The following is a 53855-nucleotide window of genomic DNA, read 5'->3' on the forward strand; positions in this document are numbered from 1 at the left end:
CGGGATGGCCGCGTCGAGCTGCTCGAGCTTGTCGGGATCGGACGTCGTCGACGTGTTGATCGGGGTGTCCACCGCGCCGGGGGCGATGTTCACGATCCGGACACCGTGCGGGCCGAGCTCGACGCCACCGCTCCGCGCGAGCATGCGCATCCCGCCCTTCGACACGCAGTACGCGAGGTTGCCCGGCATCGGCCAGTCCTCGTGCACGCTGGAGATGTTCAGGACCAGACCGCCGGAACCCTGCGCGATGAACTGCTTGGCGGCCGCCTGCGTCCCGAAGAACGCGCTCTTCATGTTGACGGCCATCACCTTGTCGTACCCCTCCTCGGTCTCCTCGAGCAGGGATTTCCGGTCCTCGATGCCCGCGTTGTTGACCAGGACGTCGAGGGACCCGAACGAGTCGACGGCCTTCTGCACCATGCGGTGCAGATCGGCCGAGGTCGTGATGTCCGCGTCGACCCCGACCGCGTGACCGCCGGCCTGCTCGATCCGGTCGATCAGCGAGTCCGTCTCGTCCGGATGTGCGACGTAGTCGATGACGATGTTCGCGCCTTCGGCAGCGGCGGCGAGGCAGATCTGCTCGCCGATCCCGCTGTTCCCGCCGGTGACGACGATGGTCTTGCCCTCGAGCAGCATGCGGACTCCTTGTGTGGGGGATGGTGCGTCCCACGGTGCTCCGCCGCGGCTGGGGTCGCCCGCACGATCCGCTGAAGCATCGCGCAGGCGGGGCGCTGCGGTGACCGGGCGACGGCCCGGTTCAGAGTTCGCGCCGCCGGTACACGCGCACGGCGACCGCAGCAGACCCGACGAACAGCGCGCCCACCGCCACGAGCACGAGCGCCGCGAGCCACGGTGCCGGTGTGAGGACGTCCGCGGGGCCGATCCCGTCGAACCACCCGGTCTGCCCGACGATGAACCCGACGACCGCGATGATGCCGACCGGGATGTAGATCATCGGCCGACCGCGGGTGAACCCCAGTGCGAAGAACCACGGCAGTTGGACGGCGAACGAGATCCCGACGCAGGCGGCAGCTCCGAGGAGCATCGTCGCGACGAGCGGCCACCCGATGTCCTGGTGGCGGACCGCCCCCATCACGAGCGTCGTCGCCGTCCCGATGCCCACCGCGACGACCGCGAACACCAGCATCGACAGGTAGCGACCGAGCACGACGGCGGTGCGGCCGATCGGTGCGATGCCGTAGAGGGTGTCGAGCCGGCCGCGCTCGTCGCCCTGGAAGGGGATCGACGCCGAGACCGCCGCGACGACGGCCCCCACGGCGATGCCCATGCCCGGGACCGGCAGGGTGACGCAGCACACGACGGTGAAGAGCAACGGCAGCAGCACGCGCAGGGGCTGCGTGCGAGCCATCGCGACGAGGTCGAACCGAGCGAAGCGGATGACGGCGGCACTCATGCGGTGATCTCCTTCCTGGTGGAACGGGTGTCCCCGGCGAGGTGCACGACCACGTCGTCGGTGGTGGCCTGGTCGATGACGACGTCCGGCCCGAACCAAGCCGTGTCGTCGGAGCGGATGAGTCCTTCCCACCGACCGGTGGTGTCGTGCCGCACGCCGATCGTCGACGGCCGTGCCACCTCGGGGAACGGACCGGCACCGCGTACGACGGCGAAGCGCTCGTGCAGTTCGTCGACGGCACCCTCGTACGCGACCGTCCCACCGGCGAGGACCACGAGGTGGTCGGCGAGGTCGTCGAGCTCCTCGGTGATGTGCGTCGAGAACAGCACCGTGTGGCCGGGGTCGAGGACGAACTCCCGGATCGTGTCGGCGAGTTCGCGCCGTGCCACGGGGTCGAGGCCGCTCGACGGCTCGTCGAGCACGAGCAGCTCCGGGTCGTGCGCGAGCGCCATCGCGAGCGAGAGCTTCACGGTCTGCCCGCGCGAGAGTCCGCCGACCCGGTTCCCGGCGGGGACGTCGTAGCGGTCGAGGAGGTCGCGGAAGCGGCGGTCGTCCCACCGCTCGTAGAGCAGTCCGGCGTACCGGCCGACAGCACCCACCTTCCATTCCGGGGCCGCACTCACCTGGTCGAGCACGACGCCGATCCGCTCGCGGACCGCGGCGTCCTGCGGGGTGCCTGTACCGAAGAGCCCGACGGAGCCGGAGTCCGTGCCGACCAGGCCGAGGATGCTCTTGACGAGGGTCGTCTTCCCGGCGCCGTTCGGCCCGACCAGCCCGGTCACGAGCCCGGTCGGGACCGTGACGTCGACGTCGTGCAGGGCGAACGTCCCCTGCCGTCTGTGGAGGGAACGGACCGCGATCGCGGTGTCGGTCAGTGTCGGTTCCATGCGTCTTCGACCTTCCGTCGGATGTCGTCGATGGTCATGCGTGCTGCGCGGGCCGCCTGGACGAGTTCGTCGGTCGCGCCGTCGACCCGTGCGGCGAGGGCGGACCCCGCGGCCCCGGCGTCCACGGCTCGGACCACGAAGCCGCGGCCGTGCTCGTTCCGGACGAGCCCCTCGGCCACGAGGTCGTTGTAGGCGCGCGTCACGGTGATGACGCTGACCCGCAGTTCGAGGGCGAGCTGGCGGAGCGACGGCAGGAGCGCACCCTCGGCGAGCTCCCCGGCGTGCACCGCGTTGCGGACTTGGGTCTTGATCTGTTCGTACATCGGCACCGAACTGGTGCTCGAGAGGATGATCCGCAAGCCGTGCTCCAACTGTTTATGTACAGCAGAACAGTACGCAACCGGCAACGGCCAGTCAAGAGGAGCACGATGATGTCGTGACCGATGCGACGACGACGGTGTTCGGGCGAGACGTACGGACGTGGTCGACCCGACCGGGCGAACGGCTCGCCCGCGCGCACCGGAAGGTCGCACAACGGGTCGGCGGGCGCGCGGCGTCCACGCTCGGGCTCGTCGCCGGAGGCGTCGTCGTCGCGATGAGCACCGCCGCCGCGATCGCCGTCTACGACGACGTGACCGGTCGGTCCGGGGTGCAGCGACTCGACGGTCCGGCGCTCCGACTCGCGAAGCGCCTCCGCTCACCGTCGGTCAACACCGCCGCCGGCTCGATCGCGTACGGGTTCGGACCGGTCGGCATGCCACTGCTCACGCTCGGGACCGGCGCCGTGTTGGCGCTGCGATCCCGCACAGCCACACCGCTCGCGTTCGTCGCGGCTGCCGGCGGTGGCTCCCTGACGATGACGTTGCTCGGGAAGCGGATCGTCCACCGCAACCGGCCGCCCCGTCGTGAAGCGGCCCCGCCGTACGAACACTCGCCGTCGTTCCCGTCCGGACACACCATCAACGCGGCCTCGGTGGGCGCGGTCGTCGCGTACCTGCTCATGCTGCAGCAGCGGCGGCGAGGGAACGAGGTCGCCCTCGCCACCGCCGCCGGCACGACCATCGCCGCAGTGGGAGCGTCCCGGGTCCTGCTCGGCGCGCACTGGTTCACCGACGTCGTGATGGGGTGGACCACCGGCCTCGGCTGGGCGACCGCGGTCATCACCGCGCACCGACTCCACCTGTCGCTCTCCGAGGACCGGGCGGGCGACGCGGGCCAGGCCGACTGAACGGACGACGGGAGGCGCGGTGCCAGCTGGCACCGCACCTCCCGTCCTGTGTCGTGACCGGATCAGACCGCCGCGGTCGCCTCGTCACGGTGCGGCAGCTTCCAGCCCGGCCGCACGAAGTGGCAGGTGTAGCCGGCCGGGTACTTCTCGAGGTAGTCCTGGTGCTCCTCCTCGGCCTCCCAGAAGGCTCCGGCGGGCTCCACCTCGGTGACGACCCGGCCTGGCCAGATCCCCGAGGCGTCGACGTCCGCGATCGTGTCGCGTGCGACCCGCTCCTGCTCGGGTGAGGTGAAGAAGATCGCCGAACGGTAGCTGCGGCCGACGTCGTTGCCCTGGCGGTCCTTCGTCGACGGGTCGTGGATCTGGAAGAAGAACTCGAGCAGGTCGCGGTACGAGATCACGGACGGGTCGAACACGATCTCGACCGACTCAGCATGGTCGCCGTGGTTCCGGTAGGTCGCGTTCGGGGTGTCGCCACCCGAGTAGCCGACGCGGGTGCTGATGACGCCGGGTCGACGACGGAGGAGCTGCTGCGCTCCCCAGAAGCAGCCGCCGGCGAGGATGGCGGTTTCGGTGGTGGTCATGCTGGCCTCCTTCGGTCGTGCCACTGGTTCGGGCACTGCTCGATGCAACACGGGACGGGCGTTCCCTGTTCCCGTCGTCCGGGGCAGAGTCGGATCATGTCATCCTCCCGCCGGCTGCTGCACGCCCCTCGTGGGGTGTCGCTGACCGTCGCGTCGGGAAAGGCTGCGACCCGATCGTCACTGGTGCTCCTGCACGGATCGGACGGCCACGAGACCGACCTGCCGCCGCTTGCCGGTCGCGTCGCGCTCGGCAGCGCGACGATCGCACTCCGTGGCGCCGCGACGACCCCGCTCGGCCACGCGTTCTTCGACCGGCGAGCAGACCGGGCGATCGACGAAGCGCTGGTCCGCGACCGCATCGATCCGGTCGTCGATGCGATCGAGTTCGCGGGGTCCCTGGTCGGAGGGGATCGGCGCAGGTGGGTGATCGGCTTCTCGAACGGAGCGGTGATGGCAGCAGCCCTGGTCGAGACACGGCCGGACCTGTTCGCCGCAGCGGTCCTCATCCGCCCGGCAGCGCCGTTCCGCTCGGGACCGGTCCCGGTGCGCCTCTCGATGCCGATCCTGGTGCTCGATGCCCGCCACGATGCACGTCGGGTGCCGGAGGACGGGATCGACGTGGCGAGCAGGCTCCGGGACGCGGGCGCCACCGTCCAGCACACGACACTCGACGTCGGCCACGGCATCACCCCTGCCGACGAGGACGTGGTGCGCGCCTGGCTCGCTCAGCAGATCCCTTGACAAGACCGTCGACAACGGCAACCATTTGGTTGCATGAAGGATCGCATCGAGTCGAGCGTGGACATCACCGCCAGCCGTGCGCGAGTGTGGGAACTCGTCTCCGAGCCCGGGTGGTGGATCAACACCGGCACCCTCGGCGGCCATCGGATCGAGCGCAGTGGAGCGGAGTGGACGGTGACCGATGCCACGCTCGGTGCCTTCACGGTCGGCGTCGTCGCGCTGGAACCGATGACGAGGGCGGTCTTCACGTGGCAACCCGGGGGCGACGACGTCCCGCGCACGACGGTGGAGTTCACGCTGACGACCGTTGATCCGGACACCGTGCGCGTGTCCGTCGTGGAGAGTGGCTTCGCGCAGATGGACCCGGATCAGCACCGACGCAACTACGGGGACAACGTGTCCGGCTGGACCGAGGAGCTCGGGCTGCTCCGGCAGCGGTCGGAGCGCGAGTCCGATGCCCCTCGCCCCTGAGACGCGGAGCGTCCTCGCCGCGCTCTCGGACCCCACCCGTGTCACCATCTTCGACGCCCTGTCGCGCTCTCCCGCGAGCATCACGACGCTGTCGCGCGATCTGCCCATCACGCGTCAGGCGACGACCAAGCACCTCGCGGTCCTCGAGACGGTCGGCCTGGTCCGGTCGCAACGCGTCGGACGCCAGACCGTCTACGAAGCCGTGACCGCACCCTTGGAGCCGGCCGTCGCCGACCTTTCGGAGTCCGTCTCCACCTGGACCAGCCAGCTCGCCCTGCTGAAGCGGGTGGCCGAAGCGCAGCTGTGACCGCTCGTCACGCGTTCCGAGCACCGGACGGGAGGCACGGGTCGGGTCCGCACCGAGCCTCCAGTCCGGCAGGTGGCGGTGCGTTCACCGCCGGTCAAGTCGACGGATCAGGCGCGGCTGGCGCGTCGGCGGTGACGGGCGACCACGGTGAGTGCGGTGCCGGCGGCGAGCAGCGCTCCCGCGATCCCGAGGGGGACGGTGGGGTCGGTGCCGGTGGAGGCGAGCTCACCGCCCGGTCCGTTGCCGGCGCGGACGGCTTCCGCGGTCGGCGTGCACTGGGCGGGCGTCGGCGCGGCTGCCGACGGCGTGAGTGTGCGCCCGTGCTCTACGACATGAAGCTCATCCTCGAGGCCATTCACGATCCGCGTCGGCGACTCCGGCTCACGCCCCGCACGACGTCGGCCGGCGAAGAGCACTGGTCGTTCGCGCACTGAGCGATCAGCGACGAGCCGAGGTCTCCTCAGTGGCTGCAGGTGCGTGTGCCGCTGGCGCTCACGACTTGCTCTCTCCTCAGCCGTTGTAGTCGCAGGACGCGCTGGCGTACTGCCCGGTCGAGGTATTCGTCGAGATCTGCTCGCCATCAACCTTCACGGTGCAGGTCACCGTGTTGCCGGTCTGTCCGTTCGTCGCGGTCACGGAGCCGTAGGAATCTCCCTTCACCGTGATGTCCTTCGTGAACGGTAACGACGGGTTCGAGGCCTGCTCGGAGCCTCCGCCCGTGGTGTAGGAGATGTTCGCGTCGGTGGAGTCTCCTGTCACCTCGATCGTCACAGTGTGTTCCTTGTCGAAGGACTCGGCCGACGCAGACGAGATGGACTCGGCGACGCTGTTGATCGCGGCGGAGTAGAGCGCCTGGGTCGACAGTCCGACGATGACGGAGAGCGCGCCGAGGACCACACCCGTGATGGCGAGGCCGCGCCGTCGGTGCTTCACCACCAATCCGATGATGCCGAAGATGAGCGCGATTACGCCGAGGACGATCGAGACGTTGTTCACGATCGGGATCGCGCATCCGATGATCGCAACGATCCCGACGATCAGGGCGACCAGGCCGAAGGGGTTTCCCCGACGTTGGGCATCTGGAGTCTCCTGCGGCGGCTGGAAGGGGCTCGGCTGCCCAGGGGACTGCGCAGGGTACTGGTCGGGAACGTTGCTCATAGCGACAACATCTCAATATATGCGACAGCTGAGTAGCCCCAAAGCTGGGGCTACTCGCACACCGGTCAACGCTGGTGGCGGTGGACCGCGCGCTGCCGCCCAACCGAGCGCGCGTCATCGAGGACGATGCTCACGGGCGGGCGTCCACTGCCGTCATCTGCTCGGAGATCGACCAGAGGCGTGCCGCGGTCTCCGGGTCCTGCGCCTGCTTCGACCGGCCGATGACCTCGGCTCCGCCGCGCATGTGCATCATGCGCTGCGGTCCGACGAAGGTCCCGCCGGGCAGGTCGGCAGTCGCGGCCAGGAGGGACGGCAGCGCACCGTCCTCCGGCTCCTGCCCGAGGATCGGGACGAGACGGTCCCACAGGTTGGGGCGCTGTCCGGCCGGTCGCTGGTAGATGGCCGTCTTCACCAGGCCGGGGTGGGCGGCGAACGCGCGCACGTGCGAACCCGAGGTCAGGAGGCGCCGGTCGAGTTCGGAGGTGAACAGCAGGTTGGCGAGCTTGGAATCGGCGTACGCACGGCCGGCGTTGTAGGTGCGCCGGTACCAGTCGAGGTCGGTGAGGTCGAGCCGGGCCATGCGCTCCGCTTGGGAGGCGACGGTGACGACCCGGTCGGTGATCCGCGGCAGGAGCAGCGTCGTCAGCAGGAAGTGCCCGAGGTGGTTCGTCCCGAACTGGAGTTCGTGCCCGTCCGCCGTTCGCTGCAGGTCCTTGGACTCGACCCCGGCGTTGTTGACGAGGATCGCGACGGGCTCGTCGACGCCGCCCGCGAAGGCCTCGACCGTCTCGAGCCGGGCGAGGTCGAGGTGACGAACCCGGTGGGTTCCGCGTGTGCCGGGGAGGTCGGATGCGACCGCGCGCCCCTTCTCCTCGTTGCGGACCGCGAGGATGACGCGCGCTCCTGACGCCGCCAACGCGACTGCGGTCGCTCGGCCGATGCCGCTCGTGCCGCCGGTGATGATCACGGTCTCGTCGGTCGGCGCGCGACCGGTCCTGATGTCGTCCATGTCGCCAATGTAGACAGTGACCACTTTGTTGTCAACGCCTACACTGGGGTCATGAGTGGGCAAGCACGTCCGTACCATCACGGGTCACTCCGACAGGAGCTCGTGCGGGAAGGTCGTGCGCTCCTCATCGAAGAAGGGGAACAAGCCGTGACGGTCCGGGAGCTCGCCCGCCGCGTCGGCGTCAGTCACGGGGCACCGTTGCGGCACTTCCGCGACCGCAGCGCCGTCCTCGACGCGATCGCCGCAGACGGCTTCGACGAGCTGCGCGGTCACCTGGAAGTCGCTCGCGGCACCGGGGACCTCGAAGCTCGTCTCACCGAGTACGTCCGGGCACACGTCCGGTTCGCCCAGCAGAACGGCCCCCTCGTCCAGCTGATGTTCACATCGACCGACGACGGCTCGCGCACCGAGCGCGACCCGGAGTCGCAGTCCGCGGCGGAGCGGTTCTTCGCGCTGGGCGCTGAACTGCTCGGTGAGCGCGACCCGGGGTCGATGGGCCCGGTTCCCTTCCTGCTCGCGGCGACGACCGAGGGCATCAGCGCACTGGCAGCAGCCGGCCGCATCCCGCCGGATCGTGTGGACGAGGTCGTCGTCACGGCCGTGCGGATGCTCCTCCCGCAGATCGAGGAGCAGCTCGGCGGCGCCACCACGGCGTGACGAGCGCCCGGTTCGCCGGGATCCCGTCACGCCGTCAGCAGCGACTCAGACGCGGCCGAGCATCGCCTCGTTGAGGACGGTGCCGCCGAGCATCCAGCCGCCGTCGGCGACCTCGTCGAGGATCACGAGCGTCGTCGGGCGCGCTCGCTCGCCGTACACCTCGACGATGGCGTCCGTGACCGCGTCCTGCAGCTTCTTCTTCGACTCGGCGGTCAGGGTGTCAGCGGGGACCTTGATGTTGACGAAGGGCATGGTGTTCCTCTCGGTTGGGGTGGCGCGGACGGTCCGCGACGAGGACGAGCCGTGAGCCGGACATCAGACCATCCCGCCGTTCGCACGGATCGTCTGGCCGTTGACCCAGTGGCCGTCGGGCCCGGCGAGGAACGCGACGACACCGGCGATGTCCTCCGGCGTGCCGAGGCGCTCGAGGGGTGGGACCTTCGCGAGCGTGTCGATCTGTTCCTGCGTCTTGCCGTCGAGGAAGAGCTCGGTCGCCGTCGGCCCCGGCGCGACCACGTTCGCGGTGACGTCCCGGCCGCGGAGCTCCTTCGCCAGGATCATCGTCATGCCCTCGACGGCACTCTTGCTCGCGGCGTACGCCCCATAGGTCGGGAACTGCGTCCCCACGACCGAGGTCGACATGGACACGAACGCACCACCGGACCGCAGACGACGGGCGGCCTGCTGCGCGACGACGAAGGTGCCGCGGATGTTCGTCCGGTGCAGTGCGTCGAGGACATCGAGGTCCTGGTCGGCGATCGTCGACAGTGCGAGCCGTCCGGCGGAGTGGACGACGACGTCGATGCCGCCGTGGTCGGCCTCGATCCGGTCGAACATCGCGGCGACGGCGTGCTCGTCGGCCACGTCGGCCTGCACGGCGACGGCGCGACCGCCAGCGGCTTCGATCTCCTCGACGGTGGCGGCGGCCGCCGCTGATCCGCTGGCGTGGTTCACGACGACGGTGAAGCCGTCCGCCGCCAACCGGGTCGCGACCGCGCGGCCGATGCCACGGGAGCCGCCCGTGACCACGGCGACGCGTTGTGGAGTGCTGCTCATTGCGGTGCCTTTCAATGATATGCGCTTCTGGTTGCAGCGCTAGCGGCAGATTAGCACGGTTACGATCACTGATAGCACCTGCGCTACGATCGCTCCATGGCCCGATCTGACGAAGCACTCCGGAGCGCGCTGCTCCACGCGGCGGAGGAGCAGCTCATCGCAGCTCCCGACGGGGACATCGCCACCCGTGCCGTCTGCGAAGCGGTCGGCGTGACGCAACCCGTCCTCTACCGCCTCTTCGGTGACAAGCGTGGGCTGCTCGACGCCCTCGCCGACGCGGGACTGCAGCGGTACGCGGCTCGGAAGGCCGAGCTCGAGGTGTCCGACGACCCGTCAGCGGACCTGCGCCGCGGCTGGGACGACCACCTCGCATTCGCACGCGAGCACGCTGCGCTCTACCGACTGATGTTCGCTCCCCGGCCGTGGGCGAGCAGCTCGGCGCGTGACGGCGTGACGGCGCTGCTCGAACGGACGCTGACCCGCTGCGCGGCCGCCGGCATGCTCCGTGTCGACGTCGGAGTCGCGGTGACGATGCTGCTCGCCGCGAACGTCGGACTCGCGCTCGACCGGATGGACACGAAGAGTCGCGACGACTCCGACGACGTCGCCGACGCGCTCCGGAACGCGGTCCTCGATGCGGTGCTCGTGGGCTCGTCCAGCGGGGACCAGCACGACGTCGACGCGGCCTCCCGACGTCAGCTCCGCGCGCGGCTCGAAGCAGGCGGATCGACCGCCCTGCTCCCGGAGGAATCCGCGCTCATGCGGCTGTGGCTCGACCGACTCGATTCCGAGGCGGACTCCCGGTGATCTCCACCTTCCTCGTCGAACACGCACCACTCGTCCGCCCGGCGTTCTGGGTGGCGGTCGCCGTCGCGGCCGCGCTCGCATGGCTCCTCCACCGCCTACGGCTCCGCGGTGTGCTGCTGGGACTGTCCGGGGCGTCGCTCGTCTCGGTGCTCGTGCTGACCCTGCTGCCCGACGGCGCGCGGTCGGGAGGCATCACCTGCACCGTGCAGTTCTCCGCGCCGTTCCAGGGCATCGACACGCTCGCCAACGTCGCGATGCTGCTGCCGCTCGTGCTCTTCCTCGGAACGGCGACGAACCGCCCCCTCGTCGTCCTCGCCGGCGCGGTCACGCTCTCCGCCTCGATCGAGGTCGTGCAGGCCCTCGCGCCGGTGCTCGGTCGTCGCTGCGACACGAACGACTCGTTCATGAACGCCGTCGGAGCACTCCTCGCCGCCCTCGTCGCCCTCGTCATCTGCAAGGCCGATCGACGTCGCAGAACCGCGAGGTCCGCGCTCGGCAGCTGACCAGGGCGCCGCGACGGCCGAGTGGCTACGGCAGGAGCGCGCGGAGCCGCTCGGCGTCGACGGACCCCGCGTCCGCGTGGTGGACCACGAGCGCCAGACCGTCCGTGCCGCTGACCTCCAGACGGTCGCGGTTCAGGGTGAGCGGCCCGACGTGCGGGTGCACGATCCGCACCGTTCCGCTGCTCTGCCCCTGCACCTCGTGCCGCGCCCACAGTTCACGGAACCGCGGATTCCCGGCGAGCGCCGTGATCAGCTCCTCGAAGCGCCGATCCCCGTCGTTGCCGATGACCTGCCGCAAGCTCCCGACGAAGCACTCGGTCACGCTCTCCCAGTCCGGGTACATCGCCTGCTCGGACGGGTCCTCGAACAGGGCGAGCAACTGGTTGCCACCGACGTCGAACCCGGTCGAGAGCGCCCGAGCCCACTCGTTCGACGCGACGACGTCGAAGTGTCGGTCCTCGATGAACGCCGGCTGGTCGATCGAGTCGAGGAGCTTCCGGACGCTGTCCGGTACCTCGGTCGCTCCCTGCCGCGGACGACGGTGCGCCGGGTCGCCGCCGCCGAGGCCGAGCAGGTGCGCACGGTGGTCGTCGTCGAGCCGGAGGACGCGGGCCAGGGAATCGAGCACCTGCACGGACGGGTTCCGGTCGCGCCCCTTCTCGAGCCGCAGGTAGTAGTCGGCACTGATGCCGGCGAGCATCGCCACTTCCTCGCGACGGAGGCCGGGCACCCGCCGGACGCCGATCACGGAGATGCCGGCGACCTCCGGCGTGACGAGCTCTCGACGGGCCCGGAGATACTCCCCGAGGGGGTTACTCCGCCCGGCAGGAGGGCGCTGGTCGAGCGGGGGCCCCGCGGGACCCCCGGGACGAGAGGGCTCTGGGAGCAGGACGTCAGCGCGCATACCGTCGACAACGGCCGACCCCGGCACAGCATTTCGAGAGGACCCACGCATGACCGTCACCCTGATCACCGGCGCCAACAAGGGCATCGGCTTCGCGACCGCCCGCCAGCTCACCGACCTGGGGCACACCGTCTACATCGGCGCACGCGATGCCGAACGCGGTGCCAGGGCGGCCGAGTCGATCGGAGCGCGGTCGGTGCAGCTCGACGTGACCGACGACGACTCGGTCCGCGCCGCCCTCGCCACGATCGACGCCGCCGAAGGTCGCCTCGACGTGCTCGTCCACAACGCGGGCGTGCTCGACACCACGATCGACGGCCCGACCGCCCTCCGCACGTTCGACACGAACGCCGTCGGGATCGTCCGGGTCACCGAGGCCGCGCTCCCGCTCCTGCAGCGCTCCGACGACCCGAACGTCGTCACGGTGTCGAGCAGCCTCGGCTCGTTCTGGGCGGTGACCAACCCGGAGCGCGTCGAGTCGACCCTGCCGTTGCCGCTGTACTCCGCGTCGAAGGCGGCGGCCACGATGCTGACCGTGCAGTACGCGAAGGCACACCCCGCGATCCGGTTCAACGCCGTCGAGCCGGGCCCGACCGCGACGGACATGACCGCGGGGTTCGGCATCGGCCGACCGGTCGAGGAGAGCGCACGGGTCGTCGTCCGCCTCGCGACGCTCGGCGCGGAGGGCCCGACGGGCACCCTCCAGGACGAAGGCGGCCCACTCGCCTGGTGACGGACCGACGGGACCATCATCGGACTGGAGGCACGGTGCGGGCCCGCACCGAGCCTCCAGTCCGGTGGGCACTCGCGACCGTCAGCTCGCGGCGACCACCGAGTAGGCGGTGTCCCGCCCCGCCTCGTGCTCGGTGAGGCGCGCCTGGAGCGCCCCTCGGACGTCCTCGTAGGTGTCCGAGCCGAGCGGCAACCGGAGCGCCGTCGAGCCGGAGTCCACGTGCGCGACGATCGCGGCGGCGATCTTGTCCGGGTCGTTCGGCAGCGGGAACCCGCCGTCCGCCAGCGCGCGCCGGACGTCACCGGCAGGGGTCGCGTCGTACGCCTCCATGACGGGCGCACGGTCCAGCCCGCTCCCGAAGCCGGTCGGCGTCGCGCCGGGCTCGACGATGGTCACGGTGATGCCGAACGGGGCCACCTCGGCGGCGAGGGTCTGCGCGAAGCCCTCGATGCCCCACTTCGACGCGTGGTAGTAGCTGAAGTTCGGGTACGTGGTCTGTCCACCGGCGGTCGAGACCTGCACGATGTGCCCAGAGCCCTGCGCGCGGAGGTGGGGGAGTGCCGCGCGGACGACCCGGATCGAGCCGAGCAGGTTCGTGTCGACGACGCGCTCGATCTGCTCGTCCGACGCCTCCTCCACCGAGGCGAAGACGCCGTAGCCGGCGTTGTTCACGACGACGTCGATCGTGCCGAGCTCGGCGAACGCGCGGTCGACGACCTCGCGGACCCCGTCGGGATCCGTGACGTCCAGCCGCGTGACCCAGAGGCGGTCGCCGAAGCGCTCGCGGAGGTCGTCGAGCACTTCGGGCCGACGGAGCGTCGCCGCGACGCGGTCTCCACGGGCGAGGAGCTGTTCGGTGAGGAGCCGACCGAAACCGGTCGACGTGCCGGTGATGAACCAGGTGGTCATGGTGTCCTTCCACGCCGGGAGTCTCTCGGCGACATGAGCACGGTAGGAGTTCGAGTCGACTCGAGGTCAAGTGCTTATGCTCGGGACATGACGACGACCCAGGAGCGCACCTTCACCATCGGCGAGGTCGGCGAGCAGACCGGGCTCACCACCCACACCCTCCGCTTCTACGAGAAGGAGGGGCTCTTCCCCATGCCGGTGCGCCGCGACTCGGCCGGCCGCCGTGTGTTCTCGGTCGAGGACGTCGAATGGCTGCGGGTCTGCACGAAACTGCGGTCGTCCGGCATGCCGTTGCCGTCGATCCGGGCCTACGTGGAGCTCGTCGTCGCCGGACCCGGGAACGAGCACGAACGGCTCGCGGTCCTCCAGGAGCACGAGGAGAACGTCCGGCGGCAGGTGGCCGACCTGCAGGACGCGCTCGCGGTCATCCACCACAAGGTGGACCTGTACGAGCGGCGGCTCTCCGAGGGCACGGCGGACGGACTGTGGCGGAACGGGCCGGAGTGCGACTGATGCGGAGCCGCCGCTGGAGCCCGACCGGCCTCACTCACTGCGTCCTCAGCGCTCGGCGAGCTGTGCGCGAAGGGCTTCGACGACGAGCGCGTGCTCGACCTCGTCGTTGACACCGGATGCGACTGCGACGCCGACCTGCGTCGCGCCGATGCGGATCGGTACGGCTCCCCCGTTGAACGCGTACAGCATCGGGTCGACCATACGAGCCGTCGCGGGGTCGTCGATGCCGTACGCAGCCATCTGCTCGGCGACCAGGAGCGACGCCTTGTCGAAGCGCCGGACCACCGCGGCCTTCCGGTTCATCCAGCCGTCGTTGTCGGCGGTCGTGCCGGCGAGTGCGGCCTGGAAGACGAGCTGTTCCCCGAGCCAGACGGCGACCGAGATGGTCAGTTCCCGCTGCCGGGCGAGGTCGATGACCCGCTGGCCGACGCTGATCGCGTCGTCGTGTTCGAACGCTGCGAACCGGAGTTCGGTGTCTTCGCGCGTCAGGAGCGTCAGGGTGTCGTTCGTTGCAGGGTTCATCGGGGTCGGTCCTGTTCGGTGAGTGTGGTGCGGATCGTGTCCATGGTGCGCGCGAGCGCGAGGGAGTCGTCGAGCGAGTGCAGCGGCGACTCGGTTCGGCCGTCGATGACGTAGGAAGCGACTGCGGCCGCCTCGTACGCGAGCCCGGCTCGGCCGGTGGTCGCACGGAGCGTCGTCAACGCAGTCGCGATCGCCCCGCTCCGACCGGTGAGGATCGTGGCGGATTCGACGTCGACCCCGTCCGCCGTGCTGCCGGTGGTGGTGAGGGATGCGGGATGGCCGATGGCGAACTGTGCGAACCACAGCGCGTACACGCCCATGTCGAGGAGCGCCCCGCCGCCTTCGGCCGGGTCGAACATGCGGCCAGGGCCTCCTGGGTCGACCATCCAGCCGACCGCGGCGTCGGCGAGCCGGACGTCGCCCAGGGCCCCGTTCCAGATCAGCTCCTCGAGCACGTGGAAGCCCGGTTGGTAGCGGGTCCACATCCCCTCGGCTGCGAAGACACCGGCCCGTCGTGCTGCGGCGGCGACCGAGCGTCCTTCGGCAGCGGTGAGGCCGAGCGGCTTCTCGATCAGGACCGGTGTCCCGGCCTCGATGGCGGCGAGTGCTCCGGCGTGGTGCTGTCGGTGCGGTGTCGCGACGTACACGATGTCCACGTGCGGGTCGGCGGCCATGGCCTGCGCGTCGGTGAACACGCGCTCGACGCCGTGCTCGCGGGCGAACACCGCTCCGCGATCAGCCGAACGTGACGTGACCGCTGTCACGCGCTGCGCCGTGTGGGCGTGGAGCGCGTCGGAGAAGTCCGCAGCGATCTGCCCGGTGCCGATGACTCCCCACCGGAGCCCCGGGGTGCCGTCGAGCGACGGGCCGCGCACGTCGGGGAAGACCGTCTCGCTCATCGCAGCGCGACCGGGTAGTCGATGTAGGCGAACGCGTGACCGTCGGGCGCCCAGCTGTTGACGTTGATGGTTCCCTGCCCGCCGTTGAACGCAGCGACGACGACACCGTGCTGCCAGTCGTCGCCGGTGACGAGGACCAGATGGACCGCCTTGTCGGCCGGATGTCCCGCGGTGCCGTCGGGGAAGCTGAGGTACACCGCTCGTTCCCCGGTTGGGTCAATGTGCGGGAACCAGTTCACCCGCTCGTCGAAGGTGAGCTGCTCGAGCTCCGTGCCGTCGGGTCGGATCCGGGCGATCTGCGCACGTCCCGGTTCGAACTGCTCGGTGTTGCAGTAGATCCACGTGCCGTCGGGGTTGTACTCCGGCCCGTCAGCGGGGCCCGGGTGGGTGGTGACGGCGCGGTCGCCCGTCCCGTCGACGCCGATCTCGTGGATGGTCGCGCTGGCCCACCAGTTCCCTCCCGCGGGGGTGAGGCGCACGTAGGCCAGGGTCGATCCGTCGGGTGAGACACCGTGCAGGAAGTGCAGGGCGCCGTCGTCAGGGGTGATCCGTCTGGCCGTTCCGCCGGCGAGCGGTGCCCCGTACACGTGGAAGTCGTTCGCCGAGACGAAGACCCGGTCCTCGGTCGGATGCAGGACGTGGTCGTTGTTCAGTGCGGGTACGCCGTCGATGTGCACGGGTGCTGGCGCAGCGGAGCCGTCGGCCGGCAGGCTCCAGAGCACACCGTCGCCGTTGACGACGAGGTGCTCGTCGCGCGTCCAGTTCGGCGCCTCGAAGAGCGTCTCCGCGCTCTCGAAGACCGTCCTGATCGCACCGGACCGGACGTCGTACACACGGACCCGGCACTGCTGCCCCGGCAGGAGCCGACGTTCCGGGACGGACGTCTCCTCGGCGGTCACGCGAGCACCGATGCGTGCGCTTCGATCTGCGCCTTCGCCTGGTCGATCGTGTCCAGGATGGAGACGGTCTCCGCGAGCGTGTGCAGTGGCGATTCGGTGCGCCCTTCGCCGACGTACCGGGCGAGCGCGGTGGCCTCCCACGACAGCGCCTGGAACAGGCGCAGGCCCGTCTCGTCGGTGTACTGCAGATCCACCCCCTGGTCCGGCGCGTTCGGGTCGTTGGCGAGCACCCGGAACGAGGACGGCGTGTACAAGAACGAGTCGAACTCGATGCGCGCGTCGGACCCGGAGATCGAGGCCCGCGTCGGGGTGTTCGTCAGCATCGACGTCGTCACGGTCGACTGCTTCCCGACGCCGTGGCCGAGCACCAGGGTCGAGAAGGCGTCCACCCCGGTCTCGGTGAGCCCTCCGGCAGCGAGCACCGACGTCGGCGCACCGAGCACCATGGAGTCGAACTGGACCGGGTAGATGCCGAGGTCCAGCAGCGCACCGCCACCCAGCTCAGGCCGGTACAGCCGGTGCTGCGGATCAGCGGGGATCGCCTGCCCGTGGTCGGCGTGCACCGTGTGGACATCGCCGAGCGCGCCGTCCGCGAGGAGCTTCCGGACGACGGAGGTCTGCGGCAGGTACCGGCTCCACAGCGCCTCCATCGCGAAGACTCCGGCTGCGGACGCTGCGTCCACGAGCTGCTGCGCTTCACCCGCGGTGAGGGCGATGGGCTTCTCGACGAGGACGTGCTTGCCCGCGGCGATGGCGAGGAGCCCGAGCTCGAGGTGCTGGCTCTGCGGGGTGGCGATGTAGACGACGTCGACATCGGGATGGGAGACCAGTGCCTCGTAGTCGTCGAGCGCGTGCTCGATGCCGTGCCGGGCTGCGAAGGCGGCCGCTCGTTCGGCGGACCGCGACGCGACGGCGGTGAAGCGCTGTGCGGTGTGCGCGTGGGCGGCGGCGACGAACTCGCCGGCGATCCACCCCGGACCGAGCAGACCCCACCGCAGCGCGGGTTCGCCGGAGTTCGGGAGCAACAGATCGGGCTCGGGAAGCGAGGTGAGCGGCATGCGTCGTCCTGTCGTCGAGTCGGGTGCGGCGACGATGCTCGATCGGGCGTCGGGCGACTTCGCCGCTGGGGGGTACCAATTCTGTTTAGCACGAGATAACCTCTCGCATCAGTGAGGTTAGCACGAGCCAATTTCGCGAGCCCGACTCAAGGAGGCGTCGATGTCGACGAGGATCCCCGTACATCCGTTCACCACCGCTGTGGCCACGGCACGCGTCAGCAACTGGTACATCGCAGCGATCGGCCTGGCACAGTTCGGCATCTTCCTGGCGATCCTGACGCCGGTGATGGTGAGCATGCAGTTGAAGGCGCAGGTCCTCAACCCGGACAACCCAGCCCAAGTGCTCGCTGTCGTCCTGCCGGTCGGGACGATCGGTGCGGTCATCGGCAACCCGCTCTGGGGCATGCTGAGCGACCGCACCCGCACCCGCTGGGGTCGCCGGAAGCCGTGGCTGCTCGGCGGCGTCGTCGTGCTCGCCCTCGGACTGGCCTGGGTGTCCGTCGCTCCGGACGTCGTCATCCTCGCCATCGCGTGGCTCGTCTGCCAGACGGGTTCGAACGCCGCGTTCGCCGCGCTCGTGGCGAACTTCGCCGACAACGTCCCCGAGCACCAGCGCGGCAGGGCCTCGAGCGTGCTCGGGCTCGCTCAGAACGTGTCGATCCTCGCCGGCACCTACGTCGCCGCCTGGTTCGCGTGGAGCCTGCCGCTGGTCTTCATCCTGCCGGGACTGTTCGGGGTGCTCTGCGTCGTCGTCTACGTCCTGGTCACCCCGGACCGTCTGCCGGAGCAACGGCCGAAGCCCTTCAGCTTCCTCACCCTCGTCAACACCTTCTGGACCAACCCGATCAAGAACCCCGACTTCGGTCTGGCCTGGTGGTCGCGGTTCCTGATCACCCTGGCCTCGTTCCTGTTCACCACCTTCCGGCTGCTCTACATGGAAGACCACCTCGGTCTCTCCACCGCCGACGCGGTCCCGGCTGTCGCCACCGGCGTGTTGATCTACACCATGACGCTCTTCGTCGCGATCGCGATCTCCGGCTGGCTCTCCGACGTGCTCCACCGACGGAAGGTGTTCGTCGCGGGTTCGACGGTGCTGTTCGGTGTCGGACTGGTCGTCCTCGCGTTCGCCACCGACCTCAGCCACTTCTACGTCGCCGAAGCGGTCATGGGATTCGCGTACGGCATCTACGTCGCTGTCGACAACGCACTCGTCGTCGACGTCCTGCCCGATCCCGAGAAGCCCGGCAAGGACCTCGGCGTGATCAACATCGCCAACTCCCTGCCGCAGTCGGTCGGTGCGGCCATCGGCCTCTTCCTCCTCGGGATCTGCGGCGGCACCCAGAACTACCCCGTGCTGCTCTGGGGTGCCGGCATCATCGCTCTCATCGGGGCGGTGGTCGTCCTGCCGATCAAGAAGGTCCGCTAGGACGCACCGCTGCGACGGTGCGGGGCGGATGCACATCCGACCCGCACCGTCGAGACTGCGAACACTCAGCGCGGAGACGCGCCGCTCGACGCACGAACGGTGAGCGCCGTCGCGGTGAGCACTTCCACCGGTTCCGTCGCACCGTCGTCGAGACGATCGACCACACGAGCCATCGCGGCCGCAGCAGTGACGTCGACGTCCTGTCGGATCGACGTCAGACGGTTGTAGGAGAGCGCAGCGACGTAGCTGTCGTCGAACCCCACGACCGAGATCTCCTCCGGCACCCGAACGCCGAGCTGCGCGAACGACGCGAGGACCGCAGTCGCGTGGAGGTCTCCGCAGCAGATCACGGCAGTGGGGCGCGTCGTCGCGGGCAAATGCGCGAGTTGCCGAGCGACCGCGGCGCCGCTCTCTTCGTCGAAGTCCGACACGAGCACGTTCACGTGACTCCCGAGGCCCGCGTCCTGCATCGCCGTCCGGTACGCCTCCGCACGGTCGCGACCGACGACACCACCGCGACCACCGGCGTAGGCGATGTCCCGGTGCCCCGCCTCGACGAGGTGGTCGATGGCCAGGCGCAGGCCGCGATCCTCGTCGACACGGACGTTGTCGACCCCGGCGATGCTCGCCCGCTCGCCCATCCAGACCACCGGGATCTGTTCCACCGCGTCCGCCAGGCCGGCCGCACCCGGGTCCGGGTTGAACGCGATCAGGGCTTCGACGCGCTGCGCCATGAGCTGCTCGATGACCGCGTCGTCGGAACGGTCTCCGCTCCGCGCGCCGAGCACCAGTCCGTACCCGAGTGCCGCGGCCCGGCTCTCGAGCTGTTCGACGAACCGCACCTCGAACGGGTTCCGCATCGCGAACAGCACGCCGATCAGGTGCGTGCGTCGCTGCCGCAGCAGGCGAGCCGACGCGTTCGGCCGGTAGCCCAGGTCCTCGGCCGCGGCCAGGATCCGGTCGCGTGACTCCGCGCTCGGCCCCGGTGCATCACGCAGGACCAACGAGACGAGTTGTCGCGACACACCGACGTGGACCGCGATGTCACGCATCGTCGGCATTCGTCGACGATGCGTCTCGGTCTCCGGGCTCACCGTCTCAGTTTGGCACGGGCCAATACATCGCAGGGTGCGGGAGGGCGGCGAGGCCCTGGGCTTCGACGACGGCGATGTCGCTGTCCTCGTCGCCGTCGTGCAGTCCACCCGACGGATGATCCGATTACTCGAGGATCTCCTCGCGACCGCGCGGACGCGATCCGAGGCGTTCACCGACAGGGATGTCGACGTCGCGGACCTGGCGTCGAAGAGCGTCACCACGGACGTCTGACGCGGCTCGTGACGGACGGGAGGCACGGTGCCAGCTGGCACCGTGCCTCCCGTCATGCGCACCGAGGCGTGGTCGCCGGATCAGCGGTCGATGGAGGCCATGTTCGCCTCGTCGTGGCGCGCGCCGGCGGCAGGAGTGAGGCTGACCAGTCGCTCCAGCTGCGAGGGTGACAGCTCGATGCCGTCCGCGGCGGTGTTCTCCTCGACACGCTGCACCCGGCGGGTGCCCGGGATGGGTGCGATGTCGTCGCCGCGGGTGAGCAGCCAGGCGAGGGCAGTCTGGGCGGGCGTCGCCCCAATCTCGGCGCCGATGGCGGGGAAGTCGTCGACGGAGCGGATCTGTCCGGTGAGGAGGCCATGGCCGAGGGGCGAGTAGGGCACGAGGCCGATCCTCGCAAGCAGATGGAGGTCAACTTCTTCGGCCCCCTCAACGTCACGCGCGCGATCCTGCCCGTGATGCGCCAGCAGCGCAGCGGCCACGTGATCACGATCGCCTCGACCAGGTCGAGGTGAAATGGCGGCAACACGCATGCCGGACGGCGGTTCGTCACCCGACTCACTGTTGTGAGAGGTGTCCCGTCAGGGCATCCCGCCGTTGCGCGGAGTCAGCGAGCATCAGACTGTGACTACCTCGACGACCGCCTTGGTCCACCCTGCACGTCCCGACTCGCCACGAGCCCCTCGGGTGGCGCTGTTGCTGGGGTCACTGGGGTTCTTCCTCATCACGCTCGACATCCTGATCGTCAACGTCGCACTCACGACGATCGGCCGTGAGCTCGGTGGCAGCACATCAGGTCTGCAGTGGGTCATCGACGCTTACACGCTGCTCTTCGCGTCTCTGCTGCTGTTCGCGGGGAACCTGTCGGACCGCATCGGCGCGAAGCGTGCCATCGGATGGGGCATCGCCGGCTTCCTCGTCGCCTCGGTCGCCTGCGCACTCGCGCCGACACTCGGTGCTCTGATCGCAGCGCGGGCGGTACAGGGCGCGGCGGCGGCGGTCATGCTGCCGGCGTCGATGGCGCTCATCCGCGAGGCGTTCCCCGACGCCCGCGAGCGCGCTCACGCGCTCGGGATCTGGGCGGTCGGCGGTGCGGTCGCCGGAGCCGTCGGACCACTTCTCGGCGGTGCGCTGACGACGATCGACTGGCGGCTCGTGTTCGCGATCAACCTCCCGGTGTGCGCCGTCATGCTGAGCCTGCTGGTGAAGGTGGCACCCTCACCCCGACGTCCCAGCCGGTTCGACCCTGCCGGTCAGGTGCTGGCGCTGCTCACCCTCGCGGGGCTCGTGTTCGGCCTCATCGAAGGCGGCGCACACGGCTTCTCCGCCTGGTACGTCGTCACCGCACTCGTGATCGCCGCTGCATCGCTCGTCGGGTTCGTCGCCGTCCAGGCGCGCGGTCGGCACCCGATGATGCCGCTCGACTTGTTCCGGTCGAGCGGGATGCGGATCGCGCTCGGCGTCGGGTTCGCGTTCATGGTCGGCAACTTCGGCAGCGTCTTCGTACTGAGCCTGTACCTGCAACAACACCTCGGACTGTCGCCCTTGCTCGCCGGCTTGGTGTTCCTCCCGTCGGCCGCGTTCAGCATCGTCGGCAACATCGTCAGCGGTACCCTCGCCAACCGCTTCGGTGCCCGCGTTCCGGTCGTCGCCGGCTTGACGACGATGGTCCTGGGTCTGGTGGTGATGATCGTGCTCGCGCCACTCGGTTCGTGGATCGCCGTCGCGGTCTGCACGATCCTGACCGGCGCGGGCGGTTCCGTAGCGATGCCGCCGGCAACCTCCGTGGTGCTCGCGAGCGTCCCCGCCGAGCGGTCCGGCACTGCGAGTGCCGTGTTCAACACGTTCCGGCAGGTCGGCGGGGCAGTCGCCATCGCTGTCTTCGGCGCGCTCCTGGCCGACCGGGCGCACTTCGTGGCCGGCACCCAGGTCAGCTTCGTCGTCGCCGGAGCCGTGATCCTCGTGGCCGCGGTCGCCGCCACCCGCATCCGGACCGCATGACGAACGGGCGATCGCGACTGGTCGTCAGAGGTTGGTCTGGTCGGCGACGCGAGCGGCGTCCCGCCGTTCGGTGGCGTCGATCGTGCCGAGCAGCCGGAGGGCGTCGGCGGTCGGTGAGCCGGGCTCGGCCGTGTAGAGCAGGAAGCTCAGGGCAGGGTCGCTCATCAACCGGGAGCCTTCGAAGTAGAGGTCGAGCGCGCCGACCACCGGGTGGGTGAAGTGCTTCTCCCCGGTCGCGTGCCGGCGGACGTCGTGGGCACCCCACTTCGCGCGGAACTCCGGGCTCAGGGTGGAGAGCTCACCGATCAGGTCCTGCAGGTCCCGGTCGTACGGGTCGTGTCCCGCGGCAGCGCGGAGGATCGCGACGCTCTGGTCGGCGGCGACGTCCCAGTCCGGGTAGAACGCGTCGGACCACTCACGGTCGAGGAACGCCGCCCGGGCGAGGTTCGGCCGTTCCGTCTTCCGGAACAGGTCGGCGTAGAGGGCTCGTCCGAGGGCGTTCGCGCCGAGGATGTCGAGGTGGTCGTTGCGGATGAACGCCGGACCGCCGGTGAACGCGTCGAGGGTGTACTGCAGGCCGATGCGGAGCGTCTTCGGTGTCGAGGAGCGGCGGCCGGCGCGCACTGGGGAGGCGTTCGCGGCGCGCGCCAGGTCGAACAGGTGATCGCGTTCGGCATCGTCGAGCAGCAGCGCCCGAGCCACCGCCTCGAGCACACCGTCGGACACGCCCGCGAGGCTGCCGCGCTCGAGGCGGGAGTAGTACTCCACGCTGACGTCGGCGAGCATCGCGACCTCGCCGCGGCGGAGACCCTCGACCCGTCGGTTCGGACCCGCTGGGAGGCCGACCTGCTCGGGACGCACCCGCGCGCGCCGGCTGACGAGGAAGTCCTTCACGTCGTCGCGGTTCGAGCTCATGCAGTGACCCTACGAGGGTGCACGTCCAAGAGGGACGCACTACCAGGGAACCCCTCACGGCAGCGTCCGCGACGACCATCGACCCCGACAGCACGAGAGGGGAACACCATGCAGCACCGCACACTCGGTCGCTCCGGCACCGTCGTCTCGTCGATGGCGCTCGGCACGATGGACTTCGGGACGATGACCCCGGAAGAAGACGCATTCGCCGTCCTCGACGCCTACGTCGACGCGGGCGGCAACTTCATCGACACCGCCAACGTCTACGGCGGCGGGAAGTCCGAGGAGACCCTCGGCAAATGGTTCGCCGCCCGCCCGGCAGAAGTCACCGACACCATCGTGATCGCGACGAAGGCTCGGTCGCCGCTCGGTCCGGGCATCAACGACCAGGGCAACTCCCGCCGGCACCTCGACCGCCAGCTCAACCAGTCGTTGCGGCGCCTCGGACGCGACAACGTCGACCTCTACCAGCTGCACGCCTGGGACCCGATCACCCCGGTCGAGGAGACGTTCTCGTTCCTGCGGGACGCGATCAGTGCCGGCAAGATCCACCAGGTCGGCATCTCCAACTTCACCGGCTGGCAGCTGCAGCTCATGGTCTCCACCGCGAAGGCGATGGGTGTTGACGCACCCGTCACCATCCAGCAGCAGTACAGCCTGCTGTCCCGAGAAAGCGAGTCCGACGTGTTCGGCGGCGCCGCGTACAACGGCCTCGGCATCCTCGCGTGGTCACCGCTCGCCGACGGCTTCCTGACGGGCAAGTACCGCCGGGACAGCAACCCGAGCTCGGGCACCCGAGCGAGCTCCGACAACCCGGTGTACGAGTACACGGCGTCCTACCGCGCCGCAGATCCGCAGACGTGGGACGTCGTGGACGCGCTCGTCGCCGCTGCCGCCGAGATCGGTCAGAGCCCCGCGCGAGTCGCGCTGAGCTGGCTCCACGACCGCCCCGGCATGACCGCCCCCATCATCGGAGCTCGGAACACGGAACAGCTCCACGACAACCTCGCTGCCGCTGACCTGCACCTCGACGACGCGATCCGCGACCGCCTCGACGCCGTCAGCGCGCCGAAGGTCGGCCAGTACCCGTACGGCCCGTTCGGTGCCGCCCAGCGCGCCAGGAGCGTCGACGGTGGTGTGCCGCTGATGGACACCATCCGGGCCGCGCAGTGACGCCGACCCGATGACGGACGGGAGGCGCGGTGCCAGCTGGCACCGCGCCTCCCGTCCGTCAGTGGGGCAACTCAGTCAGCGCCCCGCGTGCGCAGCGCCAGGAGCGTGAGTGGGACGAGCCCGAGGACCACGAGCCCGACGCCGATCGTCTCCGGGGCGGTGACGCCGAGCGGACCGTCGAGCGCCGCGCTCTCCACTCCGGAGGCGATCGCGATGCCGAGGTTGAACGCCGCGACGGCGACCGCCGCAGCAAGGGTCGGCGCGGACGCGGCGAACCGGACCGCGAGGCCGGTCGCGACGGGCGGGACGGCCATCCCGGTGATCCCCAGGGCGACGACGAGCACCAGGGTCGGAACGGCGAACGCCGACAACGGCAGCAGGAGCGCCAGGACGACCCCGACGCCGACCGCGGCGCCGATGAACGTGCTCATCGGTCTCGTGTCGGCGCGTCGACCGGCGAGGTTCGTCCCGACGAGTGCTCCGATCCCGAAGCAGACCAGGACGATCGGTACCGCCCACAGCGGCAGGCCGGTGCGGTCCGTGAGCAGCGGGGAGATGTACGCGAAGGCGCCCATGTAGGAGCCGGTGATCAGGATCGTCGCGATCACCAACAGCAGGATCCGCCCGGTGAGGAGTGCCCGGATCTCCGCCATCGCGGACTGCTGCGCACGGGGTCCGTCGGCCGGTGCGTACCGGCGGATCACGACCGCGGCGACGGCAGCGAGGACGGCGAGAGCCCAGAACGATCCTCGCCAGCCGATGACCTGGCCGGCGAGGGAGCCGAGCGGGACGCCGGCCACCGTCGCGAGGCCGACGCCGCTCATCATCACGCCGAGCGCTCGGGAGCTCCGGCCGGGGCCGGCGGCGGTCGTGGCGACGACTGAGGCGACGGACCAGAACGCGCCGGTCGCGACCGCGGTGATCACCCGGGCGACGACCACGATGGTGAAGCTGTCGCTGAGGGCGGCGACGACGTGGCCGAGCGCGAACACCACGAGTGCGGCGATGAGCGTCCCCCGGCGCGGCAGCCGGAGGGTGGCGACGGCCATCACGGGGGCGCCGACGATCATCCCGACCGCGAACGCGGTGACGAGCAGACCGACCTGCGCGACCGGGAGGTGCAGGTCGGCGGACATCTCCTGCAGGAGCCCGGCGACGATGTTCTCGCTCGTGCTCATCAGGAACGTGCCCACGGCGAGCAGCGGAACCACGAACGGCAGCCGGCCACCCGTCGTGGAGGCCGTGCCGGCCGTCGGCGTGCTGTCGCTGTGCGTGGTGTCTGTGCTCACGATCGCGGGCTGATCCGGACGGTGGCCGAGGTCGGGCCGTCCTGCAGCATCGGGGGCAGGTACTCACTGCCGGCGTACTTCGTCTCGTAGGCGGCGTCGATGCGGCTGTTCAGATCCGGGCCGGCCGCCTCGAAGGTGACGTCGTGCTGCGTGCCGGCCGCGCTGATCCGGCCGGCGCCCTGTTCGATCGCGGACCGGTACCAGCGGGAGTTCCGCCCGTTGTAGGCGCGGACGTAGAGGTCGCCGTCGACGACGACGGACCAGATCCAGGTCGGCGTGCCGTAGGTCACGCCGTCGGCCCGGAACGGGCTGACGTGGAGGTCATCGCTGCTGGCGATCGCGGCGATGGTGTCGGCGTTCCAGGTGGGCATGGTGCTCCTGTTCGTGAGGTGGGCCTCCGGCGGCGAGGGGGACGCCGCCGGAGGCCCGGTTGATGGGACGGGCGCCGTCAGAGGCGGACGAGGGCCTTGATCGCGCGTCGCTCGTCCATGGCCTGGTAGCCCTCGGCGATGTCGTCGAGGGACACCTCGAGGTCGAACACGCGGCCGGGGTCGATCGCGTCGGTCCAGATGAGGTCGATGAGCTCCGGCAGGTACTCCCGGACCGGTGCCGGGCCGCCGAGCAGGTGCACGTGGGAGAAGAACAGCTCCTCGCCGGGCAGCTCGACGTCGTGGGAGACACCGACGTAGCCGACGTGCCCGCCGTTCCGGGCCGACCGGATCGCCTGCATCATCGACTCCTGCGTACCGACCGCCTCGATGACGGAGTGTGCGCCGAGCCCGCCGGTGAGCTCCTTGATCTTCGCGACGCCCTCGTCGCCGCGTTCGGTGACGATGTCGGTGGCGCCGAACTCCCGAGCGAGAGCCTGCCGGGACTCGTGACGAGACATGGCGATGATGCGGTCCGCGTCGAGCTGCTTCGCGGCGAGGACCGCGAGGAGGCCCACGGCGCCGTCGCCGACCACGACGACGGTCTTGCCGGGGCCGACCAGGGCGGCCTTCGCGCCGAACCAGCCGGTGCCGAGGACGTCAGACGCTGCGAGCAGGGACGGGATCTTGTCGTCGGCGGGCATCTCCGGCGTCGCGACGAGGGTGCCGTCGGCGAGCGGGACGCGGAGGTACTCGGCCTGTGCGCCGCCCGCGCCGACGAACTCGACGTGGATGCAGCCGGACTGGAAGCCGGCCTGGCAGATCTCGCACGCGTTGTCCGAGGCCATGAACGAGCCGATGACGAACTGGCCGACCTCGATGTTCCGGACGTCGTCGCCGATCTCCTCGACCACACCGACGTACTCGTGGCCCATCGGCGTGGGCTGCTCGGTGGGCTCGACGCCGCGCCAGGGCCACATGTCGGACCCGCACACGCAGGTGGCGACGACCTTGATGACGGCGTCAGTGGGCTTGACGATGGTGGGCTTGTCGCGCTCGTCGACGCGGACGTCGCCCGGGGCGTACATCACTGCTCCTCGCATGGCGGGAGTCCTTTCGTGAGGGGTGGTGGCGCACACGACGACGGCCGGACCGATGTGGTCCGGCCGCGACGGTGCGGGATGTCGGCGAGGGTGCTGTGCGGCTCAGTGGCCGGCGAGGTCCTCGTCGGTGACGTGCTCGAGCCAGGTCGTGGTGGTCGAGGGGTCATCGGCGTTCTCGAGCATCGCGAAGTGCTCCATGAACGTGCCCTCCGCGGAGGCGTGGAAGTGCTCCTCGCCGGCGGAGACGTACACGGTGTCGCCCGGATGTGCTGTGATCAGCGCGCCGTCGCGGGTTCCGAAGTGCGCGACGCCCTGGGTGATGCGGAGGAACTGGCCGCGAGCGTGGGAGTGCCAGGCGGTGCGGGCTCCGGGGGCGAACTTCACCAGCGCCAGCGTGGCGCGCTGGTCGTCGTCCTGCGGAGTGACGATCGGGTCGACCCAGACGTCGCCGGCGAACTGCTCCGGCGGGTTCTTGGCGGTCGGTTGCTTCGGCAGGATCTCCTGGGACATGGGTTGCTCCTTCACGACGGGCGATGGCAGCTGGTCGACGGACCGGTCGGCTGCACCGCGTTCGACGTTATGGCGCTGCGCAGCTGTGAGGGATGCCCTGACAGGGAAACCCTCACGGCGTCAGCTGGCGGCAGGGGCGGCGGTGTCGACCTGCGCAAGCCCGTCGAGGGTGCGTGGGCAGCCGATCTGGGGCAGGAGCGCGGTGAGGACGTCGAGCAGCTGCGCTCGGTTGTTGCCGACGGTGATGTTGGCGACGACGTGCGCCTTGACCTGGCTGTCCGCCCCGCCGAGGGCGACCAGCAATGCGAAGGTGATCAGTTCGCGCTGTTGCACGTCGCAGCCGGGCCGTGTGTAGTGGTCGCCGTGGCAGTTCGCGGAGAGGAACCGCTGGAACCGCTGCGCGTCCGCAGGCGCGTTCGGTGAGGACGTCGTTGGTGATCGCGATGAAGTCGAGGACCCGGGCAACACCGACGTAGGCGACGGCCTGGTACGCCAGCTCCTTCACCTGCACCGGCGTGACACCGTTCTCGAGCGCTGCACCGAGCAGTCCACGGAACTCGCTCAGCGCGCCGATCGCGATCGTCGCTGCCGGCTGGTAGATCAGCCGGTCCTCGCGGTCGAGGTCGCAGTTGGCGAGTCCGATCGTGGCGTCCGGGAACAGCATCGAGAGCTCGTGCTGTGCGTCGTTGTGGAGGGTCACTGGTGGCTCCTGTCGTCGCTCCGCGGCCGGTGACCCGACCATGACACCGACGCTAGGAGCGGCGCGCCCTCGAAGGAATGCCAGCCCAGAGAACCCCTCAGCCGGTGTCAGCTGACCAAGAACATGCGCCGAGTCGGCATGTCGCCGTACTTCCTACCGCCGTCGTGTCCGGCCTCGCTGCCGAACGACCTGTCCCGTTCCGGCTCCGGGCGGCAGGCGTTGGGTGGTCAGCGGCGGCGGGCTCGGTCGAGATCTGCGCGAACGTCGGCCGGCTCCGCGGACAGCGGCAGGTTCGCTGTGTCCCCGGCGCCGTCGAGAGTGTCGTCGGGGTCGGCCGGGATGGCGTCGAACACCGGTGCGAGATCGACCTGCTCCGGTCCGTGGTCGGCGACGAGCTCGAACGTCTTCCGCAGGGCGGTGGGGGTGGTGAGGCTTTCGACGAGGACGCGGGCGATCTCGTGTCGGGCGATGACGCCGTCGGCGGGGGTGCCGCTTTGGTGGGTGTCGCCCTGGCGGGGCGCGATTCGGAGTTGGTCGTCGTCGTTGTAGTCGAACCAGCCGGGCCGGACGATCGTGTAGTCGTTGCCGCTGGCGCGAACGAGTCGCTCACCGCGCCGCTTCCACTGGGAGCTGTCGCGGAGCGCGGTGACTCCGATGGTGGTCATCAGCGCGATGCGGACGGGCTGGCCGTGGAGGGCGTCGAGGACGTTCCGGACGGCGCCGTAGTTGACGGCTTCGGCGTTGCTGTTGTCGCCGTGGGTGAAGATCACCGCGTCGATGCCGGCGGCGGCGTCGCGGAGGGTCGATGCGTCGGTGAGGTCGCCGAGGACGATCTCAGCGCCTAGGGCGAGGCCCTGTGCACGGTGCTTCTTCCGTGCGAGAGCGCGGGTGCGGTGGCCGGCGTCGATGGCGGTCTGGACGACGTGGCGTCCGACGCTGCCAGTGGCGCCGACGACGAGGACAGTGAGCTTGTCGGTCATGGTGGTGCCTTTCATGCCAAGCCGGCGGCGCGCAGCCACCGGTCGACGTCGGAGCCGGCGGAGGCGTCGCGGACCTCTTCACCGCGGACGGCGAGATCGTCGTGGAGCCGGGCTCCGGTGTTCAGCTCGCGGTAGAACGACGCGGTGTTCCCGAGGCCGCTGACGGCGTAGGTGACGAACGGGTGGACGTCCTTGCCGGTGAGGTCCGCATTCTCGGCGAAGCTCGCCATGATCATCGGCGGCTGCACGTTCCAGATGGGACTGCCGAGCAGGACTCGCCCGTACCGGCTGAGGTCGGGAAGGGGCCGCGCGATCGCGGGGCGGGCGTCGCTGTTCTGCTCGTCGACGTTCCGGGCCACGGTGGGGTCGTACCGGTCCGAGTACGCGTCGGCGGCTTCGACCCGATACACGTCGCAGTCGATGCGGTCACGGATGAGGTTCGCGAGGATCTCGGTGTTGCCGACGTCGAGGGTGCGGCGGCCGCCGTTCCAGTAGTTCTCCCCTGCGCGGGAGAAGTACACCAGCAGCGTCGTCGCGGAGTCGCTTCGTGCGGGTGTGGTGGGTGTGGTCACGGTGCGGCTTTCACGGTCGGGGGTGGTGCAGGCGGCCAGCAGCCCCGCCGCGGTGGCGCTGATGGCGCCGGCCGCGGCGGTCCGCAGGAGCTGTCTGCGGGTGGGGTGCTGGCTGGTCATGACGGCTTACGCCTCGGCGCGGCCGGTGAGCCAGCGGACCATGTCGGGGTCGACGTGGGAGAAGAACTGCGACTCCCCGGCTTCGAGCTCGGCGATCTTCGTCATCTGCTCATCGGTGAGCTCGAAGTCGACGACGTCGAGGTTCTGCTGCATCCGCTCGGGCTTGACGGACTTCGACACGACCACGACGCCGCGCTGGAGGAGCCAGCGGAGGACGACCTGCGCGACGGACTTGCCGTGCGCGTCACCGATCGCGGTCAGCACCGGGTTGGTGAAGAGGTCGTTCTTGCCTTCCGCGAACGGCGCCCACGCCTCGAGCTGCACGCCCTCGCCCTGCAGGAGCTGCTGGTAGTCGACCTGTTGGTGGAACGGGTTGGTCTCCATCTGGTTCACCGCGGGCACGACGTCGGCGAAGGCGATGAGGTCCACGAGTCGGTCGGAGGCGAAGTTGCTGACGCCGATCGCGCGGGCCTTGCCGTCCTTGTGGGCCTGCTCGAGGGCACGCCACTCGCCGTAGTAGTCGCCGAACGGCTGGTGGATCAGGAACAGGTCCACGGAGGCCAGGCCGAGCTTCTGCAGCGACGTGTCGATGGCCTCGCGGGCACCTTCCTCGCCGCGGCGCTGGATCCACAGCTTCGTGGTGATGAACAGCTCCTCGCGGGCGACCCCGCTGGCGGCGATGCCGCGGCCGACGGCTTCCTCGTTGCCGTAGGAAGCGGCAGTGTCGATGAGGCGGTAGCCGGCCGCGATCGCGTCGATGACAGCCTGCTCGGTGTCCTCGGCGGGGATCTGGTACACGCCGAAGCCGAGCTGCGGCATCGTCGCGCCCGTGTTCAGGGTGACGGTCGGGATGGTGCTCATGAGGGGGTCCTTTCGCGGAGCGGATCGCGGTGGTGCTGCCGATGACTTCATGGAACCGTGTTCCTCTCGGGGGCGACAGGCATCGCTGTTCGGTGTACTGGCAGTGTCTGTTTCACCGCGGACCGCCCGGCTTACGCTGACGACATGGACACCGGAACCGAGGCCAGCGACTTCCTCCGCACCCGCCGCGCCCGGATCACTCCCGGCGCGGTCGGCCTCACCGCGTCGACGACCGGGCGGCGCGTCAAGGGGCTCCGCCGCGAAGAGGTCGCGACGCTCGCCGGGGTCAGCGCGGAGTACTACAACCGGATGGAACGCGGCAAGCTCGCCGGCGTCTCCGAGTCCGTCCTGTACGCCGTTGCCCGTGCGCTACAGCTCGACGAATCCGAAGAGCAGCACCTGTTCGACCTCGCCCGCGCCGCGAACGCCGAACACGCCCTCACCCGCCCGGCCCCCAAGCGCACGCCGCGCTCCCGCGCCAGCGCCCGGGTGCAGCGGCTCGTCGACGGGATGCGGGACCTGCCTGCGTACGCCCGCAACGGCCGGACGGACATCATCGCCATGAACCAGCTCGGCGCGGCCCTCATGCCCGGTTTGGTGCCCGACGGGAAGGAACCGGCGAACATCGCCCGGTACCTCTTCCTCGACCCCGCGTCGCAGGAGTTCTACGCCGACTGGGAGCGCGTCGCTCGCGACATGGTCGCCGCGTTCCGCATCGAGGCCGGCCGCACGCCGTTCGACCGGTCCCTGACCGACCTGATCGGTGAGCTGACGACTCGTAGTGATCCGTTCCGCTCCTGGTGGGCGTCCCACAACGTCCGCCTGCACACCAGCGCCACGAAGACGTTGCACAACCCCACCGTCGGGGAGGTCGAGGTCACCGGCGAAGCGCTCACCCTCGCCAGCGAACCCGACGTCACGATCATCACCTACGTCACCGAACCCGCATCCGTGTCCGAGGAGCGCATCCGACTCCTCGCGAGCTGGACCGCCAACACCGACCGGACAACGGCACCCGCCAAGACCCAGTGACAGCGGCCGACCCGCCGCCAAGCACTGCACCCGCTCGACGACCAGGCAGCACCTGCCGCTGATCGTCGCGCCCATCGAAAGGACTCACCCGTGAAGTACACCCGCCTCGGTAACTCCGGACTGAAGGTCAGCAGCATCGCGCTCGGCTGCATGAGCTTCGGCGACCCCGCCAGCGGCCACCTGCAGTGGTCCCTCCCGAAGGACGACGCGCTGCCGTACTTCCGGCAGGCCGTCGATCTCGGCATCACGTTCTGGGACACCGCGAACGTCTACTCGTACGGCGACTCCGAGCGCATCGTCGGTGAAGCGATCCGCCAGTTCACGAACCGCGACGACATCGTGCTCGCGACCAAGGCGCACTTCTCCGACAAGCCCGGCACCGGTCCGGGCCTGCACGTCGCCGGCCTGTCGCGCAAGGCGATCATGCAGCAGATCGACGCCTCGCTGACCCGCCTCGGCACCGACTACGTCGACCTCTACCAGATCCACCGGTTCGACCCGGAGACCCCGATCGAGGAGACGATGGAAGCACTCCACGACGTCGTCAAGGCCGGCAAGGCCCGCTACATCGGCGCGTCCGCGATGTGGACGTGGCAGTTCGCCAACATGCAGCACGCCGCGGACCTGCACGGCTGGACCCGGTTCGTGTCCATGCAAGACCAGTACTCCCTGCTCTACCGCGAGGAAGAGCGTGAGATGTTCGGCCTCCTCGCCGACCAGGGCGTCGGCAGCATCCCCTACAGCCCCCTCGCCAAGGGCCGCGTCGCCCGGCCCGCCGGCGAGCAGACCAAGCGCTCCTCCGACGACCCGGTGGGCAACAGCTTCTTCGCCGACACTGAGCGTGACCGCCCCGTCATCGACGCCGTGCAGCAGATCGCCGAAGCCCGGAACGTGCCGATGGCGCAGATCGCGACGGCGTGGGTCCTCAACAACCCCGTCGTGAGCGCACCCATCATCGGCGCGACGAAGCCGCACCACCTCGACGACGCGGCCGCCGCGGTCGACATCGAGCTCACTCCCGACGAGGTCGCCACACTCGAGGAGCACTACCAGGTGCGCCCCGCCGGCGGCTTCTGAGCACTCCAAACCCCGTAGGACGAAGCGACTCGACCACACGGCCGGGTCGCTTCGTCCTTCCGACGAGCGGGAAGTCCGGCAGTCTGAATAGCCGATCCTCAACCGGGCGGCGTGCATAGGTGAAACGACTGTCGCTCTCGCCCGATAGCCTCCTCCGCGTGAGCATCTCCGACCTCGACGTCGAGCCCAGAACCGGGTCGCGCTACGTCGTTGTCGTGCTCGGAATCGGGAGCGCACTCGCCGGAGTTCTCGCGATCATCGGGTGGCCGTTGCCTGTCATTTCGTCGACGCATGGCCGAGGCCAGCACGCTTGGGCACGGACCATCCGTGGAGTCCAAGACTGGCTTGCACACGACGGCTGGCGGATGTCCGGAGCATCGTGGGTCCACGGTACTTTCGCTGTCGTCGCCGCGGCCGCCGTGGTCGTTCTGCTTCATCCTGCTTGGAGCGGCCGCCGAGCCTCGCTCATCGTCGTCGTGCCGGCCGGAGCGCTACTCGTGTTGGGCCCTGCACTGCAATGGGCTCTCGGACTGCCATGGTCAAACTACGGGAGCGGGTCGGCCGGCGGCACGGCCAATGGCATCGTTGCGACGGTTGTGTGCGGCGCCGTCTTCATGGCCTTTCGTCGCGCAGCGAGGCGAAGGGCGGGACGCGCCAAAGAATCAGGGGACGTTCGCCCACTGATTCGGTGAGCCAGCGGGCCTCCGGGGATAGGCGCGAGACCGTCGCCCCGATGGGTCTCGTGAGCCGGTGGGCCATCGAGGCTCAGCAGCACCCGCGGAGACACGTGCTCCGCGGGCGCTATCGCTTGAGGGTTAGAGGGTGACGGTCTCGAACTCGAGGAGTTCCGCGCCGGTGGCGACGGGGTTGCTGCCGCCGTGGTGAGCGCCGGCCTGGCCGCCACGCCACGCCTGGTAGGAGTCCTCGTCGGCCCAAGTGGAGACGACGAAGTAGCGGGTGCCGCCTGAGGTGGGGCGGAGGAGCTGGAAGCTCTCGAAGCCGGGCTGCTGCTCGACGTCGTGGTTCCGGCCGACGAAGCGTCCTTCGAGGTCGGGGCCCTTGCCCTCGGGGACGGTGATGGCGTTGATCTTCACGACGGACATGGTGTTCCTCTCGATGGTGGTCAGTGCTGATGTGCGTGCGCGGCGGGTGTGACGGTGAACTCGTCGACGTTGCCCATCGCCTCGTGCACGTGCTCGGCGGCGTGCTCGGCGATGTGTTCGGCGTCATGCAGGGACGCTGCGGTGACCTCGACCGTGGCGGACCCGGTGAGGCGGTGGCCGACCCAACGGAGACGGAGGTCCCGGACAGTCTCGACGCCGTCGGTGTGTTCGAGGGCGTGCTCGGCCTTGCCCAGGAGGGCGGGGTCGATGGCGTCCATGAGGCGCGCGCCGATGGACTTCACCGTCCCCCAGAGCAGGACCATGATCGAGACCGAGATGAGCAGTCCGATGATCGGGTCCGCGATCGGGAACCCGAGCAAGACGCCAATCGCGCCGAGGACGACCGACAGGGACGTGAACCCGTCGAGGCGGGCGTGCACGCCGTCCGCCACGAGCGCGGCGGAGCCGATCTTCTGGCCGACGCGGATGCGGTAGATCGCCACCGCCTCGTTGCCGGCGAAGCCGATCAGACCCGCCAGCACCAGCAGCCACGGGTTCTCGATCGGCCGCGGGTTGATGAACCGGTCGATGGCCTGCCAGCCGGCGACAACGGCGGAGAGGGCGACGACGAACACGATGAACATGCCCGCGAGGTCCTCAGCTCGGCCGTACCCGTACGTGTAGCGACGGTTCGCGACCCTGCGGCCGAGAACAAACGCGATCCACAGCGGCACCGCGGTCAAGGCGTCTGCGAAGTTGTGGATCGTGTCCGCGAGGAGCGCGATCGACCCGGTGAACGCGACGATCACCGCCTGCAACACCGTCGTGGCCAGGAGAATGAACAGGCTGATCTTCAACGCGCGGACACCGGCGGTGCTGGCCTCCATCGCGTCATCGATCGAGTCCGCCGAGTCGTGCGTATGCGGCACGAACAGGTCGTATAAGAAGCCCTTCACCCCGCCGTGCGGATGCGAATGCTCGTGCTCACCGTGCTCGTGGTCGTGACCGTGACCGTGATCGTGATCGTGATCGTGATCGTGGGGATGGTCGTGGTCAGCGCGGATCGGCGCGTGGTCGTGGCCGGTCATGCGCTCTCCCGCTCCCCGCGGTGGTGCGGTGCCGCGCCGACGACGTGCTCGGCCTGCTTCACGGCATCGATCACCAGTTCGGACGCGTGGTCGTCTGTCAGCCGGTAGTAGACGGTGGTCCCCTCCCGGCGGGTCGACACCATCCGTGCGAGACGGAGCTTGGCCAGATGCTGCGAGACGCCCGCAGCGCTCTTGTCAACGACCTCGGCCAGCCGGTTCACGGACAGCTCCTCCGCGCCGCGCAGCGCGAGGATGATCTTCACACGGGTGGCGTCCGCGAGCATCGCGAATACCTCCACCGCGAGCTCGACGTACTCGGATTCCGGACTTAATCCGCAGGGCTGCTTGTCTACGTGCACATGCAGATAATACTAGCGTCGGGCCGATTGAAGGGCCTCGATAGCCGATTGCCTACCGGACGCTTTTCGGAGGTTGCGGGGCGACGCGCGTCATGGCCCCGGACGACCTTCGAGTGCCCGAAGTGGGCCGACGGCTGCTTCGCGCCCGAGCTCGTTACCGTCCGCTTGACCGAGCGACCATGCGACACCTGCGCTGGTGGTAGCGATCGCTGGTGCACCCGCGCTTTCGACGAGACGGGCGCTTGCTACGTCCCGGGCGTTGGCGAGAAGGAGCGGCTGGGCGGGGTTCGAGTGGAGAGCGTGGAAGGCGGTGGCCGGCGTGGTTCTGTTGTTCACCTGTTCAGTTCAGCCGAGCCACAGAGCGTCTCTGGCGGGTATCGGACGACGCGGTCAGCCTACAGGGGTCTCGATAGCCGGTCCGCCAACGGGTCCCGGGGTGCTTGCGAGGTCTTTGGACTCCAACGGCCCTGCTCCGGACCGACCACCGTCTCACATAGATGGTCCGCGAACTATCTCAGTGCACGCACGGCATACGGACGCCTCGAGACGCACGAAGGCTGAACTGTGCCCTTGTCGAGGTAGCGGCTCCGCGCTGCCAAACAGCGGGTCCACATCCGCATCTCGGACACGTTGGTTGGCAGTCGGACAAGTTAGCGGTCGGAGGACAGGTGGCCCAGATTGCAGTCACGGTCCGTCGTACGGAGGGGACCATGTCACCGGCGAGGAAACCATCCAGTTGGTACGCCGACGGTGCTCACTGAAGCATTGACGCGCAGTCGGCTGCTGCAGGTTGAGCTGCCTGCCGCTAGCTAGTGGACACGAAAGCCAGGAATCGGACACTTTCGCTCGCAATTCACAGCTGGGTCAACCGACGCCCCATCGCCGAGATCGCGCGACGTCTCAGACATCGCGGTGCTCCCTCCGGACAGAACGTCATCGGCGTGGACAAGAGGCGGTCGGAGTTCACAGCCGACTGTGGCGGAGGCTCGCAAATTTGTGTTTGGCGCCAGCTCAGTGTCGAGTAGTCCAGCGCAACCGGGCTCTCCAGCAGGACGTCAGGCTCTCAGATTTGGCAAACAAGACTGGGCGGGTAATCAGCGAAAGCCGCTCTGGACTGGGATTTCGACACGCTTCCAAGCCTGGGCAGAGTAGCGCACATCGGACACTGCCGACGTTCGCGAGGAAGCGACAGCCAGCATCCACTTGACGGCGTCATCACGGACGTCATTCGGGCGGCTGGTCGCCTATGCCACGGCGTACATAGTTGAAGACGTGCCGTCCACTTCCGACGTCCTGTCGCTCCAGCCGATGGCGGTCCGCCGCGCACTACGTTCAAGAACGCCTCAAGGAGCCGATGAGGCGAGGCGTGTAGGCGCACGCCGGCTCCCCATCCCTGGGGATTAGTTGCTACGCAAGGACGAGATGGACAGCTGCTTCGGGAGTAACGCCCCTAAGCCGAAGCACCACAGCGGCCGTGCGTGGTTGCAGAGCGCACGCACGGGCCGGGAATGGGACGCCGCTGGCGACGACAGGTTGATCGCAGAAGCGTGCAACGTAGCTCCGCTCGACGGCTGCCACCCGAATACCAGGGGTGTACGGGCGACGCTCCCCGCGACAGACTGGAGCGATGACGGACTCCAACCGAACATTCCAGACAACTCAGCACGGCGCCGTGACGGAGATACAGTTCTACGGCAGCGGGATTGGAAACGTGCTGGGCGCAGCGTTCTGGGCTGAATTGCAAAGTGCCCTTGAGCGGGTGGGTGCAGATGACGCTACCTCTGCTATCGTTCTACATGGCACTCACGAGGACTTTAGTGCCGGCCTCGACCTCCGCTGGTACTATTCTTCACTACGGCGACGAGCGCGTTCAACCGACCCACGACGAGAAGCTCTTGCCTCAGAGGAGTCATTCCAGTCGGCAGTTTCAGCGATCTCTGCCTGCCCACTGCCTGTCATAGCAGCAGTGACTGGAAAGTGCAGAGGTATCGCCGTGGAGCTAGCAGCTGCTTGTGACATCAGAATAGCGAGCGCCGAAGCCGTGTTTGCCCTTCCAGAAGTTGCGCTCGGGCTATATCCCGACCTCGGCGCTACCTATCGCCTTCCAAGACTAATCGGCGATGGATGGGCCCGTCAATTGATGCTGAGTGGGAAGGCGATCGATGCTACGACTGCAGCTAGAATTGGGCTTGTGAATGACGTGTATCCCGATCCCCAAATGCTCTTCCAAGCCGCAATAGATCTGGCCGCCAATGTTGCCTCCAACCCCCGCTCCGCGGTGATTGGAGTAAAGCAGATCCTCAATGCCGTGAGGGACGAACCGCTGCCGGGGGTTCTTCGCAATGCCGCGCTACACAGCGCAGCGATGCTCCCGGATGGTCTCGACTCCCGAATCCGCGAAGTAATCACCAATGGCGATGAACTCAGCTGATCCGCAACCGCGGCATCAAGAAAAAATCCGCATCCGAACGACATCAATTCGGAAGAGGCGTGTCGAGACGATAGTCGATCTTTCGCGCCCATTGGCGCTCCGTAGATCGCAGCGCGACAGTGATCCATGCCGAATTATCCGTCCGAATCGACCGCCATTGTGTCGGCCCCGCTCGACTTGCCGACAAACCTAGATGCAGCCGAGAAAGCCGCCCCCGGATGCCTCGGCCGCTTTCTTTGAGGTATGCCTCCTTCATTGTCCAGAGACGGATAAACTCGCTTTCCTGTTCAACTTCGGCGAGTCCGGCGAGGACGAGCATCTCGCGCTCGGAACACGTCCATCGCCTTACCCCTTCTGAAACGCGGCGCACACCCTCCACGTCAATGCCCACCGGCCCAACGAGGGAAACGGCGATCGCAACCAGTTCACCTGAGTACGAAACACTCAAGTGTAACGGCCGAGCAGCTTGATTCCTGACGAAGGGTCTGCCTGAGGGTTCGACGCCGATGTCGATCGACTCCGGTGCGACATCGCGGAGTTCCGCGCAAGTCTCACGCAACATCCTTCGCCCACTCACGAAGCCGGCAAGACGAACGCCAGACATCCTTTCGGCCCGGTGCCGCTCAGCATTCGACAATGCCCCCACCCCTATCGACGTCGCAACCGCGGCAGCAACGATAACCGACGGCGACGACCCGCCCCCGAAGGGCTTAGTCACGGCAACGTTGAGTTTCGATCGAGAAGCGCGAGTTTACCATTCGCCAGAAGCAATCGCTCGTCGGCATACATCAGGCTTGCCGAACGAAGATCCCGGGCAACCTGTTCCAGCCTGGTCGGCGACGAGTTCAAGTACCCATGACGAAGACCGACTAGCTCAATCAACTCGTTCACAGCGGCGAACGTACGCTCTGCCGCGACTACCTTGAGGTTGTTGAGCTCGATTTGGAATGCTGGTTCACTGACGTCGCGCGAAGCGTTCGGCCCACAAAACTCCTCAAGGTCCCCCAAAGTGCGATCCAGGAACGCCTCAGTCATATCGAGCTCGAGTCGGATCCGTGCGAGCCGACCAGCGAATCGGTCAGAAGTGACTTCGTACTGAGCCCTCTGCTTGGGGTCTCGGAAAATGTCGACAGCACGCCGGAGCGCACCCTGCGCCGCCCCAAGCCAACTCGACGCCCACGCAACATGGCCGGCAGGAATGAACGTCTGCAACGCGACCGCACGGAAGTCGCCGTCGATGACAGCGTCGGCGTCAACTGTACCGTCCAGCTGCACACCCACACTTTCAGTTCCACGCATCCCCATTGGGTCCCAGACCGAGCGTTGAACTACTTCCACATCGGCGCGTTCCGCCCACACGAGTCTCACCTGATCCGGCGAAGCCTCTTCCCCTGCCCGCATAGTGATGAGAAACGCATCAGCGTGCAGCGCACCGGACGAGACAGGAGCATCCCGCCGCAGGCGATATCCCCCACTGTCTCCGTTCTCAGGACGAAGCAGCGGCGCACTTGCGTGCAGAAGGTGCCCGCCGGATCCGCGCTCAGTAGTGATCGACCCGACGTATTTTTCTCCTCGCGCGATCGCTGGCAAAACACGCTCGCGAAGGAGGTCGCCGCCGTGAACGGCAACAGTGAGGACCTGCTGGCAATGCATGGACCACAGAACAGCCGTTGTCATACATTCTCCGGCAAGAGCACGCGCAGCAAACGAGACATCCTTGAGGTTGCCGCCCATACCGCCTAGTTCCGTAGGCACCACGAGGCCCATCAACCCCGAGTCGCGGAGGGCTTGGACGGCCTTCGTCGGGAACGAACCGGAAGCATCGACACTGCGCTTTTGCTCGGAAACCACGGGCAGTACCTGCTTCAGCGCCGTGACGACTGAAGAACGAACGGCGCCATCCTGTGCGCTTCGAGGCGTGGTTCTGAGCGTCGTCACGAGATTGCCTCCGCCCGGTTGACGACTTCGCGAAGTGCTCCCGCGGTTGCGAACGTAGAGTCCACCATCTCCTCGTCCGGAATCATAATTCCGAATTCGTCTTCGAAATCAAACAGTAGGTCGACTGCGGACATCGAGTCAAGGCCCAGCGACTTCAGGTCGGCCTCCGGGTTCACGGGCTCCCCGCTGTCGAGGTACTTGAGGTGCGGCCGAAGAATTCTCTCGAAATCTTCATCGTTGATTGTGGCCATGTTGGTCATGCCTTTCTGGTCATTGGTGCGCTCGAAACGTCCGGACGAGCTCGAGTTGAGAAACTTCGATAATCCGGCCCCCATCGACGATCACTTCAGGGGCAATGGGATGACTGAGGAATCCCAAAAGGCTGCCGGTGAGACCGTAGGCTCCCACGTTCGGTACTTGAAGGAGGTCTCCTACCGACACCTGCGGGACGTCGGCGCCGCGCGCCCAGGCGTCGAGCGGCGTGCACAGAGGTCCAACCACATCTGCACGAACGGTCGTCCCTTGCGTCGAGGCGTCCGTCACCAACTCCGTCATGATCGGAGGAACACGTCGCAGACCCGACATGCCTCCGAGATGATGAATCCCGCTGTCCAGCATGACGAATGTTTTCCCCTTCGATTCCTTCACATCTGCCACCCGGGTCAGCAAAGTACCTGCGCACGCGGAGAGGAACCTTCCTGACTCGAACCAGAGATCGGGCACGCCGGGAAGTTCTTCCTTCATTTGGTCAAGCTGTCGTCGGAGACTTGGGTAGTCAGGCCGACTGCCCTTCCGTGCGAACGGAGCAGCGAACCCGCCTCCGAGATCGAGGACTCGCAGTCCATCCGGAAGCAAGGGAGCGATCGTGCGTGCAGTATCGGCCACGAGCCGGAACGTCGCGACGAGTGCCTCCTCGTCGGCAACATTCGTGCCCATGTAGCAGTGCAACCCTGCGATACGAACTGAACGCGAGCGGGCGAATTTAGTAGGATTTCCCAGGACCGTTGAGATGTCGATACCGAATTGCGAAGCAGTGCCCGTCATTGCAAGACCTTGGCCCCGTACACCCGCGTCGCCGTTCACACGCAGCAAAACCTCCACTACCACGCCCGCGGCCTCAGCGAGTTTCCTCAGCATCTCAAATTGCCCACCGGAATCCACTGAGTACCAGCGGACACCTGCGTCTAGTGCAATCCTGATTTCTTGCGCACTTTTCGCCGGTCCGTTGTAAAGGCATACCTCGCCGGGAAGTCCCGCCCCGATCGCCGCATGAAGCTCGCCCGTCGAGCTGACTTCGACCCGACAACCGGACGACGCGAGTTCGGCGATGACACGTGGGTGTGGGTTTGCCTTCACCGAGTAGAAAGTCGTGGAACCAGTGGGCAGCATCTCTCCAAGATCAGCTGCTGCGAGGCGCAGTTCAGCAAGGTCGTACACATATGCGGGAGTGCCTACCTCTCGTGCAATGACATTCATCATGCCGGAGGACCCGACTCTGCCCTGATAGTCGAGGCCTTGCGCAGTCATTTCTCTCTCCCACGAGCATCATTGAGCAGGGCACGAACAGCTCCACGGTCCACCTTGCCGTTCGTCGACAGCGGGAGCCGATCGAGAATTTCCACTCGGCGGGGAAGTTTCGCTTCCTCCAACCGCGCGCGAAGCCCGGTCGTAACCTCGTAGACGACCTCTCGCGCCTGAACGTTATGCTGATCAGTTATTACGACCAGCGCCGCGGGTTCCTGGCCGTCCGGCGCGAGGACTACCGCCTCCGCGACGATTGCGACTTCCCTGGCAGCGGCCTCGATCTCGAGCGCGCTGACTCTATATCCATTCTGTTTATAGATGTCATCCAGGCGGCCCTCAAAGTACAGATACCCGTCCTCGTCCAGATAGCATTGGTCCCCGGTGAACAGCGCAATCTCGAGCGCTTCGCCAAATGACCGGAATCGAAGGCTTGACTCCGCGGAAGCGCGCCAGTACCCCTGCATAACATGCGGCCCCCGGACCACCAGTTCGCCAACCTCTCCGGGCGGGAGCGGCTCGCCGTTACCGTCCACGACGAAGCACTCCGTGTCCGGCAATGCGCGCCCTACTGACTCGCGATGCCCATCGAACTCCTCCGGCCGCATGATGGTTGTTCGCTTGCACTCGGTAAGCCCAAACATGCTGAACACGTCTGCCTCCGGGAGAGCGTTACGAAGGTCGTCGATCATGCGAGCAGGGAGAGCAGCACCCGTATTTGTGATCATCCGCAGGCCGGGTGCAATTGAGTTTGCCGATCGAACAGCCAGTCGGACTAGCACCGATGCCATCGAGGGCACAAGCGGTAGAACGGTGATGCCACGCGCTTTCAGGTGCGTCGGTAGCATCGGACCGACCTGCCCCGGATCGCCGACGACCAGGCATGCTCCGGTACTCGCCGCGAGAAACGCCTGATACAGACCGTAATCAAACGAGAGGGGCAGGAAACAACCAATAACATCCTCCTTACGGATCTGAAGGACAGCATTGATTGCGTCTACAGCGAACAAGATCGATTTGTGAGGTTCTACAACCCCTTTAGGCATCGATGTCGTTCCGGAGGTATATACCAGGCATGCTGGGTCGGACGATATTGACGGCCACGGCGCGCAAAGCGGGGCTGCGGCGTCTCCGGCAAACCTCAATAGCCGAAGGGACAGGAACCCGCAGCGAGTGATCTTCGCAGGAGGTTGAGCGGCGATCACGAGCGTCGGCGCGGCGTTTTCCAATACGTGGCTGACGTGAAAAGGCTTCATCTCGGGATTGATCACTACGAATGTGGCTCCGAGCCTGGATGCCGCGTAGCAACAGATCAGAACGTCCACGGAGTTGGGAAGAATAAGCATGACCCGGTCCCCCCGCCGAACACCATGATCTCGGAGGACTGTTGCCCATCTTCGCGACACGTCAGCCAGTTGTGAATAAGTCAAGTGCATCTCGGCATCTTCAAGAGCACGGCGACTTCCGTGAAGCTGCTCGGCTTCATCTATCCACTTGTGCAGCGCCAAAGTCACGACTCACCACCTTTCGGGACCACCTTGTCAACCGCTGCCGCCAGCGTACTCACGCTCTTGAAGGTAGCGGGTACCAGCGACCGAGCTGGAAGCTCTATACCTAACTCATCTTCGATACCTTCAACGATGTCCGCCATTGCCAACGAGTCGAATCCCGGCTCGTCGAGCAACGGGGTGTCCTCGGCAACGAATCTGCCCAGCCGCGCTCCCGCGATACGACGCACGGCGTCACAGTTTGATTCTGGGCTGCCCATCAAGCTCCTCCAATTCGCTCGCGACTGAGCTGCTATCCGAGTCCGTAGCGGCAAGTAGCGCCCCTCGCGCTATCTTTCCGGTGCCGGTCCTTGGCAGAGCGCTAACGATGCTAATACCAGAAGGGACCATATATGAAGGCAACTCATCGCGGCACCAAGCGAGGACCTGATTCGGCAACAATTCACGCCGATCCGATTCCGGGGTAACAAACGCATGGAGCAGCGCGCCATACTGTTCATCTGGAACAGCAATGACAGCTGCCTCCGCGACGCCCTCAAGACGACTCAAAGCCGCCTCAACCTCTCCTGGCTCGACACGATAGCCGCGGGTCTTCACGAAGCCGGAAGCCCTGCCGTGAAAGCACAGGAGCCCATCTGCCCCCCAACTTCCGAGGTCGCCAGTGCGATGGAAGGTATGGGTTACGCCGTCGATTGGAAGTTCCAGACGAGAGTTGGCAGTCAGATCGGGGCGATTGAGATATTCCCGACATAGGGAGGGGCCGGTCAAAAGAATCTCACCGACTCGTCCTGTGGTTGTCACGATCTCTCCGCCCTCCGTGCGGAGGAGCACATGCGCATTAGTGATCGGATGCCCAAGCGGGATACGGTCTCTACCGAGGTGCACCGGGAGCACCCGAAGAGCCGTCATAACATTCGTCTCGATGGGTCCATAGAGGTTGTGTACCTCGGCGTTCGGCACGGCCTGTATTAGGTCGCTGAGCGGACGCGGATGAAATTCTTCCCCGGCATAGAGCAGCAATCGAAGGCTTGATAGCGACTTCTGGCGCAATTCCGACTTTCTAAGGAGTCCGATAAGGGCAGATGGTACCGCATATAGAACTGTGATTCGGTTGTCGCGCAAGAACTCGTAAAGCGCTTGTGGAAATACGGTTATTGACTGGTCCACGGGCATGACCGTAGACCCGCTAGTTAAACCGACCCAGACATCGAGTACCGGCAGGTCGAAATTTAGCGGAGCGTGCACCGCAACCCGATCGTCCGGGCGCATTTTGGTGTACTCCTGCGCCCAGTCGACGAAAGCTTCCATGTTTCCCCGCGTGATGAGAACACCCTTGGGCTGACCCGTCGAACCAGAAGTGTAAAGCACGTATGCAATGTCCTCGGCATCTGGAGCGACAGGCACGGCGGAGTTGGGATGGTCCGAAGATGTGGTCGAGATAAGCTCCTCGAGCGTGACTCTCAACTGCGTACCGGTCGTCGGGTCAGCTTGCTGGCTATCGCACACCACCAGGGCGCAACCACTATCCTCAATCTGGAAGTCGCGACGCGCAGCTGGCGTTTTAGCGTCTAAGGGCACGTATGGCAGACCTGCACGGTAGCAAGCCAGCATCACTAGTATCGCGCGCGGAGATTTCAGGAGATCGAGCGCGATGACTGACCCGGGAGGCACAAGCGAGCGAAGGGTTTCCGCTACTGCCCTCGACGCTGCTCTGAGTTCGGAGTAAGTGTATGAGTCACCTTGGCCAGCGATAGCAGTTCGGTCCGGATCGGCATCTGCTACGCGATCGATGGCTTCTACAATGGAGGTCATTCACTCGCTCCTTTGGAACGTGTCAACCGCTCTCTCTGCTGCTCTTGACTCCGCAGCCGCGACCGGTCCTACGATCTCGTCGAGAACAGCGCCCGGAGCTGATCGTCCGCGGCCGGCGCGCCGTTCTGCGAGGTGCGCCAGTTCTGCCGCACGTCGCCATGCAGGCAGAACCTCTTCCTGCATGACCTGCACGACCGAATCTGCTCCTTCTGACATGTCCGTAGAGGCCCAGGTCACGAGCCTCGATCGCGCTCTTTGCGCGAGCCAGCACAGAAGGGCAACCCTGCTCGGCGCGGCCGGATCTTCCCAAAGCCTCTGCTGACTGCGGCACCATCTCGCCATTGCACCGCCAGGCGCCGACGCCGCCAGAATCTCGTGAGCCGCCGTGGCGAGTACATGACTCACCGACGGAGCTTGAGAACGTCCCCCGGCCTCAAGGGCAAGCGTGACGACGGGCGCCGACCCCAGGATCGAGATGAGGTTGTCCTGATCGAGTGCAAGGCGAACCGGCCGCGCCCGGCCCCACTGAGTGTCGTTCCAATACATGTCGACACCGAAGTACGCAGAATTTTCGGACGGGTTGACCCCTGTCAGGACGAAGGAATGTTCCATGTGCGAGCGCTGGTAGTAGGGCAACCAAGGCATCTCGTACGCGTCACCGAGCAGCACGACAGCTTTGCCGTCACGGAGACGATCGGAGACGGCCTCCAAATTGTCGCCAGAAGAACCTCGGACGATTCTCCATGCTGTGTCCTCTTCTACGCGGCTGTCCAACGTGCGCGTGAAGAGGGACGGCAATGCTTCCGATCCAGCCCATCGAAAAGACCATTCTCGCGCAAAAGGGCCCAGTGAGTCGCGCTCGCCCGCTTCGGCCAGGAGGTATTGCAAATTGTCTTCGACGCAGTCGAGGAGAGATGGGTTCAGACCATCGAATTCTCCGGCATCCATCGGTTCCGCAACTTGCGTCCCGTCGCTCATCGTCGAAGCATCCATGGTTACAGTAAGCCTTGGCGCTGTGTAACGGGGGACCCCAGGTGGGTGTAGTCCTCGTGTACCCGTCAGCAGTCCAACGGAACGCGAGCATCGGAACAGGTCCGAAGGTGCTCGCGAAGCAGACGATTCACCCGATAGGTGACATGCTGCTGACTCTCGTGCCTCACTGCCTGCACCACGTGCTGGTCCACCAGCTGGTCGAGGTCATCCTCGAGCGTGTCCACGTTCACGCTTGCTTTCCCACATTGGCTCAGCCGCCCGGTCGCCCCTGCCGTGAGATCGTCGCCCAGCCGTCCGATCGCATGTAGCAAAACCCGTTGCCGCTCGGACAAGGAATCGACGGCAGAGGCCAAGCGGGGCCGAAGCTCGATTCCGCCAATCTCGAGGTAGTCAAGCACGTCGCGACTCTCTAGCCGTTTCGCGAGGCCCGCAATCTGGGCGTGTGGTCGGGCGGCCAACGTCGTACCCGCAATACGTAATGCCAAAGGCATTCCTGCGCAGGCGCCGACAACCTTCCGCGCAGCCTCTGGCTCTTGCTGCACCCGTTCAACGCCGACAACTGCAGTGAACATTCGAAGGCTCAGTTCATCGGACATGGGATTAAGTCGTATCTGAGTCGCTCCGTCCACTCCCGGAAGTACCCGCCTGCTTGTGATGACAACCCGGGCGACGGGCCCACTGAGAAGCAGTGGCCTGATCTGGCTCTCATCGCGCGCATTGTCGAGGATCACCAGTACACGCCTGAAGGCCATCTGTGAACGATAAAACGCACTGGCAGCATCAAGCCCACGGGGAACGTCGTCTTCGCTCATTCCAAAGGAGCGCAGGACGCGACGGATCGTAACTTCAGGATCTTCCGGATTATCGCCTTCGCCTTTGAGATCTACAAAGACTTGACCGTCTGGGAACCGCTCAATAGCCTCGTGCGCCCTCCTTACGGTCAGCGCGGTTTTCCCCATCCCTACCATGCCCGACACCACGGTAACCGGGTCAGCCAAGTCATCGCTGGCGGCTACGACGTCCTCGGACCTGGGTGTTGTCGCGTCCTCAACAAAATCGGGTAGATCACGAGGTAGTTGCGCGGGCGTCGTGTGTACGACACCGACGGCACTGTGCGCGTTCCTCGAGACGGGATCGTCTACATGAACGACCAACGTCGGGTCGTCCCGCAGGACTGCTGCGTGCAGAGCAACCAGTTCCGGACCAGGTTCGAGACCCAACTCGCTGAGATCTTGACGTACTCGCAAACACGCCTCTAGCGCGTCTGCGCGACGACCACCCGAGTAGAGCGCGCGTATCTGCAAAGCACGCAATTTTTCGCGGTACGGATTTTCGGACACCAGCGCAGAAGCTTCGCTGACGACTTCGTCGGATCGTGAAGCACTCAGCATCGTCTGAAGGAGCAGTTCGCGAGCGCCAATCAGACGTTCCCCGAGGCGGTTGGCTTCGGCAATGACGATGGGCGATTGCTGGACGTCGCTGAGAGCTGGGCCTCTCCACAGCTCTAGCGCTTGGCTCAGGCATGCTTCCCCGGTAGTGATGTCCCCGGCGGCGACCAGACGCTCGGCGGCCCGCACGTGTTCTTCGAACACGTCACGGTCAAAACGGTTGGGCTCTAGGTGCAGCACGTATCCGGAGGGACGGGTCTCGATGAAAGACCCGCTCCCCGGATTGCCTGCCGGCGCCAGTTTGCGTCGCAGTTGCGAAACGTATTGACGTACGAGGTTTTCTGCCGTTCCCGGCGGCTTATCCCCCCATATTTCATCAATGAGACTTCGAATGGGTACGGATTGATTCCTTCGGATCAAGAGGACCGAGATTAAGATACGGTGCTTTGCAGCGTGAATCACGTCCTCGGCAATGTGGCCGTTGCTATCTGGAACCTGCAGCGGGCCGAGCATGCCAAATGCGAGCTGGCCCCCGTCAGAATTCATCGACGTTACTCACCCGCGCCGAGACACTTTCATAAACCGCGTAGATCTGCACGCACTCCCCCTTGAGCAGCCTGTTAGGATTCACCAACGGCACCGGGCGGCGAGCACCTTCGCGCCGTACGGATCACTGCGGGCCTACTATGACGACGCCGTAGACGATCCGGTCTACACTGTAGACGCTACAGCAGGACGTCGAGATGGTAAAGCACTTACTCTCGGTGCGAGTTCACCGTCCAGCCAAGCACGGTAGGCATTGGCGTCGTAGTAGCCATGATCGGACAAGCAGAAAACGACTGGACGCCCTCTGTTCACCTCATCGGTCGCCTGTAGGCACGCATCGTGTACCGCGTAAGCTGACTCCGCGGACGGTAGGACACCCTCGCTTCGGAAGAACCGCCGCGCGCTCTCAAATACTTCCGGCTCGTCGTAGGCCGCAGCCTGAATGTCGCCGCGACGGAGAAGTTCGCTCACCAGCCGTGGTGCTGCGTGGTACCGCATGCCCTCGGCTTGGATCTGACTACCCACATGGTCGTATCCGAGCGTATACATGGCCGCACGAGGGCTAGATCCCGAATCGTCGGTCTCGTCGAAACGGTAGGCCCCTCTGGTCAGAAGAGGGTAAGCAGTCGATTCAATCGACCTGATTGAAGTCGACGACCCCTCTTCCCAGAACGGCAACCCTAGACCGAGCAGATTCTTCCCGCCACCCAAATAACCGATCAACACGGCGCGCTCCACGGCTTCCGGTCCCTCTGCAGCCTTAAGCTGCTCAACGGCCTCGATTCCAATGGTTGTCGTGTGGAGAATAGCGAACGGCTCGCTGCCGCCTAGCACCCAGCGGAGGTCCTCAGAAGACGCGGCTTCCTGCACCGCGTGCGTCATCGCGGCCGATAAAGAAGTGCGGCCGGCCGAATCTGGAGGAGCTGGCAGTACCTCCGCTCCCAACATCTCCATCGCGACGCGACGACCAGGCTTGCCGTAATAGCTGCCAGGAACCATATAGATGCGGCAGCGCAGGCCAAAGCGCTGCGCTGCAGCAGCAACAGCGGTGCCCCACTGCCCCGCCGCTGTAGAGGTGACAAGCGCCGTCGCACCGCTTTGCGCGTGATAGTACGCCTGAGCTAGCGCCGTCAGATACTTGTGTGACCCCGCGATGTTCCTTGTCTCGTCCTTGAAGTACAACGGCGAAGTAGCACCAATATCCGCTTCAAGGCGGTGGGCGCGTAGGAGCGGCGTAGGCCTCCACTCCCGATACGCCGCGCGTATGGAATCCGGAATCTGAATCCAAGTTTCGAGCGGAAGATTTTGGCGCACCAGCGCTTTCGGCGTGTTGATTTTGAGACGATCGCTACCGTCTCTTTTTGCGCGTCGAGACGCTCCCGCCGATGACCGCTCGTTCTGATCCTCGGTAGGAAACCCGATCGAGCGCCCTGCGAGCGCGTTGTACCAACGATCACTCATTGCGATTCCTCTTCAACCGCCCGTTCAACTAGCTCAACCAAGTCCCGTACAGTGCGAAGGTCCGCGGCCATCACAACACCATCCTCAAGATCGACTCCCAATCGGTCCTCAAGGTGAATGAGTAGCTCCATGAAACTGAGCGATGATAGGGACAAACCGCCCTCAAGGAGAAGGGTGTCCAGTTGAATGTCCTTCTGAGTCCGTACGCCGGCTCCTTCTACGAGTGCTGCGGTGACGGTCGTCTTGATCTCTTCACGAGTCAGAGTCACGTGTGCCTCCATTGATCAGCAAATTGTTGACTGGTTGACTTCTGTTCATTAGAAGCGCTTCCTCGGCGTATTCTGCCTCGACGACGCGGCCGAACGCCTCGCGCAAGGGTCCGACTCGAACTCGGCCCCGGCGGGCCGACAACTCTGCGTACCTAATGATTTTCGGCAGGTCGGCCCAGGCCCGAGCCGCAGAATCAGCAGCTGTACGCCTCTGACCAGTTACGCCCGGAACCAGATCGAGGGCAGAAGATTTCAGGCTACGGTGACGCGCCGCAACCCAGATGTCGTCGGCCTCAGTGAAGTCGCCTGCGGTGCAAAGTTCGTCGAATCGTGCAGCAAGCGCTGCGACTGCCTCGGCACCCGACTGCCAGGCATGTGCTCCTCGATCCGTCGCTACTGGGCCCGTGTAAGCCGACTGTGGTGAGGGGCCATGCGTTGAGGCCGGGAGACGCAGACCGAAGAATTGATGAACGTGACCGGAAACACCATCTAAATCCGGATCACCGTCGGGATCCGACCAGGCATATCGCTCCCTGAGAACCTGAACCCGGTCAAGTTGAGGCGCCATGGCAATCTCCGCGTCTGCCGCAACCCAACCGGACCAGGGGGACTGCTCGCCGTGCTCGTCGACGGAGCTAAACCAATCGACGACGTGCCACTCGCCCGCACGCACTCCGTCGATAACAAACCAGTGCGGGGCACTTTCACGGCCGCGGCGGACACTCCACGGGAGCCGGCCAGCATCGCCGACCACGATGACGCATCCTCCAGCCTGAACGAGATCCGCAAAGTACTGACGAGCCTCAGCGAAACTGTCGGTGCCCTGGCGACGCGGTGTCTCCGGGAAAAGACTTCGAAGGCTTGTGCGGTGATGCCGAAATACGATCAGGTCGTTCTCAAACCTGACCTGAAGGCCGACCTTCTCACCGACGGCCACCCTCCAGTCCTTTCTGGGTCCCTTGATGAGGCCGAGCGCGCAGGCTATAGCTGCCGTGTAGCACGACAGGTATCGAGCCTCCCGTGGCGCTACCACTTGGTTGTTGCTTTCAACGACTGCGCCGGTCCGGCGCCTGGCGGTCGAATTGAGGTCGCTCATGTCGCGCTCGTGCTTCCTTCGGTCCTCGAGTAGGGGACTCCGTTTAGCTGCACGTAACGCGGAAGTCCCTCGGCACCGCGGACGACCCCAAGGGCCACATGCGTACTCGTGGCATGTGGTGCCCAGGGGGCGGCTATGGATCGCTCTTCGGAGACCGAGACCCATCGGTCCGGTCCGAGCATCGACAGGCGGACGGTCCTGCTGCCCTCCGTGACAGCCAGCGCCGATCCTTCACTCTTGATGCGCAGCGCGCCGACGCCCGGCCGGCTCCACAACCCAACAGGAGGAGCTCCGGTCGCCTGCGACCGCCCCGACGCCCTCATCGGCTCTCCGGGCATTCCGCACATCCGACGCATGACTGCGTACCGGGCATCGCGAATTTCATCGCCGCGGTTGTCCATCCATACCAGCCCAATATTTTGTCTAGGATCCATCACCAGCTTCGCCCACATACCCCCAAAAAATCCTTCGTGGCCGAGCAGGATACCGCCGTCTTCAAGGTCGGTTCGATAGCACGTGAGACCGTAGTTGGTTGCGACGTCGAGGCCGATTTCGGCCTCGACGAGGTGCATTGATCTCAGCGTCTCTCCTACAGGTCCGTTCCCGCGCGCCGCAGAAAGATGCTCCGCACCGAACCTGGCGACATCGCTTGGCGTGGACCAGCACCTAGATGATGTCTCGTAACGGGTTCCGAGACGCGCGTCGTGCCCTGGGCGAAGCCGTCCGGCACGATCGACAAGATGATGCCGCGCATGAGTGACGGCCGCGACTTCCTCTGGCACGTACGACGTCGAACCCATTGCGAGCGGCTCGATAATAAGCTGGCGCATCAGCTCGCGGAAGGGAAGGCCGCCAAGCCGTTCCATGATCAGCCCGAGCACACTTATGCCCATGCTCGAGTACGAATACACGTCGCCGGGGCTCGCCACGCGTTCCAGGACTGGCACGTCATGCTCGACCGCGACAGAAAGCCCATTCGGCGCCCGATCTTGTGCGTGCCTCGTTAGGGCGTCGGTGCCAAGGCCGGATCGATGACTCAAGAGCATACGTGCGGTAATGTCGTTCACGTCAGGCCCGACGGTCGCCGCTGGTATGTAATCTGATATAGGCCGATCAATATCCAGCAAGCCGCTGGCCGCCATCCGCAGAGCAGCTGTTCCGGTCATCATCTTGGTTATCGAGTAAATTCGAAAGACGGTCTCGGGTGTCATAGCGGGCGCACCCGCCCGCGACGAACTGAACCCGGACGATGCGGCTACTAACGGCCCGTTTTCATTGAAGAAGCACACCGAAACACCCGGAACATTATTCTCGTCGCGGAATATCTCTAGTTCTTGGCGCAACTCCGCGACGTTCGGGAGCGTTCGCGTGGTGGCCGACTGATGATGCCTCGAGTGGTTCAACAATCTTTCCGCATCTCTTCGAGGACCGACGCGACGACAGCAACCATGTACTCCGCCTGCTCGTCGGACAACTGGGGTGAGATAGGAAGGTTCACGAGTTGGCGGAACCATACGTGTTCCGTTACCGGAAGCTGTCCGAGAGCGTTACCCCGCATCCGCCATTCGGGCAGCAGGTGCAACGGGAAGTAGCGAAGCACCACCTCAATGCCAGCCTTACTCAATCGCCTAACCAGCTCATCCCGATCGATCTCGTCTCCGTCGAGCAGAAAGGCGTATAGATGCCGGGCATGCTCGGCACCTTCAGGTGTCTGCAGTACCCGTACTCCGGGCACACCACGCAATCCGTCGTCAAGCAGTGAGGCGAAGTGCCGTCGGCGATCGGCGAGGGCGGGCAGCCTACGGAGCTGCGTTCTTCCGACGGCTGCAGCCACCTCGCTCATCGTCGCGTTTACGCCTTCGTGGCGGACCGTCAAACAGTCGTGGGTGTAGGCGTTCTTCTCATGATTCTCGGGCCGAGGCGCATTGGCATCACCGTGAGTGTCAAAGAGCACCGGTGCACTCCGTAGCGCGAATTGCGCGTCGGGATTTATCGCGCGCATCTCTCTGATTCGGTGGGCCGCGACTTCGTCATTCGTCGTGACCATCCCGCCCTGTCCCAGAGTGGAAATGTTCTTCAAAGAGTGGAAGCTCCAGCATGCCAGGTCGCCCCACGCCCCCGCTGACCGCCCCGACAAGGAACCCCCGAGTGCATGCGCGCAGTCTTCCACGAGCGAAATTCCGTGGTCGTCCGCTATGCGGCGCAAGGAGTCGACGCCCGCGCAAAGTCCGGCATAGTGCACCGTGAAGATGGCCCGCGTGCGTGATGTAATTAGCGACCGAACACTGTCGGGGTCTAGGCAGAGTGTGCTCGGATCAATCTCCGCGAATCGCACACTAACACCGGTAGACAAGAGCGCCGTAATCGTCGCTTGGAACGTCAGAGCAGGAGCGATTACCTCATCGCCGTCCTTCAGATCCAATACGCGTGTCACCAGGCCGAGCGCGGTCGTGCAGCTCGTGACTGCGACAGCATGACGGACTCCGACCATCGCGGCAAATTCTTGCTCGAAGGCTTCAACTTGTAGCCCGCTCGAGAGGTGTTCGTTCGAACGCATCAGGGACAAGACCGCGGTGACGTCATCCTCGTCAAATCCGCTACCTTGGCCATGCTGGGGTACGACGAGGCCCGTGCTGTTGCTAAGCGTACTTCGGGTCATTGCTCTGCCGATGCAAGCACAGGCGCGAGCTGCCCGTTGAATTTTTCGGCCCGGAACGCAGTAGGCAAGCCAGGGAGTTCCGGATTGGGACCTAGCTCCTCGATGAGCTGCCGTATCCCCTCGCGCAGCTGTCGGGGAGCGGGTACCCCGAGCGCTTGAAGCTTCGTGACGTCCGGGACGTGCCGATATGAGTCGTCCGTCACAGTGCCATCCACCGCAACCTCGACCTCTCGGCCGCTGACCTCAGCGATCATGCTCACGAGGTCCGACATGCTGTACTCGCCGCCTGTTCCGAGGTTGTAGACCTCGCCGGACTTACCGGCGGAACCGAGGGTGATGAGAGCGGTGGCGAGATCATCGACGTGAATGAAGTCGCGCGTTTTGTCATTGGGGGACCCAACAACCAACACTGGGCGCCCGTTGAGGTGCCAGCGGAGGTACTGCCCGACCTCACCGCCAGCGGTTTTCGGATCCTCACCCGGCCCGTAAATCGTAAACGCTCGACCGATGACGGTGTCCAGGCCGTACGAGTGGTGGTAAGACTGAACGATGTGCTCCGCTGAGAGCTTGGATGCTCCGTACGGCAGGAACGGGTCTGTCGCATGATCTTCGCCGATCGGCGTATAGCGCGGACGCCCGTAAACCATCGCCGTTGAGAGAAAGACTAGACGCTGCACACTCGCAGTGAGTGCGGCGGCGCAAACGTTCAAAGTGGCCGAGGCATTCGTGTCGAAGTCGAATTGCGGGTCCGTCACGGATCGTGTGCCACTGGCGTTTCCCGCCAGGTGGTACACCATGTCGACGCCCTCGAAGGCAGCCGCCGCCTCTTCGGGGCGTCGCAGGTCTGCGCGGTGGTACGAGCAACCGAGTTCAGTCACGCTCACTGCGGCGCTTTCGGGAAGAACGTCTACAATTCGAACGTCGCCCACCGCTATGAGTTGCCTAACGAGACGGCTCCCGACAAATCCCAGGCC

The 53855-nt window shown here is 66.5% G+C and carries 63 protein-coding genes and 1 pseudogene (2 of these 64 running past the window's edge); 17 read left to right on the forward strand and 47 right to left on the reverse strand.

From position 1 onward, the window contains the following. The 4 genes from ACIPJ2_RS02825 to ACIPJ2_RS02840 form a co-directional block, all read right to left on the reverse strand. Nucleotides 1–636 carry the 5' portion of an SDR family NAD(P)-dependent oxidoreductase gene (locus ACIPJ2_RS02825; RefSeq protein WP_402727466.1) on the reverse strand. 132 nt of this gene lie to the left of the window's left edge, so the window shows 636 of its 768 coding nt (coding positions 1–636); it begins with the start codon at nt 634–636; the stop codon falls past the left edge of the window. Nucleotides 637–757: 121 nt separating this feature from the next. Further along, nucleotides 758–1414 (reverse strand): ABC-2 transporter permease, encoded by a 657-nt coding sequence (locus tag ACIPJ2_RS02830; RefSeq protein ID WP_402727467.1) that lies wholly within the window; start codon nt 1412–1414, stop codon nt 758–760. After that, nucleotides 1411–2301 carry an ABC transporter ATP-binding protein gene (locus tag ACIPJ2_RS02835; RefSeq protein WP_402727468.1) on the reverse strand — a complete coding sequence of 297 codons (891 nt, stop codon included), beginning with the start codon at nt 2299–2301 and terminating at the stop codon, nt 1411–1413. Before ACIPJ2_RS02835 ends, ACIPJ2_RS02830 begins: the two co-directional genes overlap by 4 nt. Next, nucleotides 2286–2660: a GntR family transcriptional regulator gene (locus ACIPJ2_RS02840; protein WP_281266246.1), complete on the reverse strand. Its 375-nt coding sequence runs from the start codon at nt 2658–2660 to the stop codon at nt 2286–2288. The genes ACIPJ2_RS02835 and ACIPJ2_RS02840 overlap by 16 nt, the downstream gene beginning before the upstream one ends. Before the next feature lie 77 nt (nt 2661–2737). Between ACIPJ2_RS02840 and ACIPJ2_RS02845 the strand changes: the two genes are divergently transcribed. After that, a complete protein-coding gene (locus ACIPJ2_RS02845) occupies nt 2738–3529 on the forward strand; it encodes a phosphatase PAP2 family protein (protein ID WP_402727469.1) in 792 nt (263 codons plus the stop codon). A gap of 62 nt (nt 3530–3591) precedes the next feature. On the opposite strand, the gene msrA is transcribed toward ACIPJ2_RS02845, so the two are convergent. After that, entirely contained in the window at nt 3592–4113 is a 522-nt protein-coding gene (msrA, locus tag ACIPJ2_RS02850; protein ID WP_402727470.1) for a peptide-methionine (S)-S-oxide reductase MsrA, read from the reverse strand. 96 nt (nt 4114–4209) lie between these two features. Between msrA and ACIPJ2_RS02855 the strand changes: the two genes are divergently transcribed. Genes ACIPJ2_RS02855 through ACIPJ2_RS02865 form a run of 3 tightly spaced genes read left to right on the forward strand, consistent with a single transcriptional unit; the run spans nt 4210 to nt 5632 of the window. Then, the gene (locus ACIPJ2_RS02855) at nt 4210–4854 is read left to right on the forward strand and encodes an alpha/beta hydrolase (protein ID WP_402727471.1); all 645 of its coding nucleotides are present in this window, start codon (nt 4210–4212) and stop codon (nt 4852–4854) included. 33 nt (nt 4855–4887) lie between these two features. Next, nucleotides 4888–5325: an SRPBCC domain-containing protein gene (locus tag ACIPJ2_RS02860; protein ID WP_402727472.1), complete on the forward strand. Its 438-nt coding sequence runs from the start codon at nt 4888–4890 to the stop codon at nt 5323–5325. Continuing rightward, nucleotides 5309–5632 (forward strand): ArsR/SmtB family transcription factor, encoded by a 324-nt coding sequence (locus ACIPJ2_RS02865; protein WP_402727473.1) that lies wholly within the window; start codon nt 5309–5311, stop codon nt 5630–5632. The genes ACIPJ2_RS02860 and ACIPJ2_RS02865 overlap by 17 nt, the downstream gene beginning before the upstream one ends. A 107-nt stretch (nt 5633–5739) precedes the next feature. On the opposite strand, the gene ACIPJ2_RS02870 is transcribed toward ACIPJ2_RS02865, so the two are convergent. From ACIPJ2_RS02870 to ACIPJ2_RS02880, 3 genes are all read right to left on the reverse strand, one after another. Next, on the reverse strand, nt 5740–6063 hold the full coding sequence (locus ACIPJ2_RS02870; protein WP_402727474.1) for an LPXTG cell wall anchor domain-containing protein: 324 nt from the start codon (nt 6061–6063) through the stop codon (nt 5740–5742). 79 nt (nt 6064–6142) lie between these two features. Continuing rightward, nucleotides 6143–6790, reverse strand: a complete 648-nt coding sequence (locus ACIPJ2_RS02875; RefSeq protein ID WP_402727475.1) for a DUF308 domain-containing protein — start codon at nt 6788–6790, stop codon at nt 6143–6145. Between the two features lie 130 nt (nt 6791–6920). Then, nucleotides 6921–7799, reverse strand: coding sequence for an SDR family NAD(P)-dependent oxidoreductase (locus ACIPJ2_RS02880; RefSeq protein ID WP_402727476.1), 879 nt, complete (start codon nt 7797–7799; stop codon nt 6921–6923). A gap of 51 nt (nt 7800–7850) precedes the next feature. Here ACIPJ2_RS02880 and ACIPJ2_RS02885 point away from each other — a divergent pair, with 51 nt between their 5' ends. After that, a complete protein-coding gene (locus ACIPJ2_RS02885) occupies nt 7851–8456 on the forward strand; it encodes a TetR/AcrR family transcriptional regulator (protein ID WP_402727477.1) in 606 nt (201 codons plus the stop codon). A 45-nt stretch (nt 8457–8501) separates the two neighbouring features. Here ACIPJ2_RS02885 and ACIPJ2_RS02890 read toward each other — a convergent pair whose 3' ends face one another. Together ACIPJ2_RS02890 and ACIPJ2_RS02895 are read right to left on the reverse strand one after the other, a co-directional pair. Then, the gene (locus ACIPJ2_RS02890; RefSeq protein ID WP_402727478.1) at nt 8502–8708 is read right to left on the reverse strand and encodes a tautomerase family protein; all 207 of its coding nucleotides are present in this window, start codon (nt 8706–8708) and stop codon (nt 8502–8504) included. A 63-nt stretch (nt 8709–8771) separates the two neighbouring features. After that, nucleotides 8772–9512, reverse strand: a complete 741-nt coding sequence (locus ACIPJ2_RS02895; RefSeq protein ID WP_402727479.1) for an SDR family oxidoreductase — start codon at nt 9510–9512, stop codon at nt 8772–8774. 96 nt (nt 9513–9608) lie between these two features. Between ACIPJ2_RS02895 and ACIPJ2_RS02900 the strand changes: the two genes are divergently transcribed. Both ACIPJ2_RS02900 and ACIPJ2_RS02905 read left to right on the forward strand, forming a co-directional pair. Next, entirely contained in the window at nt 9609–10319 is a 711-nt protein-coding gene (locus tag ACIPJ2_RS02900; protein ID WP_402727480.1) for a TetR/AcrR family transcriptional regulator, read from the forward strand. Continuing rightward, nucleotides 10316–10822, forward strand: coding sequence for a VanZ family protein (locus ACIPJ2_RS02905; RefSeq protein WP_402727481.1), 507 nt, complete (start codon nt 10316–10318; stop codon nt 10820–10822). The genes ACIPJ2_RS02900 and ACIPJ2_RS02905 overlap by 4 nt, the downstream gene beginning before the upstream one ends. Nucleotides 10823–10847: 25 nt before the next feature. On the opposite strand, the gene ACIPJ2_RS02910 is transcribed toward ACIPJ2_RS02905, so the two are convergent. After that, a complete protein-coding gene (locus ACIPJ2_RS02910; RefSeq protein WP_402728307.1) occupies nt 10848–11711 on the reverse strand; it encodes a helix-turn-helix transcriptional regulator in 864 nt (287 codons plus the stop codon). A 64-nt stretch (nt 11712–11775) separates the two neighbouring features. Between ACIPJ2_RS02910 and ACIPJ2_RS02915 the strand changes: the two genes are divergently transcribed. Beyond that, complete coding sequence (locus tag ACIPJ2_RS02915; protein ID WP_402727482.1) at nt 11776–12459, forward strand: SDR family NAD(P)-dependent oxidoreductase; 684 nt, start codon at nt 11776–11778, stop codon at nt 12457–12459. Between the two features lie 81 nt (nt 12460–12540). Here the strand turns inward: ACIPJ2_RS02915 and ACIPJ2_RS02920 are convergent, their stop codons facing one another. Then, the gene (locus ACIPJ2_RS02920) at nt 12541–13368 is read right to left on the reverse strand and encodes an SDR family oxidoreductase (RefSeq protein ID WP_402727483.1); all 828 of its coding nucleotides are present in this window, start codon (nt 13366–13368) and stop codon (nt 12541–12543) included. A gap of 87 nt (nt 13369–13455) precedes the next feature. Here ACIPJ2_RS02920 and ACIPJ2_RS02925 point away from each other — a divergent pair, with 87 nt between their 5' ends. Beyond that, the gene (locus tag ACIPJ2_RS02925; protein ID WP_402727484.1) at nt 13456–13881 is read left to right on the forward strand and encodes a MerR family transcriptional regulator; all 426 of its coding nucleotides are present in this window, start codon (nt 13456–13458) and stop codon (nt 13879–13881) included. A gap of 45 nt (nt 13882–13926) precedes the next feature. Here ACIPJ2_RS02925 and ACIPJ2_RS02930 read toward each other — a convergent pair whose 3' ends face one another. From ACIPJ2_RS02930 to ACIPJ2_RS02945, 4 genes are read right to left on the reverse strand one after another with little or no spacing between them, the layout of a single operon-like run. After that, nucleotides 13927–14403, reverse strand: coding sequence for a heme-degrading domain-containing protein (locus tag ACIPJ2_RS02930; RefSeq protein ID WP_402727485.1), 477 nt, complete (start codon nt 14401–14403; stop codon nt 13927–13929). Further along, nucleotides 14400–15302, reverse strand: coding sequence for a Gfo/Idh/MocA family protein (locus ACIPJ2_RS02935; RefSeq protein WP_402727486.1), 903 nt, complete (start codon nt 15300–15302; stop codon nt 14400–14402). The genes ACIPJ2_RS02930 and ACIPJ2_RS02935 overlap by 4 nt, the downstream gene beginning before the upstream one ends. Then, on the reverse strand, nt 15299–16201 hold the full coding sequence (locus tag ACIPJ2_RS02940) for a TolB family protein (RefSeq protein WP_402727487.1): 903 nt from the start codon (nt 16199–16201) through the stop codon (nt 15299–15301). Before ACIPJ2_RS02940 ends, ACIPJ2_RS02935 begins: the two co-directional genes overlap by 4 nt. Next, nucleotides 16198–17259: a Gfo/Idh/MocA family protein gene (locus ACIPJ2_RS02945; RefSeq protein WP_402727488.1), complete on the reverse strand. Its 1062-nt coding sequence runs from the start codon at nt 17257–17259 to the stop codon at nt 16198–16200. The genes ACIPJ2_RS02940 and ACIPJ2_RS02945 overlap by 4 nt, the downstream gene beginning before the upstream one ends. 160 nt (nt 17260–17419) lie before the next feature. Between ACIPJ2_RS02945 and ACIPJ2_RS02950 the strand changes: the two genes are divergently transcribed. Continuing rightward, complete coding sequence (locus ACIPJ2_RS02950; protein ID WP_402727489.1) at nt 17420–18685, forward strand: MFS transporter; 1266 nt, start codon at nt 17420–17422, stop codon at nt 18683–18685. Nucleotides 18686–18750: 65 nt separating this feature from the next. Here ACIPJ2_RS02950 and ACIPJ2_RS02955 read toward each other — a convergent pair whose 3' ends face one another. Continuing rightward, nucleotides 18751–19737, reverse strand: coding sequence for a LacI family DNA-binding transcriptional regulator (locus tag ACIPJ2_RS02955; RefSeq protein WP_402727490.1), 987 nt, complete (start codon nt 19735–19737; stop codon nt 18751–18753). Between ACIPJ2_RS02955 and ACIPJ2_RS02960 the strand changes: the two genes are divergently transcribed. After that, nucleotides 19727–20011 carry a hypothetical protein gene (locus ACIPJ2_RS02960; protein ID WP_402727491.1) on the forward strand — a complete coding sequence of 95 codons (285 nt, stop codon included), beginning with the start codon at nt 19727–19729 and terminating at the stop codon, nt 20009–20011. The genes ACIPJ2_RS02955 and ACIPJ2_RS02960 overlap by 11 nt on opposite strands. Nucleotides 20012–20091: 80 nt before the next feature. On the opposite strand, the gene ACIPJ2_RS02965 is transcribed toward ACIPJ2_RS02960, so the two are convergent. Next, nucleotides 20092–20391 (reverse strand): aldo/keto reductase, encoded by a 300-nt coding sequence (locus ACIPJ2_RS02965; protein WP_402727492.1) that lies wholly within the window; start codon nt 20389–20391, stop codon nt 20092–20094. Nucleotides 20392–20412: 21 nt separating this feature from the next. On the opposite strand from ACIPJ2_RS02965, the gene ACIPJ2_RS02970 reads away from it, so the two are divergent. Together ACIPJ2_RS02970 and ACIPJ2_RS02975 are read left to right on the forward strand one after the other, a co-directional pair. Continuing rightward, nucleotides 20413–20523 carry an SDR family NAD(P)-dependent oxidoreductase gene (locus ACIPJ2_RS02970; protein WP_402727493.1) on the forward strand — a complete coding sequence of 37 codons (111 nt, stop codon included), beginning with the start codon at nt 20413–20415 and terminating at the stop codon, nt 20521–20523. Between the two features lie 172 nt (nt 20524–20695). Then, complete coding sequence (locus tag ACIPJ2_RS02975) at nt 20696–22009, forward strand: MFS transporter (protein ID WP_402727494.1); 1314 nt, start codon at nt 20696–20698, stop codon at nt 22007–22009. Nucleotides 22010–22033: 24 nt separating this feature from the next. On the opposite strand, the gene ACIPJ2_RS02980 is transcribed toward ACIPJ2_RS02975, so the two are convergent. Continuing rightward, nucleotides 22034–22924 (reverse strand): helix-turn-helix transcriptional regulator, encoded by an 891-nt coding sequence (locus ACIPJ2_RS02980; RefSeq protein ID WP_402727495.1) that lies wholly within the window; start codon nt 22922–22924, stop codon nt 22034–22036. A gap of 108 nt (nt 22925–23032) precedes the next feature. On the opposite strand from ACIPJ2_RS02980, the gene ACIPJ2_RS02985 reads away from it, so the two are divergent. Continuing rightward, entirely contained in the window at nt 23033–24097 is a 1065-nt protein-coding gene (locus ACIPJ2_RS02985; RefSeq protein WP_402727496.1) for an aldo/keto reductase, read from the forward strand. Between the two features lie 71 nt (nt 24098–24168). On the opposite strand, the gene ACIPJ2_RS02990 is transcribed toward ACIPJ2_RS02985, so the two are convergent. The 9 genes and pseudogenes from ACIPJ2_RS02990 to ACIPJ2_RS03030 form a co-directional block, all read right to left on the reverse strand. Then, the gene (locus tag ACIPJ2_RS02990) at nt 24169–25386 is read right to left on the reverse strand and encodes an MFS transporter (RefSeq protein WP_402727497.1); all 1218 of its coding nucleotides are present in this window, start codon (nt 25384–25386) and stop codon (nt 24169–24171) included. Continuing rightward, nucleotides 25383–25757, reverse strand: a complete 375-nt coding sequence (locus ACIPJ2_RS02995) for a DUF2255 family protein (RefSeq protein WP_402727498.1) — start codon at nt 25755–25757, stop codon at nt 25383–25385. The genes ACIPJ2_RS02990 and ACIPJ2_RS02995 overlap by 4 nt, the downstream gene beginning before the upstream one ends. 77 nt (nt 25758–25834) lie before the next feature. After that, nucleotides 25835–26857, reverse strand: a complete 1023-nt coding sequence (locus ACIPJ2_RS03000) for a zinc-dependent alcohol dehydrogenase family protein (protein WP_402727499.1) — start codon at nt 26855–26857, stop codon at nt 25835–25837. Nucleotides 26858–26959: 102 nt separating this feature from the next. Next, nucleotides 26960–27367 carry a cupin domain-containing protein gene (locus tag ACIPJ2_RS03005; protein WP_402727500.1) on the reverse strand — a complete coding sequence of 136 codons (408 nt, stop codon included), beginning with the start codon at nt 27365–27367 and terminating at the stop codon, nt 26960–26962. 120 nt (nt 27368–27487) lie between these two features. Beyond that, complete coding sequence (locus ACIPJ2_RS03010) at nt 27488–27835, reverse strand: carboxymuconolactone decarboxylase family protein (protein ID WP_402727501.1); 348 nt, start codon at nt 27833–27835, stop codon at nt 27488–27490. Nucleotides 27836–27857: 22 nt separating this feature from the next. After that, a pseudogene (locus ACIPJ2_RS03015) lies at nt 27858–28109 on the reverse strand (hypothetical protein); the annotation flags it as partial. Nucleotides 28110–28294: 185 nt separating this feature from the next. Then, entirely contained in the window at nt 28295–29047 is a 753-nt protein-coding gene (locus tag ACIPJ2_RS03020; protein WP_402727502.1) for an SDR family oxidoreductase, read from the reverse strand. A gap of 11 nt (nt 29048–29058) precedes the next feature. Next, nucleotides 29059–29739 (reverse strand): flavodoxin, encoded by a 681-nt coding sequence (locus tag ACIPJ2_RS03025; protein ID WP_402727503.1) that lies wholly within the window; start codon nt 29737–29739, stop codon nt 29059–29061. Between the two features lie 6 nt (nt 29740–29745). Beyond that, the gene (locus ACIPJ2_RS03030; RefSeq protein ID WP_402727504.1) at nt 29746–30600 is read right to left on the reverse strand and encodes an aldo/keto reductase; all 855 of its coding nucleotides are present in this window, start codon (nt 30598–30600) and stop codon (nt 29746–29748) included. A 144-nt stretch (nt 30601–30744) separates the two neighbouring features. Here ACIPJ2_RS03030 and ACIPJ2_RS03035 point away from each other — a divergent pair, with 144 nt between their 5' ends. Together ACIPJ2_RS03035 and ACIPJ2_RS03040 are read left to right on the forward strand one after the other, a co-directional pair. Next, a complete protein-coding gene (locus ACIPJ2_RS03035; RefSeq protein WP_402727505.1) occupies nt 30745–31632 on the forward strand; it encodes a helix-turn-helix domain-containing protein in 888 nt (295 codons plus the stop codon). Nucleotides 31633–31722: 90 nt separating this feature from the next. Beyond that, on the forward strand, nt 31723–32709 hold the full coding sequence (locus ACIPJ2_RS03040) for an aldo/keto reductase (RefSeq protein WP_402727506.1): 987 nt from the start codon (nt 31723–31725) through the stop codon (nt 32707–32709). Between the two features lie 815 nt (nt 32710–33524). On the opposite strand, the gene ACIPJ2_RS03045 is transcribed toward ACIPJ2_RS03040, so the two are convergent. The 4 genes from ACIPJ2_RS03045 to ACIPJ2_RS03060 form a co-directional block, all read right to left on the reverse strand. After that, on the reverse strand, nt 33525–33812 hold the full coding sequence (locus ACIPJ2_RS03045) for an antibiotic biosynthesis monooxygenase family protein (protein ID WP_402727507.1): 288 nt from the start codon (nt 33810–33812) through the stop codon (nt 33525–33527). A gap of 20 nt (nt 33813–33832) precedes the next feature. Beyond that, nucleotides 33833–34699 (reverse strand): cation diffusion facilitator family transporter, encoded by an 867-nt coding sequence (locus ACIPJ2_RS03050; protein WP_402727508.1) that lies wholly within the window; start codon nt 34697–34699, stop codon nt 33833–33835. A 197-nt stretch (nt 34700–34896) separates the two neighbouring features. Beyond that, on the reverse strand, nt 34897–35259 hold the full coding sequence (locus ACIPJ2_RS03055) for an ArsR/SmtB family transcription factor (RefSeq protein ID WP_402727509.1): 363 nt from the start codon (nt 35257–35259) through the stop codon (nt 34897–34899). 90 nt (nt 35260–35349) lie between these two features. Beyond that, nucleotides 35350–35595 (reverse strand): isocitrate lyase/phosphoenolpyruvate mutase family protein, encoded by a 246-nt coding sequence (locus tag ACIPJ2_RS03060; protein WP_402727510.1) that lies wholly within the window; start codon nt 35593–35595, stop codon nt 35350–35352. 1291 nt (nt 35596–36886) lie between these two features. Here ACIPJ2_RS03060 and ACIPJ2_RS03065 point away from each other — a divergent pair. Next, on the forward strand, nt 36887–37690 hold the full coding sequence (locus tag ACIPJ2_RS03065) for an enoyl-CoA hydratase-related protein (protein ID WP_402727511.1): 804 nt from the start codon (nt 36887–36889) through the stop codon (nt 37688–37690). A gap of 43 nt (nt 37691–37733) precedes the next feature. Here ACIPJ2_RS03065 and ACIPJ2_RS03070 read toward each other — a convergent pair whose 3' ends face one another. The 15 genes from ACIPJ2_RS03070 to ACIPJ2_RS03140 form a co-directional block, all read right to left on the reverse strand. Next, nucleotides 37734–38294: a 4'-phosphopantetheinyl transferase family protein gene (locus tag ACIPJ2_RS03070; RefSeq protein ID WP_402728308.1), complete on the reverse strand. Its 561-nt coding sequence runs from the start codon at nt 38292–38294 to the stop codon at nt 37734–37736. A 110-nt stretch (nt 38295–38404) separates the two neighbouring features. Beyond that, nucleotides 38405–39628, reverse strand: coding sequence for an acyl-CoA dehydrogenase family protein (locus ACIPJ2_RS03075; protein WP_402727512.1), 1224 nt, complete (start codon nt 39626–39628; stop codon nt 38405–38407). Further along, nucleotides 39625–39888: an acyl carrier protein gene (locus ACIPJ2_RS03080; RefSeq protein WP_402727513.1), complete on the reverse strand. Its 264-nt coding sequence runs from the start codon at nt 39886–39888 to the stop codon at nt 39625–39627. Before ACIPJ2_RS03080 ends, ACIPJ2_RS03075 begins: the two co-directional genes overlap by 4 nt. Nucleotides 39889–39898: 10 nt before the next feature. After that, entirely contained in the window at nt 39899–41155 is a 1257-nt protein-coding gene (locus tag ACIPJ2_RS03085) for a type III PLP-dependent enzyme (RefSeq protein ID WP_402727514.1), read from the reverse strand. Beyond that, nucleotides 41152–42663 carry a class I adenylate-forming enzyme family protein gene (locus tag ACIPJ2_RS03090; protein WP_402727515.1) on the reverse strand — a complete coding sequence of 504 codons (1512 nt, stop codon included), beginning with the start codon at nt 42661–42663 and terminating at the stop codon, nt 41152–41154. The genes ACIPJ2_RS03085 and ACIPJ2_RS03090 overlap by 4 nt, the downstream gene beginning before the upstream one ends. Continuing rightward, nucleotides 42660–42887 (reverse strand): acyl carrier protein, encoded by a 228-nt coding sequence (locus ACIPJ2_RS03095; protein WP_402727516.1) that lies wholly within the window; start codon nt 42885–42887, stop codon nt 42660–42662. Before ACIPJ2_RS03095 ends, ACIPJ2_RS03090 begins: the two co-directional genes overlap by 4 nt. 4 nt (nt 42888–42891) lie before the next feature. Continuing rightward, a complete protein-coding gene (locus ACIPJ2_RS03100; RefSeq protein WP_402727517.1) occupies nt 42892–44469 on the reverse strand; it encodes an amino acid adenylation domain-containing protein in 1578 nt (525 codons plus the stop codon). Then, the gene (locus tag ACIPJ2_RS03105) at nt 44470–45447 is read right to left on the reverse strand and encodes a hypothetical protein (RefSeq protein WP_402727518.1); all 978 of its coding nucleotides are present in this window, start codon (nt 45445–45447) and stop codon (nt 44470–44472) included. A gap of 80 nt (nt 45448–45527) precedes the next feature. Continuing rightward, nucleotides 45528–47363: a BTAD domain-containing putative transcriptional regulator gene (locus ACIPJ2_RS03110; RefSeq protein WP_402727519.1), complete on the reverse strand. Its 1836-nt coding sequence runs from the start codon at nt 47361–47363 to the stop codon at nt 45528–45530. A 198-nt stretch (nt 47364–47561) separates the two neighbouring features. Further along, nucleotides 47562–48857, reverse strand: coding sequence for a TrpB-like pyridoxal phosphate-dependent enzyme (locus ACIPJ2_RS03115; RefSeq protein WP_402727520.1), 1296 nt, complete (start codon nt 48855–48857; stop codon nt 47562–47564). Further along, nucleotides 48854–49126, reverse strand: a complete 273-nt coding sequence (locus ACIPJ2_RS03120) for a phosphopantetheine-binding protein (RefSeq protein ID WP_402727521.1) — start codon at nt 49124–49126, stop codon at nt 48854–48856. The genes ACIPJ2_RS03115 and ACIPJ2_RS03120 overlap by 4 nt, the downstream gene beginning before the upstream one ends. Further along, a complete protein-coding gene (locus tag ACIPJ2_RS03125) occupies nt 49110–50222 on the reverse strand; it encodes a hypothetical protein (RefSeq protein WP_402727522.1) in 1113 nt (370 codons plus the stop codon). Before ACIPJ2_RS03125 ends, ACIPJ2_RS03120 begins: the two co-directional genes overlap by 17 nt. Continuing rightward, nucleotides 50219–51736 (reverse strand): serine hydrolase domain-containing protein, encoded by a 1518-nt coding sequence (locus ACIPJ2_RS03130; protein ID WP_402727523.1) that lies wholly within the window; start codon nt 51734–51736, stop codon nt 50219–50221. The genes ACIPJ2_RS03125 and ACIPJ2_RS03130 overlap by 4 nt, the downstream gene beginning before the upstream one ends. After that, on the reverse strand, nt 51622–52881 hold the full coding sequence (locus tag ACIPJ2_RS03135; RefSeq protein WP_402727524.1) for a DegT/DnrJ/EryC1/StrS family aminotransferase: 1260 nt from the start codon (nt 52879–52881) through the stop codon (nt 51622–51624). Before ACIPJ2_RS03135 ends, ACIPJ2_RS03130 begins: the two co-directional genes overlap by 115 nt. Beyond that, nucleotides 52878–53855: the 3' portion of an NAD-dependent epimerase/dehydratase family protein gene (locus ACIPJ2_RS03140; RefSeq protein ID WP_402727525.1), read on the reverse strand. 78 nt of this gene lie beyond the right edge of the window; the window shows 978 of its 1056 coding nt (coding positions 79–1056); its start codon lies off the right edge, out of view; it ends in the stop codon at nt 52878–52880. The genes ACIPJ2_RS03135 and ACIPJ2_RS03140 overlap by 4 nt, the downstream gene beginning before the upstream one ends.

The organism is Curtobacterium sp. NPDC090217 (genome assembly GCF_044746705.1).
Classification (GTDB): Bacteria; Actinomycetota; Actinomycetes; order Actinomycetales; family Microbacteriaceae; genus Curtobacterium.

Bases quoted from the DNA above. Each gene is read 5' to 3' on its own strand.
- ACIPJ2_RS03115 (WP_402727520.1), bottom strand. From the start codon at position 48,857: ATGAGTGATCGTTGGTACAACGCGCTCGCAGGGCGCTCGATCGGGTTT.
- ACIPJ2_RS02955 (WP_402727490.1), bottom strand. From the start codon at position 19,737: ATGCGTGACATCGCGGTCCACGTCGGTGTGTCGCGACAACTCGTCTCG.
- ACIPJ2_RS02830 (WP_402727467.1), bottom strand. From the start codon at position 1,414: ATGAGTGCCGCCGTCATCCGCTTCGCTCGGTTCGACCTCGTCGCGATG.
- ACIPJ2_RS02900 (WP_402727480.1), top strand. From the start codon at position 9,609: ATGGCCCGATCTGACGAAGCACTCCGGAGCGCGCTGCTCCACGCGGCG.
- ACIPJ2_RS03105 (WP_402727518.1), bottom strand. From the start codon at position 45,447: ATGAGCGACGGGACGCAAGTTGCGGAACCGATGGATGCCGGAGAATTC.
- ACIPJ2_RS03110 (WP_402727519.1), bottom strand. From the start codon at position 47,363: ATGCTCGGCCCGCTGCAGGTTCCAGATAGCAACGGCCACATTGCCGAG.
- ACIPJ2_RS02925 (WP_402727484.1), top strand. From the start codon at position 13,456: ATGACGACGACCCAGGAGCGCACCTTCACCATCGGCGAGGTCGGCGAG.
- ACIPJ2_RS02885 (WP_402727477.1), top strand. From the start codon at position 7,851: ATGAGTGGGCAAGCACGTCCGTACCATCACGGGTCACTCCGACAGGAG.
- ACIPJ2_RS02945 (WP_402727488.1), bottom strand. From the start codon at position 17,259: ATGCCGCTCACCTCGCTTCCCGAGCCCGATCTGTTGCTCCCGAACTCC.
- msrA (WP_402727470.1), bottom strand. From the start codon at position 4,113: ATGACCACCACCGAAACCGCCATCCTCGCCGGCGGCTGCTTCTGGGGA.
- ACIPJ2_RS03005 (WP_402727500.1), bottom strand. From the start codon at position 27,367: ATGTCCCAGGAGATCCTGCCGAAGCAACCGACCGCCAAGAACCCGCCG.
- ACIPJ2_RS03125 (WP_402727522.1), bottom strand. From the start codon at position 50,222: ATGAGCGACCTCAATTCGACCGCCAGGCGCCGGACCGGCGCAGTCGTT.
- ACIPJ2_RS02960 (WP_402727491.1), top strand. From the start codon at position 19,727: ATGTCACGCATCGTCGGCATTCGTCGACGATGCGTCTCGGTCTCCGGG.
- ACIPJ2_RS02985 (WP_402727496.1), top strand. From the start codon at position 23,033: ATGCAGCACCGCACACTCGGTCGCTCCGGCACCGTCGTCTCGTCGATG.
- ACIPJ2_RS03030 (WP_402727504.1), bottom strand. From the start codon at position 30,600: ATGAGCACCATCCCGACCGTCACCCTGAACACGGGCGCGACGATGCCG.
- ACIPJ2_RS03025 (WP_402727503.1), bottom strand. From the start codon at position 29,739: ATGACCAGCCAGCACCCCACCCGCAGACAGCTCCTGCGGACCGCCGCG.
- ACIPJ2_RS02880 (WP_402727476.1), bottom strand. From the start codon at position 7,799: ATGGACGACATCAGGACCGGTCGCGCGCCGACCGACGAGACCGTGATC.
- ACIPJ2_RS02875 (WP_402727475.1), bottom strand. From the start codon at position 6,790: ATGAGCAACGTTCCCGACCAGTACCCTGCGCAGTCCCCTGGGCAGCCG.
- ACIPJ2_RS02920 (WP_402727483.1), bottom strand. From the start codon at position 13,368: ATGACCACCTGGTTCATCACCGGCACGTCGACCGGTTTCGGTCGGCTC.
- ACIPJ2_RS02860 (WP_402727472.1), top strand. From the start codon at position 4,888: ATGAAGGATCGCATCGAGTCGAGCGTGGACATCACCGCCAGCCGTGCG.
- ACIPJ2_RS03020 (WP_402727502.1), bottom strand. From the start codon at position 29,047: ATGACCGACAAGCTCACTGTCCTCGTCGTCGGCGCCACTGGCAGCGTC.
- ACIPJ2_RS03045 (WP_402727507.1), bottom strand. From the start codon at position 33,812: ATGTCCGTCGTGAAGATCAACGCCATCACCGTCCCCGAGGGCAAGGGC.
- ACIPJ2_RS03135 (WP_402727524.1), bottom strand. From the start codon at position 52,881: ATGACCCGAAGTACGCTTAGCAACAGCACGGGCCTCGTCGTACCCCAG.
- ACIPJ2_RS02835 (WP_402727468.1), bottom strand. From the start codon at position 2,301: ATGGAACCGACACTGACCGACACCGCGATCGCGGTCCGTTCCCTCCAC.
- ACIPJ2_RS02915 (WP_402727482.1), top strand. From the start codon at position 11,776: ATGACCGTCACCCTGATCACCGGCGCCAACAAGGGCATCGGCTTCGCG.
- ACIPJ2_RS02995 (WP_402727498.1), bottom strand. From the start codon at position 25,757: ATGCCCACCTGGAACGCCGACACCATCGCCGCGATCGCCAGCAGCGAT.
- ACIPJ2_RS03100 (WP_402727517.1), bottom strand. From the start codon at position 44,469: ATGACCTCCATTGTAGAAGCCATCGATCGCGTAGCAGATGCCGATCCG.
- ACIPJ2_RS02935 (WP_402727486.1), bottom strand. From the start codon at position 15,302: ATGAGCGAGACGGTCTTCCCCGACGTGCGCGGCCCGTCGCTCGACGGC.
- ACIPJ2_RS02865 (WP_402727473.1), top strand. From the start codon at position 5,309: ATGCCCCTCGCCCCTGAGACGCGGAGCGTCCTCGCCGCGCTCTCGGAC.
- ACIPJ2_RS03080 (WP_402727513.1), bottom strand. From the start codon at position 39,888: ATGACCAACATGGCCACAATCAACGATGAAGATTTCGAGAGAATTCTT.
- ACIPJ2_RS03050 (WP_402727508.1), bottom strand. From the start codon at position 34,699: ATGGAGGCCAGCACCGCCGGTGTCCGCGCGTTGAAGATCAGCCTGTTC.
- ACIPJ2_RS02895 (WP_402727479.1), bottom strand. From the start codon at position 9,512: ATGAGCAGCACTCCACAACGCGTCGCCGTGGTCACGGGCGGCTCCCGT.
- ACIPJ2_RS03035 (WP_402727505.1), top strand. From the start codon at position 30,745: ATGGACACCGGAACCGAGGCCAGCGACTTCCTCCGCACCCGCCGCGCC.
- ACIPJ2_RS02930 (WP_402727485.1), bottom strand. From the start codon at position 14,403: ATGAACCCTGCAACGAACGACACCCTGACGCTCCTGACGCGCGAAGAC.
- ACIPJ2_RS02950 (WP_402727489.1), top strand. From the start codon at position 17,420: ATGTCGACGAGGATCCCCGTACATCCGTTCACCACCGCTGTGGCCACG.
- ACIPJ2_RS03070 (WP_402728308.1), bottom strand. From the start codon at position 38,294: ATGTCTGGCGTTCGTCTTGCCGGCTTCGTGAGTGGGCGAAGGATGTTG.
- ACIPJ2_RS02890 (WP_402727478.1), bottom strand. From the start codon at position 8,708: ATGCCCTTCGTCAACATCAAGGTCCCCGCTGACACCCTGACCGCCGAG.
- ACIPJ2_RS02855 (WP_402727471.1), top strand. From the start codon at position 4,210: ATGTCATCCTCCCGCCGGCTGCTGCACGCCCCTCGTGGGGTGTCGCTG.
- ACIPJ2_RS02980 (WP_402727495.1), bottom strand. From the start codon at position 22,924: ATGAGCTCGAACCGCGACGACGTGAAGGACTTCCTCGTCAGCCGGCGC.
- ACIPJ2_RS03065 (WP_402727511.1), top strand. From the start codon at position 36,887: ATGACGGACTCCAACCGAACATTCCAGACAACTCAGCACGGCGCCGTG.
- ACIPJ2_RS02970 (WP_402727493.1), top strand. From the start codon at position 20,413: ATGGAGGTCAACTTCTTCGGCCCCCTCAACGTCACGCGCGCGATCCTG.
- ACIPJ2_RS03000 (WP_402727499.1), bottom strand. From the start codon at position 26,857: ATGCGAGGAGCAGTGATGTACGCCCCGGGCGACGTCCGCGTCGACGAG.
- ACIPJ2_RS03085 (WP_402727514.1), bottom strand. From the start codon at position 41,155: ATGACTGCGCAAGGCCTCGACTATCAGGGCAGAGTCGGGTCCTCCGGC.
- ACIPJ2_RS03130 (WP_402727523.1), bottom strand. From the start codon at position 51,736: ATGGTTCCGCCAACTCGTGAACCTTCCTATCTCACCCCAGTTGTCCGA.